Genomic DNA, 57,671 nt, shown 5'->3' on the forward strand with positions numbered 1-57,671 from the left:
TACTTCTTAATACATCGACTGCATCAATATAGGCTTCTTCAATTTCTAGTCCATTTAGTATCCTCCTAGCCCACAAGCAATACAAGGCACAACATACTCCATTGCATCTATTCCCATGGGTAACAAGAGTTTGTAAATGTGCATCCTCCACTAATTGCTCATCTGTTCCCTTATGCCATATTGCTAATGGAAGTACTCTCATCAAGGCTCCGTTTCCTTTGCCATTAGGTCTTATCATACCAGAATTTAAGGGTGATACGCCCCTTTTATATGCTCTTAGGGCTTCTGCTGTTTGTATACCTATATCAAATACTCTATTATCAACTGCCCATAACCCTTTTTCATACCAATTAAGAAGTCTTTCTGCAAAATCGTTTATATCCATTTTTCCCTTTGATAATAAAGAATCTAATAGACATAATGCCTGTGCTCCATCATCTGACCAAGTTCCTGTCTCTACATTTTCATATGTTTTTGCAAAGCCTCTTGGAGGTTCTATATCTATATAAAGCAATTCTCTAAGAATCTCTGCATTGTTAAATTCATAAGGTACTCCTACTGCATCTCCTACAAGCAATCCCCATATGCCACCAATTATACGTTCTTTTCTTAAAATCATTATCATTCCACCTTTTATCAATAAACTTTTCATCTTGGTAATTATAGGAAGTGTATAATAAGATTTTACACTTCAAGTTCATTTCGTACAAGATTAATATAAACATCATAGCAACCACTTTTCTTCTCTAAATTCACCTACTAACGCGGAAGCCTACTCATTTTTCATTTCTAACAACATCTATTATAACTAAAAATCAGTTTACCCTATTATCTTTAACTAAAGATACTCTTTCCTATGTATTTATAGTTGTAAGTTTCAAAGGATTATCTTATTTCATCAGGAATTCAACTTATTTTCAGTGGAGATATTACAAAGTTCGTACTAAAAGACGGTTTCAACAATACACTTCAATTGGTTATTATGTTATAATACATACATAATTTTCTACAACCAATAAATGATGCAACTACACCAAATAAACTTTTAAGGAGAATACATATGGATATAAAAAAGATTTTCGAAGACTTTTCCAATGCCTTCAGCAAAAAAATAGATAAAGATTTCTTTATTAAGTTACAATTTGAACTTACAGATTTAACTGAAAACAATATATGGCAATTAGATGTCCTTGACGGAAAAGTCAATGTTTATAATGAAGAAAAAATTGCTCCTGAAGAGACTTTTACTTTAACAACCGATACTCTAAAAAAATTATATAACAATGAACTATCTCCACTAACAGCCTTTTCCGGTGAACCAAATACAGGTGGAGTAATGTGTTCACTAATTGATTTAAAATATAAAAAACAAGATAAGTTTATTACCATGGGTGACAAACTTTCAGATGAAACCATAGATTTCATCGACAGATTACATAAATCTAATGAATTTTTCAATAAAGACTACCCTACAAAAATCATTGTTAAAGACGAAAACTGTGTAAAGTTACATAATGTAAATGCAGTTGCTTTATTTTCAGACTTTGGACACGGAATTCTTCATGCATTTTTTACTATAAAGAAAAATGAAGTTTTAAAACAATACCCTATAGAGTTTAGCGTATATGTCCTAAATGGCAAAGGTACTATGCGAATCGGCGCCAATGAATATTCCATAGCGAAGAATGAGTACTATCATGTAAAACCAGAAGATTATGCAATATTTGAAAATAGCGAAGATGAAGCTTTAGACATCTTGTATCTAGGAATAAACGATGAAGTAAAATAACTTTAAAAGAAAGATGGCAAATTTTTATTCTGCCCTTGGGTATGAAGAATCTGCTACATTTTTTTAGAAAACTGTTAAAGGAATAGACCTTAATAAATATAGAATGGTGTTCACAGTATATTTTAAGATAACTAAAGGAGAAAGATGATGAATTTACCAACACATATAGTCGCTGCAGGCGGATTAATCGTAAATGATCAAGATGAAATTCTACTTGTAAAAAATCCACGAAAGGGTTGGGAATTTCCCGGTGGGATTGTTGAACCAGGTGAGACAATTCCACAAGGCTTAATCAGAGAAATAAAAGAAGAAGCTGGTATAGATGTTGAAATAAAAAACATTATTGGAATCTACTCAAATACAAAAAAGAAAAAGGGCTATAATTGCGTTGATGAAATACCAACAATAGTCAATATAGATTTCCTTTGCAGATATATATCCGGAGCCCTAACTACCAGCAATGAAAGCCTTGAAGTAAATTGGTTTTCTAAAGAAGAAGCATTAAAGCTAGTAAATCCAAAACCTGTATCGCCACTTCATTTAATCCACTATCTTCTCTTATTCTATCTCATCCACAGGAACAAATATTTCTCTATCATGCATTAGAAAATATTTTCAATCTTACACAAGAGTGGCGGATTTTTTTCAGTTTTATTTAAAAATCATCTAACGCCTTTTCTCCACCTTCTATATCGATATAAACTCCTTATATATAACTGTTACTGTACATTAATTACTTAAAACAAATGTAACCCTTCACTAAGTACCAACACTATTTGTAAAATAGCTATCACTTGAATAAAAACTAATGTCAAAGGAGCTTCATTATCTTGATCTTTACGTTTCTCTACAAAATAGAGCCCCCAAAATATCATTAATACAACTCCAAAGAGTATAATGTTACCCAATGGTTCATTATTTTTAGAAAACCAATCTCCATAGGCTAATCCACTCTTGATATAAAGATATATGTTAAAAGGATAAAAAATTGCACTAGATAAAATCAGCAACTTAAATACTATATAATGAGCTACAAATGCTATAATTCCAAGTGCCACAAAAAAGCCAATAAAAAACAAAATTTTCTTAATAGGGAATCCAATCTTATCTTCTACCTTTGAAGTATAATTATCTAATTTCTCGCCATAAATTGCTCTAGAAGTATTAGGAAGATATCCAATTTTGTATCTACTATTTTTCTCAACATTTGCACTAAAGAAAAATCTAACTTCCTTACCACCGATATATACATATTCATTAAAATCTTTCTTTTTAGTCGAAACCTTAGTAACCTGACCTGTTACGTAGTTAAAATTTCCAGTTATTAATTTGGGGACATCTAATAGATACGGCACTGTCATATACATTGTTATCAATATTGCTATAGCAACACCTATAGCTTTTATAATTATTTTCTCTATCTTTAGGTACCTTTCACTTCTACCTGTTATATTATAACGAACACCCCCATAATTAATATGAGTTTTAAAGTTGACTTTTTCCTTGTACTTATGAGTAATTATTTCTATAGGAAAGAATATAAACATTCCAGAGCACAACAGTAAAAAACCTAGCTGTAAAAAAAACGTTATGATTTGAAATATAAACACTGATAATAACCACCTTGCTAATTTAACCTGTTGTGCTAGCAGATAAGTTTTCATTAAAAGGATATTTATACCATGATTTTAGGCAGTCCTATCCTATTGTCTCATATACTGTTTTTGGAAATTATTATCCGAATACTAATTCTTTAATCTTTGATATTTCTATACCTATATTAAAAAATTTATTTATAAAATAGCAAAGATTATGAGCTAATATTTTATTTGATATTCTTGTGGCAAATCCCCAAGTTGATTTTGTAAGAACCCTCTGCATATTTAATTGCTCGGAGAGCTGAGAAAAAGTAGTTTCTACTCTACGACGAGCCTTGAATATCAACTGCCTAAAAGGTTTTAAAAGTTTAGTTTTACTATTGTTACGATTTATTGTTAAAAGACGAATGTACCTTGTTTCTTTTAATTGCGAAGCAACTTTTTGACCTATATATCCTTTATCACCTATTAGTATATCAATCTCTGAATTAGCTGTGAGTTCCCAGACGACATCTCTGTCATCAATATTTGCTGCTGTTACAGTAAAATCTGTGATATAGCCATCGAGGGCTACTAAAGCATGTAATTTGAATCCATAATATGTTTCTTTTTTCGAAGCGCATCGCCCGTAGGCAGCCTCCGGCTTAAAAGCTTTATGGAAATGAGCTCTCCCAAACTTACACACAGGAATTGGCATACTATCTGCAATTCTCATTCGGTCATATTGATAGTTAAGAAATTTCGTTAACTCTTTACGAATTTCATCAATGACTCGAAATAATGACTTTCTAACTCTATGAAACCTCGGCCTACTACAAAAGTTGGGAAATAAGTCTCGTAGGTTTTTAGAGCAAAATCCAAACCATGCTTTTTCAGAGTCAATGGTTAAGAGTTCACCTACTAAAGAAATCGTAATTATTTCGCTATCAGTCATTACTGATTTAGCGATGTTACGACGATTTTTAATAAATGTTGGAGTTACTTTTTGGTAAAAGTCATCAATTATAACATAAGTGACAACAATAAAATCTTTTAAGTCATTTATTGTTATGGTAGAATCTTTATTAAACTCTGGCATATAGGTTAGCCTCCTATCATTAGATTAGTGGTGTTTTTTAATGATAGGTTAGCAAATATGCTGGAGTTTTTCTATTTGTAAGTATTGCCAGCGTATTTAACTAGCACAACGGGTTAATTTATATAAATTAAAACTTCACCAAAATTCTATAGGAATATTGAAAAATTAGTATAACTTATGAATATTCCTTATGGAAACTTATATACATAGATTAAAATCCTATTATACTACATTTATATCCTTTAAAATATAGCTATTCTCCATCATGTCTTTAATTTATTGAAGAGACCTTTTAGCTCCATCTCAAATATATAAATCGATTTATATTAGTTGTTATCCTAAATTTTAGCAGTTGACATATGTAAATAAACAATGGTAATATATTTGTTAATGATGGTAAATATTGTATATAAGGACTATTACCATGAATCTCTCAACTAAACTCTAGATTTACTAATTAAAAATCAAGTCACTAATATTAACTGCAACTTAAGGATTTAGTTAAATTATCTAAACAATTGAGGGTACACGGTTTTGTAATTGTAAAAGTTTCCTTTTGAAAACTACTTTCACCTAAGAAATTCCCCAAGAATTGAAAGTTCAAAAGAGACTCTTACATAACTAAACTAATATCTATTTAATAGGAGGTGAAAACTTGAAAAAAACAATTAAATCTTTATGTACTTTTTTAACTATAATTGCCTTATCCAGTGTTCCAACATTAGCAACAGAGCTTCTACCAACAACTACAAGCTCAGGAACAAGTTCAGCCACTGAAGCTTTATCTTCTACAATAACTGTTGTAAAAGAATATACTTCTTTTTATAGTTTAATTCCTGAAACAATTGATGTTACAGGTGTAGAAAATGGTCATCATTACTATGGGACCTTGTCAAGGACTACAGTTGTATGTCTTACATCGCACCCATTGTTCAGAGCTACTTATGTGGGACCAGTAACTTATATAGACTAAATTTTTGTACATAGATCAATTATAAATCTTGAACTTCAATTTTTAACGTTGATTCTAAGAAATAAGTTTTAACCGAGTATAAACATACTATACTCGGTATTTTTATTACTATATATAGTTTTGTATTAATCTTGTAAATATTAATATAAAATAAATTTAAACTATTAGAACATGATTTGACTAACTTACCATATTACAATTAAAAATAATGTTAATTATTCACCTATTTGCATCCTAAAAAGTAAAATCCATTTGATTGATTTCCATTCATTGTCGTGTATACAACCTGTTCTAGAATAATATTATGAAAATTAAAAACTATTTCTTTAATCCATTCAATATTATGATGTCTAACAATAACACCTTCTGGTAGCTCAAATACTCCATATTTATGATACTTATCTTTAAAATCTTCATATCTTCTTAAGTTACGTTCATCTGAATTTAGTAAAAAATCATTTATATAAATAACCCCATTTGGCTTTAAAACACGCTTTATTTCTCTTAATAAATCCAATTGATCTTCATTATCAATAATACATGTAAGAACTGCAAACAATATGACAGCATCTAAACTGTTGTCATCAAATTCTATTGCTTTTTTACTTTTTATCCTCAAATCTAAATGAGGATATTGATTTCTTCCACGTTCAATCATCTTCTCTGAGAAATCAATTCCAATCAAATTGCGGTAACCACATTGATGTAGTTGTTGTAGAGTGCGTCCATAACCACAGCCTACATCTAAGATCAAAGCATCCTTTTCAACAAACTTTTCAAAGACTTTAAAATGAAATGGCGTTGTAAACTCTTTTTTAGCAGCAACGTTGTTCCAATATATTTTTTGATTCATTTATTACTCCTCCTACTTCTTATATACTTTTCTTGAAATTAATTGAAGTATATCAACAAATTTGATACAATAAATATGAGAAATCTCACAATAATTTTAAATTGGAGTATAAAAGATGATACATAAAAATGCAGAGTTGTTATCTTTATATCTAAAGAAATACCCTATTCAACAATACTTTTCTTGCAACATCATTTCATTTTTAAGTTTAGTAGAATTCAATGATGGTGATTTCATTTACAAAGAGGGTGACCTGTCATCTAAGTTTTTTTATATGATAAGCGGAGCTGCAAAACTTTCTCTAACTCACAAAAATGGTAAAATTTCTATCATCGACTTTTTAAAAGCGCCTTGTTTTATTGGTGAAATGGAATTAATAGGAGCTCAAGCTAATACTAACGGAATACAAGCTTTGTCTAAATGTATATGCTTTTGTTTTGATACATCAAATTGTAAGGAGTTAATTTTAAATGATCCTATTTTCTTAAGATATCTTTGCTTGTTTCTTAGTAAGAAGGCCCTTAATAATACATCAAAGTATACACAAAATCAGTCCTATCCTTTAAAAAACAGACTAGCTTCCTTTATTTTATTAACAAATAACAATGGATTGTATGTTGAAAAACATTCAGAGGTATGTGAATATTTAGGAACAAGCTATCGGCATTTACTATACGTTCTTGCTGACTTTTGCAAATTAGGTTTACTAGAGAAAACAACTAAAGGTTACAAAATAATAGATATAAATTCGCTTACTACAATAGCGAAAGAGTAATAAGTATATATTACATATACTACAAAAACACCTATAAAACCGAATTATAACAAAGTTGAAAAGGGTTATATCAAAAATATAAGCTTCTTTTGATATAACCCTCTTAATATTTATTTAATTCTCATACATTAATATCTTAATAAATCTAAACTTCTTTTAATTCTACACAAGTGATTCTCATACCTGGTTTTACAAAGTCAACTTTTAATTGATAGAAGCCTTCTTCAAGTTCAACCTTTACAAGCTTACGTTTAACCCATCTTCCCTCTGTACCATTGGTTTGAAGGATTGCTGCTATATTACCATTTAACAGTATATTGCAAGTTGTTTGTGCTAAACTACTTTCTGGGGACATAACATATACAAATATACGGTATACCCCTGCTTTATTTACCTTCACATAAGTAGTAGTTTCTGGATCTGTACTGATCAATCCATCCTCAGTTAATTCCTGTACACCTTCTGGAGTAATACTTCTATCTGCTTCGAATTTCTCTGCAACTTCACTATGTTCTTGCTTTCTGAAGAAAGCAGGTGATTCCATTAAGAAACTACAAATATTCATTGCACAGCGTTGTAATTCTCCACGAGTTAAAGAACCATTTCCTAATGATTCTTCAAGATTATCAGAGGCAACATTAGTTTCTGCACCATAATTGCTTACTACCATATATAAGTCATTTTGAGCTCTAACCATTGATCTAGTATCTGTAAGGTTTTCAGGCCCTGCCTCTACTACATCATTCATTTTTGCCCACCAATCAGTCATAACTATTCCTTTAAAACCCCATTCTTTACGGAGAACAGTAGTATTTAAATCATAGTTAGAAGCTGACCAATGTCCATTGATCGGATTATAAGCTGACATAATAGAATTAGCATTTCCTTCTTTAACAGCTATTTCAAAGCCTCTTAAGTAGATTTCTCTAAGAGCACGCTCAGACACAATTGCATCTACTGAAGAACGAGCTTTTTCTTGGTTATTGCAAGCATAGTGCTTTAAGGTTCCGTTTGAACCGCCCTTCATGATACCACGAACTTGTGCTGCTGCAAAAACACCTGTAACAAGTGGATCCTCAGAAAAATACTCAAAGTTACGACCATTTAATGGACTACGTCTAATATTCATTCCTGGTCCTAAAAGTGCATCAATCTCATTGCTTAATAACTCTTTACCTTCCATTACATAAAGCTCTTCTATTAATCTTACATCCCAGGATGCAGAAAGTAATGTTCCAATTGGCAATTGTGTTGCCTTTCCAGTTTCCATACGAATTCCCGAAGGACCATCTGCTGTACAGCCAATAGGAATTCCATAACCAAATAATCCATCACTTACTCCACCAAAAGCTGAAGCTGTTCCTGCAGTAACCCAAGGACTGCTCATTCCCTCTCCTCTAACAATGGTTGCAAGTTCTTCATCTGATAATTGTGCGATAAAAGTTTCCATAGAAACTTTTTTGTCATATACATCTCTTAGCTTATAACCTTGATCTCCAGTTTGTTCAAAAGTTTCTGGAAGATTCTTTTCTATACGTTCTGCTAGAGAGATTTTTCTCTTAGGTGCATCAACATAAGCTATTTCATACGCTCCGTCAGCTTTTTTAACACCTGGTTTCATTCTTCTGAAATCTTCAATTGGAGCTAAAACTTCTTCTAATTGTTCAACTACTTGAAGCTCTTCTAGTAAATAACTATCTTTTCCTTCAACTACAACCTGTTCAACTTTTCTTACGCTAGTTCCAACATAAAACTTATATTCTCCACTTTCTAATACATAACAAGAAGGATAACCTGTTTCACCAGCATCATCATAAGATGCCATATTGTTAACTGGAAAAGTTAATGTAAGAGTTTCAGTTTCTCCCGGTTCTAAAATCCCAGTCTTATCAAAAGCTGCTAGTACTTTTACTGGCTTACCAAGCTTTCCTTGTGGTGCCTCGTAATAAACTTGAACAACTTCTTTCCCTGAATATTCTTTTCCAACATTCTTAACTGTAACTTCTATTTCAAAGTACTTTTGACCATCTTTTGTAAGGATTTTTGCTTCCTTAGGTCCTACTTCAAATCTTGTATAAGATATTCCATGTCCGAATTCATATTGAACTTTTTCTGGACAAAACGTTTCAAAATAACGGTACCCTACATATATATCTTCTTGATAAAAGTTTCTAACCTCATCACCATAATTAATTGTTGATGGATAATCATCAATAGAATAAGCTATAGTGTCTGTCAACTTACCGCTTGGAACAACATCTCCTACTAATACATCAGCAGCACCATTACCACCTTCCATACCACCTTGCCATGTATAAATGGCACTCTTAATAGGATGTACATGACTTTCATCTTGCATCCAACTCATATCAATTATATTAGATACATTTAACACAACAGATACATTTTCAAAGTATTTAGTTACCATCTTAAGCATTTCTTTTTCTTCAATTGTTAATTGATAACTACCTTCCGCATCAGCATTATCCTTATCTTCTCCAGCTGTACGTCCAATAACTACTAATGCTTTATTGGATTTTTTTCTAGCAGCTGATACTACTTCATCTGTTAATGGCATTTCCTTTTGATGCCATGGTTCAGTTGCCCAACCACGACCACCATCGTCAAATGGATTTTCCTTAATCCAATTTTCATATGTATCTGCTAAATCTTCATTTACTATTATGTTTTTCTTACTTCTAAGACTATCTAAAAGATTTGTTGTATATTCAACGTTTACACAGCCACCAGAACCTGTTCCACTTCTATAATAATTCTTTTGAATTCTTCCAAAAACAGAAACACATTCTCCGTTCCTAATTGGAAGCACTTGATCATCATTTTTTAATAACACAGCGCCTTCTGCTGACACTTTTCTTGCAAAGTCAGCTAAGCCTTTTAATGGTATACCAATTTTTTGTTTACTCATCTCATCTTCCTCCAACTACTATGGTCACACTAGCTATTAGTATAGCATACAGTAATGTAAATAAAACACCCTACATTCTTAACTTATTTCGCCCTAAAAAACCGTAAAAATAAGAATTCTGCACAAGAAATGCATCCTTAAAAACCCAAAGGTGTAATCCTTTCCAAATTATTTAGTAATCCTTTTCACCTAAATATAAATTCTATCTCCTAATACACTAATATTAAAATTTATATTTATATAATTAGCTTATCCATTTTAGTTTTAGAAAACTTAAATTCATAAAATCCCTAAAAATTATATTGCCTCATTAATGAAATTGTGTATAACCTTTTTAATATTAATTATGGAACAAAATAAACCCCATTGACAAAATATACCGACTAGTTTATTATAAAACAAATAGCTTATATGGAAGGAATATGTATAATGAAGGGAACAAAAGGTGAACAAGCAAAACAGTGCTTAATTGAAACTGCAGCTAGACTATTTTTAAGAAAAGGCTACTCTAGTACAGGAATAAACGATATATTAAGTGAAGCCGATATGTCAAAGGGATCATTTTATTTTCATTTTTCTAGCAAAAAAGACCTTGGATTTGAAGTTGCAAGGTACTATGGCAAAACTACACTAGACCAATGGTTAGAACCTCTATCAGAGAATCCTTGGGATGTATTTATCAAAAAAATGATATTTGATATAAAAACTTCTGTAGCAGAAGGAACTTATTTTGGATGTCCCTTAGCAGTTTTAGGTCTAGATATCTCTTTTGTGGATGATGATCTTTCAAAGACATATGCTGGTGGCATTATAAGACTGATGAGTATCTTTTCTAAATCTCTACAATTATCTGGATTAACTGAAGAACAAGCAAAAGAAGTTTCAAGAAGAGCTTTCGCTATTTACGAAGGACATGTACTTTATTATAAGATAAGTAAAGATGAAAGTGCCTTTGACTGTATGCTTAAAGATTTACTGTCACTAGTATAACTCGCTGAGGTTAAATCAAAACTTTTCTCAACTAATATCAACCTTGTTCAATTGTGATTTAATGCTGATTGCATATAAATTTTCAACTAATCACTATTTTAACTTTTTGATTTATATAATAATTTTCAACAAATAAAAAGAAAGTTTTTATCATAAGCTTCATTATATATAAGTTGCAATAAAGTTGCTTCACATCTTATCAAACTTTGTGCTATAGCATAAAACTTAAAATGTACCTTCATTATTGAAACTTATATATAGAAAATCACTTCATAGCAACCTTACGTAAATAATTCTTCCGTCAGCTATGAAGTTTCATAAAATTATTTTTTGTAAACCAACCAGTCTGTTATGTAAATATAAGGAGGATTTGTAATGAGTGTAAAAGATGCTATAATAATGAGAAGAAGTATAAGAAAATATAAAAAAGAGGATGTAGCTGATGAATTAATCTATGATTTACTTGATTGTGCTAGGCTTGCACCTTCTGCCTGCAACTCACAGCCTTGGCGTTTTAAAATAGTTAAAGATGAAAAAACAAAAGAACTATTATCTCAAGTTTCCTTTAATCAAAAACATATAAAAGAAGCTCCTGTAGTTCTTGTCTGTTGTGCTAACATCCCTGACTATGTTACTGGTTCTATCAACGGTTGCGGGGAACTACATAGCTTAGATATGATAAAAAAAGATTTTTTTGAACTAATTATCAATAGGAGCACTAGTCTAAAAAATGTAGAATCTGAAGCCTTATCAGCAGAAGTATCCTTTAATGTAGCAATGTCAATTGAACATATTGCTTTAAGAGCTGTAGAACTTGGTCTTGGCACTTGTTGGGTAAAACTAGCTAATCCAGAAAAGATTAGTCAAATATTTAATTGGGATAAAAATATAAGCTTTGTAAGCTTATTGACTCTAGGTTACCCGGATGAAGAACCAAAACCTATAAAAAAGTTAACTTTGGAAGAAATATTACTTTAGCTTATAAAACAGCTTATAACTGACTTCATATATGATACTATATGTCAATGAACCTTTTTAAGGAGATAACTTAATGAATCCTAAAATACTTGATACTCTTGAAACATTTTCAAAAGATATAAACAATATATTTAATAAAAACTTAAAATCCCTATATGTCTATGGTTCTGCTATATATGATGACCTTCACGTTGGTTATAGCGATTTAGATTTTTTTGCTGTTGTTTCTAATCAGATTAATGAAGATGATTTTTACTCACTAAAAGATTACCGGCATAGAATCAAAAAATCTAGCAGTCCATACTTTAGCATGTTAGAAGGCGAATTTATTTCATTTATCAACCTTAAAAACACCTTTAAAGGTAATACTATTTGCTGGGGCGGAAGTGGTGAGAAGTTAGATGATAAATATCAGCTTTCAGGTTTCTCTTTAAAAGGATTAATTGATAATGGATTTCTCGTATTTGGTGAGGATATAAGAAAACAATTTTCCTATCCTAATGATGAAATTTTCCTTAGTCAAATTGATAACCTAATTAAAACTATTAGAAAATATGCTGTAGAGCCTTCTGAGGACATTCACTCAATTGATTGGTTATTCTTGATTTGCCAGTCAATTTATTGGATTGAAACTAAGAATATAACTTGCAAAACTAAGGCTACTCAATAGATCCTAGATAACTATAACTTTAGATTTAATACTACATTATCTAAAGCTCTACTCCTCCGTACGAGTCCTAAGCTTGCAAATAATAAAGACATGAAAGAATGGCTTTTAGGTTTAGGTGGTACTATTCAAATAGCTTGTGATGTTCTAGTTGATATACGAAATAGTTAATCCAATATATTCATATCTACGATTGAATAGTTGAACTAATTTACTGTTACTATTTTTACTCTAATCTATAAAACTTTTCGATTTTGGAGGTAACAATGAATTTTAACTTTGATACTCACGTTCATTCAACATTTTCTGTCGATGCAAAAGATAACTTAGAAGATATCGTATCTTCTGCAATAGCCAAAGGACTTAAACATATTTGCTTTACTGAACATATAGATCATAATCCTAAGGATTACGGCTATCAATTTTATGATTTTGAGAAATATAGTAATGAAATCGAGAGATTAAAAGACAAATTTTCATCAGAAATTCAGATACTTAAAGGCATTGAATTCAGCGAACCGCATTTATATAAATCAGAATTTGAAAAAGAATTAAATCGTGATTACGACATGATTATGGCTTCTTTACATTGGTTAGGTGATAATTTCTATGGTGAAAAAGAATTGCTATCAAAATACTCACCTGAAAAAATTCTAGAAAAGTATTTTAAAGATTTAACAGTGATTGCTGAACTGGGTAACTTTGATGTACTAGCTCACTTTGACTTTCCAAGGAGATATTATGGACAAGTTTCTGTTGATAATCACTTAATAGAAGATATACTAAAATTCTTAGTAAGAAACAATATAGTTTTAGAAATAAATACTTCTGGATTAAGAAAAGGATATAATTTTACCTTACCTAATTTTGATATTATAGATATGTATTTGAACTTAGGCGGAAAAAATGTAACTCTTGGCTCGGATGCCCACAGCAGAGAAGAAATCGGTGCCGACTTTGGCAAAATTAACCAATTTCAACACTTTGACAAATTAGAGTTTGGTATTTTTAAAGATAGACAATTTCAGAAGCTATATTTATAGAATAATCCCACAACTACATGACCTTTTTATTTTTCTTGCAATGAGTCTACTGTATTTTATGATATAATTTACTTATTAAATACATAACTAAGAGCTCAATTTAAGGAGGAACAAGTGAAAATAATTGAAGTAGTAGCAGCAATAATTAAACAACAAGATAAAATATTTATAACTCGTAGGGCCTACGGTGACTTTGCTGACATGTGGGAATTCCCTGGTGGAAAAATAGAAAGTGGTGAATCTCAAGAAGTCGCTCTTATTCGCGAAATAAAAGAAGAGTTAGAACTAGATATTACGCTCTCTAAATTTTTGACTACCATTGACTATGACTACCCTAACTTTCATCTTACTATGCATTGTTATATTTGTGAAATTTGTGGTGGGGAACTAAACTTAAATGCCCACAATGATGCTAAATGGATTACTTTAGATGAATTAGACAATCAACTTTGGGTTCCTGCCGATATTTTAGTCGCTAATGCTGTAAAAAATATGTAATAAAAAGTGATAGTTTTCATTATAAAATGGTTAACTATCACTTTTGCTTTTATGATGTTATGTATTCGTATATATCATCTCTTACAGGTGTTACTAATTGATAGGTAATTTCCACTGCTGTTTTGTTAGTATTTTCCATGATGAATTGCATTGGAGTCCCACTTACTTTGATTTTTCCTAGGAAATAAAATTCCTTTGAAGTTTTATCATCTTTATTTTTTCTTACGAACAGACTCATTTCTACCCCTTCTTTTTCAGCATTATAAGCTGTTTTAATATCCTCTGAATCTACTGTTCTTCCTGACTTGGATATTGCTATTATTTGTGAAGGTGATAAAAATCTATCTTCATATTTTATAGTGTCTGAAATATCCTCTGATTTTTCATAATTTATAAATACAGGATAAGTTTTTGTAATCTTATCAAATTTATATCCACCTATATTAAAAGCAACTTCACCCTTTTCCCACTCTAATAATCTACATACATCATCATATGTATATTTTTGATATAGTTGAAAGCTAGTATTCATATATCTATTGCTATAGTAGCTATTATACCTTTCTATGCCAAACTCTAGCAATTCTTCGATTAAGGCTTTAAACTGATAATTATTCAGATGTTCTTTAAATGTTTTGGAAACTTCATAATCATAAGAAGCCTTCTCAATAAAGATACATTCTTGATAAGTTTTCCTTCCAACTCCTGTTGTAAACTCATTCGTAAGAACATTTACTACATTTACCTCAGTAGTATTTTTAAAATCGATATCATATCTATCTTTTAATTCTACCTTCAACCATTGAAGTAAGTTATTTTGTCCATTTATTGCACCTTCAAGTAATAATAGTTCATGTATTCTTTTACCTGATGCCAATTTTTTCGATATGAATTCAATAAATAATTCTTGAGATTCATTTAATTCTATTGTGTACTCTTTTTCATATTTCTTTAAGAATTTATAATAAGAGCCTAAGCTACCATTATCAAAAATTCTTATTGGATCTATAGCTTCGTAACTATCAAAGTCCATTAAGGATGGAATTCTTCCAATCTTCTGTTTTAGTGCTAAATAGCTTTCTTTAATTAGTTTTATATCATTAAAATTAGCTTTATCAATTGATTCGAAAATTCTCCGTTTAGAAATTTCGTCAAAATTTATCGTAGAACATCCTGGAATTACTCTACTTCCTTCAAGAACATATTTTCTAATATTGTCTTTATTAAAGGTTCTATCACCAGATAAAGCTATCGGTATTAAGAAATTACTATTATAATTTCCTACGAAATCTATTATTACAACGTATTCTTTTGCTTTGTTTTTTCTTAGCCCTCTCCCTAATTGCTGTACAAAGATAATAGCTGATTTTGTTGGTCTAAGCATCACAACTTGATTTACAGTTGGTATGTCAACCCCTTCATTAAAGATATCTACTGTAAAGATATAATCTAATGAGTTTTCAACTTCAGCTTGTTCTAATCTTTCAATTGCTTCATCTCTTTTTTCTTGTGAATCATCTCCTGTTAAGGCAACGGTATTATATCCTCTAGTATTAAAAATCTTCGAAAGCTCTATGGCTTCCTTTTTATTACTGCAAAATACCAACCCTTTTACACTTTCTCCACAGTAACCATAAAAATTAATTTTATCAATAATATGATTAACTCTTTCCTCTGCTACTAAATATCTGAACTCTGAACTTTCATTCAACTCCTTACCATCTACAATTACATCAGATACTCCAAAGTAATGAAATGGGCAAAGCAAATCTTCTTCTAGTGCTTGTTGAAGTCTTATTTCATAAGCAATGTTATAATTAAACATTTTAAAGATATCAAAATCATCACTTCTTTCAGGGGTAGCTGTCATACCTAGCAAAAACTTTGGGTTGAAATAATCAACTATATGTTGATAACTTACTGCACCAGCTTTATGAACTTCATCGATTATTATGTAATCAAACTCTTCTTTATCAAAGCTTTCGAGCACTTGAACTTTAGAGAGGGTTTGAACTGTACAGAATATAAAATCTCTATCTATTTCTTTTCTGTTTCCAGATAAAATACCCATGGATTTTGTATCCCCAAAAACATTTCTATAACTATCCAAGGCTTGCTTAGCTATTTGCTCTCTATGTACAATAAATAAAGCTCGTCTAGGATTATAATTTCTTAATTCAAAAGCTGATAAATAGGTTTTACCAGTACCTGTCGCAGAAATTAGTAATGCTTTATCAGCTCCATTTTCTCTAAGATTATTCAAACCTTGAATTGCAGCTATCTGCATTTTATTAGGCTTAAGCTTGTATTGAGATAAACGTGGCACAGTGCTTTTTCTGCTATACTCTAACTGCTTTCTATAAATATCCTCATATGTTTCAATCCAACTTCTAGTTAGTACTTCAGCATCATTCCAAAGGGTATTAAATTCCTCAATGACCTCTTGTGTTAAAGAACCTTCCTCTAAAGAAGAAATTTTTAAATTCCACTCCTTATTTTTAGTCAATGCACTTTGGGTAAGATTTGAACTACCTACAATCAATTTATAAGAATCTTCATACTTAAAAATATAACCCTTGGTATGAAAATTTTCTTTACTATAAAGTCTAATTTCAAGATTAGAGAATTCAAGCAGCTTTTTAAGTGCCTTTGGCTCACTAAAATTAAGATAATCTGTGGTTAAGATTCTCCCCCTAATATTTCTAGCTTCTAAATTTTTCAAAGTCTCAAGTAAAGGAGTAATTCCACTGCTAGTCACAAAAGCAACTGATAGCATAAATTCTTTGCATTTTGTTAGTTCTGAGGTTATTTCATTTAAAACTTTACTCCCCTTGGAGTAATCATTGATTATTAACTTTGGTACCAATGCTAAATTTGAGTTTATTAAATTATTTACTAAACCGGTTTCGCTTGCCCGAAGAATTTCTTCTTTCATTATGTTGTTTTCGATTGTTTTAGGTTCAATATATCTATCAATATTAATCTGTGTTTCCAATGCTTTATTCATTTTAACCTCTTAACATTATATACTAGTGTTGACATAAATTACACTTTTGCAATTTTCCAAGCTATCTTGTCGTTTCTGTAAATCTAAATTTCACAAGCAAAAGTCGTCAAATAAACTTAAACACCAAGTAACTTTTTCAAATAACCTTCATTAAGCAGATGAACAGTTTCAAATTTTCCGTTATAAAAAACTGCCCAGTTATTAAAAATACACGGTAGAGACTTCGCTTTTTCTAAACTATCTATTGCTATCAATTCAAGAGGAATATCATTGTTCTCGCAATAGTTTCTAACTTGTTCAATACAATTTGGGATATATGGACATTGCATTCCATAATAAATCGTAAGTATATTGTTCTCTATCTTTCTCTGCCTTAAACTATCAGGAAATGCCGGCTTAGTACCATCAAATGATAAGGATAACAACTCATACTCTTCAATATTGTCAGCTACTACAAAACCATATTTTTTCATAAACCCTTTTTCCATTAAAAAGGGCTTCTTCTTTTTTGAGCTTAAAACACATATACCAGATTTTCCTTGTTCCTTTGCATCTGCGATACAGTATTCAAGCAATTCTTTGGCATACCCTTTTCCTTTGAATGACCCAGATACCCATAGGCAATATATGTACAAAAAATTATCACCGTTAACAGGCACCCATGCTGTTTCAAGCGGCGCATATTCAATGAATACCTTTCCTTTTGCATCAAGTTTTCTAAAAATATGTCCTTCATCAATTCGATCTTTCATCCATGACTTTTTTGTAGTAACACCACATTGGTGTTTTTTATCAGCAATAGCACAACAAAGATGCTCACTATCAAGATTATCAAGTGTTATGTTTTTAAACTGTTCACCCATACTATTCTCCTCATAATCAAATTAAATCCATGGCTTCTTCCCACACCTCTAAGTTATAACTTCTTCCAACGTTTCAATGTTGGAAATCATTCCGCCATCAATATAAAATCTAGTAACAGATTAATACCTCCACCTTTTCCTTTAGTCATAAGAATGGGGATTCCAGCAGTAAGAAAGTATCGCTACATCACGATAAATTGTTCTTGTCGAAACCTCAAAACGCTCTGACAATTCTTTTGCAGATGCTTTATCTTTATCAAGCAGAGTGTATACAATTTCAAATAATCTATTTATCTGCATATCATACCCCTTTTTTACCATTATATCACATGAATATGACAACAGCATGCCTTATTCACAACGTATATCCTAGGTGATATAAAGTAGAATATCAACAACATATCTTACTATTTACCAGACTATTATTGATTTCGAGTAACTACCTAATATAACCATACATAGTGTTTGGCTCTTCTTCGTAATTTATTAAATCACTATTTTTTTATAAACAAACGTACTTTTGCAATAGAAATCATAAAATACATAAAAATATAGGATAAGTAGCCGCATTAACTACATATCCTATAACCATTGCAATCCATTTAATATTGATCTATCCTATTACCACTCTATACGCATTTAATTCCAAGAGTAAATCAACTAGACTTTATTGACCATTAGCTTTTAAAACATTAGCTTGGTGTACTTGATCTATCACTGGATCAGAATGGCCTAAAGAATTATAGAAGTACATATCTGTATGCCCATCAAACCCGTTGTTAGGAATAGTTTCAACACCATGTGGCATTGCTGTTAAACTTACCGCCATTTGATAATTTACTCCACCTTTTGCGAAATATAAAACCATAGGTCTCTTATGATCGTTGCTCCAAGACCAAGATCCGTAAATTGATTTCATCACATTAGTATCTGTCAAGGTTAATGGCTCTACGTCGCTATGGTTTGATCCTCCCATATATTTTACATTGAAGGTCTTAGAAGTACCTAAATCTTTTAACGTACCTTGTGTTCCAACAGTCCATAATCTCATAGCATTTTCCCAAGTATATATATCACCATAAGTGCTATTTACTTTAGCTTTCATCATTGTAATTCCTACTGGTTTAACTATTTGCGTTGAGTTCACTGGAATAGTTAGTATTTGATTAGGCATTAAAATATTGGATACAAGCATATTTGACTTCATTATAGTATCCATCGTTGTACCATACCTTGTAGCTATATTCCATAAATTATCACCAGAAACAACCTTATAATTTACCGTTTGTACTACTGGTGCTACCGAAGTTGGTGCTGGTGCTTGTACTGTTCCACTAATCACTAATACTTGTCCTATTTTTAATGTAGTAGAAGTTAAGTTATTAAGCTTCATAATACTATCCACTGTAGTCTTATACTTTACTGATAGCCCCCATAATGTATCTCCTGAAACCACAGTATGAGTAACATTTTGCGATGTAGTTGTAGTCGGGGCAGTTGGCGTAGTTGTTTGCACTGAAGCCGTAGATATCACCCCTTCTATTAACAACTCTTGTCCTATTTTTAAAGTGCTTGTTGTTAAATTATTTTGCTTCATTATTGCATCAACAGTTGTTCCATATAATCTTGATATTCCCCAAAGGGTATCACCAGCTACTACTGTGTGAACGATATTTAATTTCAAGGTTTGTCCTATTTTTATTATATCTGAAGTTAACCCATTCCATCTTTTTAAACTATCAATAGTTACATTGTACGTTTTAGCTATTCCACCAAGGGTATCCCCTGCTACAACAGTATAGGTGTTAGCTAAAGTTTGTGCTTCCACTAAAGAAGGTACAAATAGACTTGTTCCCATTGCTAGACCTAATATTATAGCTATTATCTTCTTTTTCATTGTGACTTCCTCCGTTTAATTATGCATATTATTTTCCACATTTAAAAACTATGGAATTATAAATGAAATCACTTTTATTTCAGTTTCAATGATTGATACCTATCTTAACAGAGAATTTGTTCTTTGAGTAGGTGAGTTTTGATAGCAATGAAAACATATTTTCCCATCCTTATCATTATCCTTTCACCAAGAAGCTCCCCCTGAAACCTATGCTTTCAGATTATAATGTTCAATAAACAAAGCCTTAGGATAATTTATAACACTAATGCTAATACTACTGATTAGATAGAATTTCAATTACTTATACTGTGAGGTAGATTAGTATGAATAATTTAAAAGAAAGGATTCAAACTAAAAACCTAAAGAGGTCTGTAATGTCTTTAGTAGAAATTAAAAATATGTATTCTTTAATGGATACCATAAAATGGAACGAATTAAAGAAAGCTTTAACTAAGTTACCTTTTCCCCCTCCATACCAATTAAAGTTAGTAACTGATACTGATGAACCTGATCCTTTTGATGAAGAATTTTGGAACTTGGAACCCTGGAATGATGAAATATTACTACCATTTTTTAATATAGAGTGGATAAAATTTAGACCAAGATATATGAAATATCAAAGTGATAAACTTCCAGAGAAAATATTTGATGAAACAGATATATTTCTTGAGCTTTTGAAAAAACATTCTATACCTTATGAAAAAAAAGATAATATCTTTATCATATATGGCTATAAAAAAATATAAGAATAGGTGTCTTGAGATTAATTATTCTATCTTCAAGATACCTATTCTTATTTCGTTATTTTTTTATTGAAATACTTGCTTAACTAATTATAATATACGAATATATAGTAGCCTTCGTTCAATGCATACCCTCATTTTAAAAGGCTTTCTTAGATTATGTACAAAAACATTGTGCCAATAATCCAAATAACTTAACTGCAAAAACTTTTAACAAACATTAGAAAAAGGCTATAGATAAGCCTATACTAAGTAAACTCATCTCTAGCCTCTCCGTAAAGACACTTACAATTTAACTGACACTAATATAGATAACTTCATACCCAATTATATCTATCGATAATAATTAAGCACTTCACTACCTGTATTAATGCTTTGCTCGACTATATAAGATAACTACTCAGCTATACACAGCCTTCCAGCCTATATAACCGCCCTCATCACCTTATACAATCTTAGCTCGACCTTATAAGATAAGTTTGAATCCTATTAATATAGAACTCTACCTAACCTTATAAAATCTTATCTCCGACTATATAAGTGTTTCAACTTATATAATCTTTGATCGACCTAAATATCTTTGAAAGAAATTTACTCTTGCAGTCAAGTACCTTTTGAGTATTTACCTTTTAGAGTAACTAATCTTGAAGATTTTAAAGTTTTAAAAAGACTATTAATCTCTTTATAAACTTTTATAGGTCTTAGCTCAACTGTTAAGTTCCTTACACTATTAATATAACCATTATGTCGAATTTAATACTGTGGACTTTAAATTTTTAGCGAATATTCTGTAGTTAATATTTAGCCGCTACCTTGAGGACCACCTTTCTGGTTATGATATAATACATTTATATCATATATTTCATCTATTGAAAGGAATAGATTATGTTTAACTTTAAAATTAAATATCCCTCATCAAGTCATAAGAACTTTCTTGAATCTGTATATAACTTTTGCGAAAAGAATCAATTATCATTAATATTAAAAGGTTCTTTGGCAAATTCTGTTGCAACAAAATTTTCAGATATAGATTTGATTGTTTTAGGCGATATCAACGAATCTCAATTAGATGAATTAATCATTTACTATGATACTCCAATAATGACTAATTTTACGGAAAATCCTAAGGGTATATTAATCTTAGTATATAAGGATAATATCTCTACTGACTTAGATATCCGAAAATCAATCTCAGAAAAAGAGTTAGTAGATAGTATTGTCCTATTAAAATACGATGACAATTTTATAATAAATAATGAAGAAATCATTAGAAAGGACATAACCTCAAAATATATGCCTAATAGACCTGACTATTATAAAACTATGAGATTATTACATAAAGGTACTACAAAATATTTATCAGGTAAAGTTGATTTAGGCTATAAATTTCTAGCTGAAATCAAAGAAAAGCTTATTACTCTAGATATTACTGATTTAGAATTTGAAAATAACTTTGAATCTGACATTGAAATTATCTTTAATAGATTATATACAAACTTTAATCTGAATGTAGAAATAAAAGCACTATTTGATACTCTCTTTAAAGAATTTAAAAGATAGGATTCTTTCATATTCAAATTATATAGATACTCTTAACCCAAGCTTAATTTTTAGCTATGGATTTTGTATATAAAGCAAATCTTATTAACATCATATTAAGAAAAATGAGCAATTTAAAGAGGTTATAGATTAGTCTATATAAATAAACTCATCTATAACCTCAGCGTAAAGATAGTAACAATCTGCACTAACACTAATAGAGATAATTTGGTACCTAATTATAATCTTTCGACTATAATTAAGCATTTCACTACCCATATTAATGATTTGTTCGACTAGATAAGATAATTACGCAACTATATATAACCCAAATTCACTTATAGATTATGGTTGCCTGTAAATTAATCTACTTGTAGACGTATCTACTTGTAGTTTTGTTTTTACTTGGAGCCTTAATCTTAGCTATAGTCTAAAGACTATAGTTGGAACTATGTGTATATACAGTCCCGCTATATATACACATAAGGACTTAATTATCCCGGCTATATATAATCACTTCGTTACCTTATATAATCTTAGCTCGACCCCATAAGATAAGTTGGAATCCTGTTGCAATAAATTTTACATCGACTACAATAAAACTTTTCCTAACCTTATAGAATCTTCTCGCCGACTATATAAGCCTCACGACTTATATACTCTTTGACCGACCTATACCTACTTCTAACAAAGTAGAATGATTCTAAGAATTGAAAATCTTAAGATAATATACTCTGAGGTTATTAATCTTTAAGATAGTGTTCTTTAGGAATCACATAGCATTTAAAGCTCCTTATAAGTCTTGGCTCAACTGTTAACTTCCTTACGATATTAATATGCCCTCTTTAAAAAAAATCATACATATAATTTAAAATTTTTTTTAAAACATGCCACTGTAATAAATCAACGACAAACAACATATGCTTCTATTAATATTTTAATAATATTTATAAAGGAAGTAGTCTTATGAATTATAAGGATTTTAAAAATCAAACTTTCTACATATATTTAAAACCTAATATAGTAGAAAAAGCTTTAGAAATTTTAAAGCTAAAAAAACGATTTGATAGTATAGAATCATATAAATGGATAGGCTATATAGTGTTATTATTAATTGCACTTACTTTAATAAAGTCCAATGACATGTCAAAAGAATTATCGATTAAATTAACACTTCTAGTTCTTTCAGGTTCCATAATGTTTATTATCGATAATATCTCACAAGACATAAAAAAAGAATTAGACAAAAAAATTTCTTCTTTTCAAAAACAAATGTTAATAGAATTTTGTAATTGTAATGATAGTTGTAATTGTAGAAAAGACTTTGTAAACTATATGAAGGGCAAGAAAATAAACATTCTCTCTTAATTTTTTATCTAGCTATTATAAAAAATAATTGGTTAAAATTTCTTAGAATATTTCTATCGCTATAGGTAAAGCTATTAGTACAAGGTTAAACCTTGTAAAAAAATTAAATCGGAGGGATGTTATTATGACTAGCAGCAACAGAAAATTAATTCCAGAAGCTAAAGAAGGATTATCTAAGTTTAAGAAAGAAGTAGCATCTGAACTAGGTGTGCCACTAAGCGACTACAATGGTAACCTTACTTCTAAACAAAATGGTTCTGTTGGTGGCGAAATGGTTAAAAGAATGGTAGCTGATTACGAAAGCAAAATTAAATAACGTTTCCTTCTAAAAAGAGAGAGGCTGCTTTTAGCAGTCTCTCTCTTTTTATCTGTTATATTAAAACTTAACATTACTTTCTTTTAAAGTTTTTGCATTTTTATCTTTGTCAGATAATAATACTTCTTCTATACCATCAAGTGGCCATTCTACGCCTATCTCTGGATCATTCCATAGAATTCCACCTTCGAATTCAGGATGGTATAAGTTTGTGCATTTATATACAAACTCAGCTTCTTCAGAAGTTACTAAGAATCCATGTGCAAAGCCTTCTGGTACATAAAATTGTCTTTTATTTTCTTCAGACAAAAATACACCATAGCACTTTCCATAAGTTTCTGAACCTTCTCTTAAATCCACAGCAACATCATAAACTTCACCTTTTATAACTCTAACAAGCTTTCCTTGTGGAAATTTTGTTTGGAAGTGTAAGCCTCTAAGAACACCTTTTTTAGACTTAGATTGGTTATCTTGAACAAATACCATATCAAGTCCAGCTTCTTTGAACTCATCATAATTGTAAGTTTCCATGAAGTATCCTCTGTGGTCTCCAAAAACTGTTGGTTCAATTATATATAGATCCTTTATAGGAGTATCGATAAATTTAAATTTTCCCATTTTAAAGCCTACTTTCCTTCATACATCTTTTCGTAGTAATTTTGGTATGCTCCTGAAGTTACATTTTCTATCCATTCTTTGTTATCAAGGAACCATTTGATAGTAAGCTTAATACCTTCTTCATATGGAGTTTCAGGATACCAGCCTAATTCTTCCTTAATCTTTGTTGGATCAATTCCGTATCTTCTGTCATGGCCTTTTCTGTCTTCTACATATGTTATTAATGATTCATCAACTGTTGAATCTACATTATCATGAACATATTCTATTATAGTTTTAACAATATGCATGTTATTTCTTTCGTTATGTCCACCAACGTTATAAACTTCGCCAAGTCTACCATCTCTTATTACCATGTCGATAGCTTTGCAATGATCTTCAACGTATAACCAATCTCTTATATTCATACCGTCACCATATACAGGAATTGGTTTTTTATTTAAACAGTTGTTTATAACTAATGGTATAAGTTTTTCTGGGAATTGGTATGGTCCATAGTTATTTGAACATCTAGTGATATTTATTGGCATTTTATATGTATCACCATATGCTTTAACCATTAAATCTGAACCAGCCTTACTTGATGAATATGGACTGTGAGGATCAAGTGGAGTTGTTTCCATAAAGAAACCTGTTTCACCTAATGATCCATAAACTTCATCTGTTGAAACATGAAGGAATTTAACGCCTTCTTTCCAACCTGTTTCTGTTTCCCAAGAATTTTTTGCACAATTAAGCATATTAACTGTTCCTAAAACATTTGTTTCAGCAAATATTTCAGGGTTTTTTATACTTCTGTCAACGTGTGATTCTGCTGCAAAGTTTACAACATAATCTACTTCATTTTCTTCAAATATTTTTGTTATAGCATCTTTATCGCAAATATTTGCTTGAACAAATTTATAGTTAGGATTGTTTTCCACTGATTTTAAATTTTCTAGATTTCCTGCATATGTTAAAACATCTACATTTATTATCTTTACATCGTTATATTTTTTTAGCATGTAAAGAACAAAGTTAGAACCGATAAATCCTGCTCCACCTGTAACTAAGTATGTTTTCATAAGAATCCTCCTAAAAGTCTATTAAAGTTTTTTTCTTTTATCTAATTCATCGGCAACAGCTATTAAATACTGGCCGTAATTAGTTTTTAAAAGTGGTGCTGCAAGTTCATTAAGCTTTTCTCTAGTTATCCAACCTTTACGATAAGCTATTTCTTCTAAGGAAGCTATATAAGTTCCTTGAGTACTTTGAACTGCTTCTACAAAGTTTGATGCCTTAAGCATTGTTGTATGAGTTCCGGTATCAAGCCATGCCATGCCTCTTCCAAATAAAGTAACATTAAGATTTCCTTCTTCCATATATACTTTATTTAAATCAGTTATTTCAAGTTCGCCTCTAGCAGATGGTTTTAATGCTTTAGATTTTTTTACTACGGAATTATCGTAGAAGTATAATCCTGGAACTGCATATTGAGATTTTGGTACTTCTGGTTTCTCTTCTAATGAAAGAACTTTTCCATCCTTGTCAAATTCAACAACACCATAAGCTTTTGGATCTTGAACATAATATCCAAAAATCATAGCACCTTTTTCTATTGCTGCTGCTTTTTCAAGGTGTTTTGAAAAACTCTGTCCCCAGAAAATATTATCGCCTAAAATTAATGCGACATTATCATCTCCAATAAACTCTTCACCTATTATAAATGCTTCAGCAAGTCCATTTGGCGCTTCTTGTACTGCATAGCTTAATGTTAATCCAAGATCGCTACCATCACCAAATAAAGATTCGAACTGTGGCAAATCTCTTGGAGTTGAGATAATTAAAATTTCTTTTATTCCTGCTAACATCAAAACAGACATTGGATAGTAAATCATTGGCTTGTCATAAATTGGAACCATTTGTTTTGACATAGCCTTCGTTACAGGATACAATCTAGTTCCAGAACCACCAGCAAGTATTATACCTTTCATTTTTACACCACCTATTTCACTCTTTTTTCTTTTCTAAAATTATTAATAAATAATGATAGTCCCCACTTACAGTAAACGCCTAGATAAGTAAGCAAAGTAACTAACATATTGTATTTTTCTCTGTAATGTTTATTATAGAAAATTATCATTGATTGATGAAAAACACCAATCATTTTTGTGCTTTGTTTTTTACTGCTTTCTCCTTTGTAATGAGTTATATAAACTTTAGGATAATAATAATTTATAAATCCTGCCTCTTTAATTCTATAACACCAGTCTATATCTTCTCCATACATAAAAAAACTTTCATCTAAGAGCCCTACTTTATCAATGGCTTCCTTACTTACCATCATAAAGGCTCCTACTAATGAATCAATTTCACTTTCAGTATTCTCGTCAATAAAGGTTGCATTATAACCACCAAAAGCTTTTGACCCCTTAAAAATCTTATCTAACTTAAACAAATAAGTCAATGAGTTCCAAGGCGTTGGAAATCCTCTTTTACACGCTTTATCTAGATTACCATCAGCTTTTACTACTTTGCAACCAAGAGCTCCGATTTTTTTATTTTTGTCCATATGATTTACACATTGTTTTAAAGTATCTTTTGGAACTACAGTGTCTGGGTTTAAGATAAGTACATACCTACTATTCACACACTGCCTAATAGCTAAATTATTGGCTTGTGAAAAACCACCATTGGATTCATTGATAATTAATCTAACCATAGGGAACTCCTCTTTAACCATACTAGGGCTTCCATCACTAGAATTATTATCAACAACCCATACTTCAAAATCTATACCATCTGTATTATCATAAATAGATTTTAAACAATCTCTAAGTAAATCTATAGTGTTATAACTTACAATTACTATAGATAAATCCATCTGTCTTCTCCTATTCTAAGATCATACTCTTTTTCCCAACTATGTATTACAACTGCAATTCAACTGCATTACAACAACTAAGCTGTATGAACTCCAAGTTTTATTAGCCTACTTCAGTTTTATTCATTATATCAAATAATCTTTTTCCATGCAATTTCAACAATAAAAATGGTGTATTTTTATATACACCACTTAAACTTAAAAATTTTCCTTTATTTAATACCTATATAAATATTTAAAAATAGTTAATGAGTATAATTTTACTAATAATCATCTTAATTATCTCACATAAAATTTCTCATCTTTTGTACTAATTATGATGCTTTATCACTAAAACCAGTTATTTTACTAAAACTTTCTTTCATACTTTCAATAATATTATCTTCACCAATCTGAAGTTTTAACATTCCAATATTATTATTACGTATTATCTCATCATAAATTTTATGTTCATTTTCTTCAGAATAAATCCATATAATTACCTTACCGTCTTTTTTATTTTTATTTAAACTTTCATTTATTTTGTTAACATCACTTTCAGATATATTTTCATAAGGTACCTTTAGTATATTTAATCCCAATTCTTTAAAATAATACTCCATTTGGTCCGTTGATAATACAACTGTAATATTTTTAAGCTTAGAACTATTTTTATTAATATCATCAGCTAATGCATCAATTGCTTTCATAGAGTCATTAAAATTATCTTCATAAAAACTTCTATTCTTAGGATCCTTTTCTTCTATAGAAATCTTTATGTTAAAAAGTATTGTTCTCAAGTTTGACAAGCTATAATAAAAATAAGGGTTATCACTATAAGTAGTACCTTGAACAGTTAGTGTATCGTTATAACTTTGAAGTTTTATTCCTCTTGAAATATTTATGCACCCAAGATTTTTAAGCTCGATTTTAGGAATTAATGAATCACTCCATGGTTCATAAGCACTACCAAGGTAAAAAAATAAATCCTTACTGCTTATATTACTTATTGTGTCTTCTGTATACTTAAAATCTGTATGAGGAACATCATCATAAAAAATACTTTCAATATCATGCCTATCCTTTGTAATATATCGCACAAGATTTTTTGAAATATTATTAGTTGTCATAATATCTAAAACAGGCTGTTTATCCTCATAAGTTATCCCCGTCTCAACTTCAACTGTATTCCGCTTACATCCATATAAACAAGTACAAATAACCAATGCTATTGCAAGAGCTAGGATTCTTTTCAAAACATTCACCTCTATTCTTATCAATTACATTATAGAATCTAGTAACTGTTTTGTATACCCTTTACATAAATTAAAGTATACTTTTCTTTTTATAATTTATGCTTTAAAATGATTGTATATAAAAAAATGCTTTTTATCTAAATATTTTTGAGGTGATATATATGGATATCATAACTAATAATGTAGCCGACACACTGAGCCTTGGTGAAAAAATAGGTAACCTCGCAAGGTCTGGCGATATTATTTGCATCAATGGAGATCTTGGTACAGGTAAAACCCATTTAACTAAGGGTATCGCCAAAGGCTTATCCATTGACGAACATATAACTAGTCCTACTTTTAATATAGTTAACGAATATGAAGGAAGATTAAAATTTTATCATTTTGATGTTTATAGAGTTAACGATCCTGATGAAATCTATGCCATAGGTTTTGATGAATATATATTTTCAGATGGAGTTTCAGTAATTGAATGGTCAAATTACATAAACGAATTAATTCCAAAAGAACATATAGATATTACTATAGAAAAACTTACTGACATGGGTGATGATTATAGAAAAATATCTATTACTTACGAAGGCAGCAAATATGATTATTTAAAGGAGATTAATATATGAAAGTTTTAGCTGTGGACTCTTCTAGCGAATGTGCCTCAGTTGCAATAATTGATGATAATAGATTACTAGGAGAAATAACATACAATTATAAAAAACAGCATTCAGTTATCATGATGGAAATGATTGATACAATTCTAAAGAATACATCTATGACCGTCAAAGATATAGATGGCTTCGTCGTCTCAAAAGGCCCTGGTTCATTCACAGGACTTAGAATTGGTATGGCATCTGTTAAAGGCCTTGCACAAGGAACTAAAAAGCCTATGATAAGCATATCTTCTTTGGATGCTTTAGCTTATAATCTGGCTTATACTGAAGGAATTCTTTGTCCAATCTTTGATGCTCTTAGAAACAATGTTTATACAGCTTTATATCATTTTGATGGAGTAAAACTTATTAGATTAACCGATTATTTAAATTTATCGGTGGATGAACTTGTAGTTCTTCTAAAAGAAAAAAATGATAAGGTTACTTTTATAGGCGATGATGTATATAAATTCAAAGAGAAACTTTTATCAGTAACTAATTGTAACTTTGCTCCTCGCAATTTAAATGCTACCAGGGCTTCTTCTCTTGGGGAACTTGGTCAAATTTCACTACAAGCGGGGATAAGTGATGATTTAATAACTGTAGCACCACTTTATATAAGAAATTCTCAAGCGGAAAATGAATATGAAGCTAGGAACGGTAAGTCTGTATATGAAGATTAATATAGTACCTTTTGAAAGCAAACATTTAGATAGAGTATACTATATAGAAACCCTTAGCTTTGCAGTTCCTTGGGATAAAGCTTCTCTTGCGGCAGAACTTCAAAATTCTGTTGCCGACTATCTAATTGCAGTGATAGATGACGTTGCTGTAGGTTATGTTGGGGTTTGGAGAATCTTAGGTGAAGGACATATTACAAATATAGCAGTAGACCCTCAATTTAGAGGACTTGGAATTGGCTCCTTACTTCTTAAAGCTCTTATAGCTTTAATGAAAACTAAAAATATTTTTGAGCTTACCTTAGAGGTAAGAGCTTCAAATTATAGAGCCCAAAATTTATATAAAAAATTCGGTTTCAAAGAAGAAGGAAGAAGGCCTAAATATTATAGTGATAATGACGAAGATGCCATTATCATGTGGAATAGAAAAATCTAAAAACACAGGCTTTTGCCTGTGTTTTTAGATTAAAAGTTGCATTTGTCTTTGAGGGTTTCATTATATATTGTGTGAAAGCTTTTATTAATTATCCATGATTTAATAAAAACTTATCTTCTCTATCATAAAATTCCCTATGATAGAGTTCTTTTATTCACTTGAACTTTTTTATGATATCTTCTTTTTGCTAACCATAGTAGCTTCCCTATTAATAAGCCCTGAAACTCTCTTATATACCAAAACAGTTACAAGAGAAACTAGTCCACCTTTTATCAGATTAAAAGGTACTATTCCAGTAATAAGATACGTTGTTACATAATCACTTTCCTTTAATGCTGGCATAAAAGCACTATATAAAGGTACTAGAATAAAATAATTTGCTAATACTCCCGCTATAGTCATTGATATAGTTCCAACAACTAATGAGATAATTGCAGTTTTTCTATCTCTATTCTTTCTATACATTATACCTGCTGGTATAACTATAGCTGCTCCCATAATTAAATTTGCAAGTTCTCCAATTCCACCTGTTCCACTTCCTTTTATAAAGAATATAACAAGGATTTTTAATGCTTCAATAATCACACCAACAACAGGTCCAAAAGCAAAAGCTCCTATTAAGGCAGGTACTCCACTAAAATCAATCTTAAGCCACGCAAAAGCTGGTAGTATTGGTAACTCGAAATACATAAGCACTGCTCCAAAGGCTGCTAATAAAGAAATCTTGGTCATCATAACTCTGTTTTTAAAATATTTTTCCATTTTAACTCCTCCTCGAGATTATACCTTCATGGAGAACTGCAGAGAATCAAAAAAGCCCTGATTTTAAAAAATCAGGGCTCATAAATTCTAAGACATTTCAACCTTCTTCCATCCAGACTTTACTGTCGGCTTCGGAATCTCACCGAATCGTGCCATTTACGGCTTGCGGGCTTTACCGCCGGTGGGGAATTACACCCCGCCCTGAAGATATTACTTTTTATATCATTATAGTATACTTTGTTTAAAATTGCAATATTCCTTTTTTATCGTAAATTTAGAATGAAAATTTAAATATTTATCATAGAATTAAGAACTACAATTCTATTAAGCGTCATAAATATTTCTATTTTATTTCATAATTTATTGCTTCTTATTCTCCAAACTTCATTGAAAGAGCAATTCTTCTTCTCTTTTCATCAACCTCTAGAATTTTAACATCGATAATATCTCCTACCTTAACCACATCTAAAGGATGCTTAACAAAAGAATTTCTCATTTCACTCTTATGTACTAACCCATCTTGATGAACTCCTATATCTACAAAGGCACCAAAATCTGCAACATTTCTTACAGTACCCTTTAAAACCATACCTGGTTTTAAATCTGAAAGTTCAATTACTCCAGACTTTAATATTGGCTTTGGCATATCTTCTCTTGGATCTCTTCCTGGCTTTTTAAGTTCTTTTATTATATCCAATAAAGTAGGAACTCCAATGCCAAGACCTTCACTTAACTTTTCTATTGTCTTTTCTTTGACTTTTGAATCTATATCTTGAATCCTTCTCTCATTCACCTGATCTATAGTATATCCCAAAAGTTCTAAAAGCTTTTTCGTAGCATCATATGATTCTGGATGTACAGAAGTATTATCTAAAAGTTCTTTACTCTCTGGAACTCTTAAAAAACCTGCACATTGCTCATAAGCCTTAGGTCCTAGCCTTTTAACCTTTAAAATTTCCTTTCTACTTGAAAACTTACCATTTTCATTTCTATAGTCTACAATATTTTGTGCTATAGTTGAATTAATTCCAGAAACATAACTTAAAAGTGATGGAGTCGCAGTGTTTAGATCTACACCCACATTGTTAACAGAATCCTCAACAACACCTTTTAAAGATTCATCTAACTTTTTCGGGGTTACATCATGCTGATACTGTCCTACCCCTATTGATTTTGGATCTATCTTTACTAGTTCAGCCATTGGATCTTGCATTCTTCTTCCTATAGATATAGCTCCTCTTATAGATACATTTATATCTGGATATTCCTTTGATGCTAATTCAGATGCTGAATAAACAGAAGCTCCTGCTTCGTTAACAATAACATAGTAAATCTCTTTTCCTATTTCATTTTTTACTTCTTTTAGCAACTCAGCAATAATTTCTTCTGATTCCCTACTAGCAGTTCCATTTCCAAGTGAAATAACATCCACATCATGCTTAAGAATTAATTCTTTTAGTTTAGCCTTTTCTTCTTGCAGCCCTTCTTTACCTTTACTAGTAACATAAGCCGTATGAGTATCCAAAATCTTTCCTGTTTCATCTAAAACAGCTATTTTACATCCTGTTCTAAAACCTGGGTCAAAACCTAAAACAGTCTTTCCTTTTATAGGTGCTTGCATCAAAAGAGCTTTAAGATTTTCCTTAAATATTTTTATAGCTCCCTCTTCACCTTTTTCAGTTAAAGTACTTCTTATTTCTCTTTCAATAGACGGATATATAAGTCTTTTTAAACTATCTCTTATAGCTTCCATTACATAGCCATCTGTAACAGTATTATTCTTAAGCTCTCTATTATTTAAATAAGTTATTATTTTCTCTTCATCAGATACAACCTTTATAGAAATAACCTTATCCTTTTCACCTCTATTTATCGCCAAAATTCTATGAGGTGGCATCTTCTTAACTTCTTCTTTATAATCATAGTACATCTCATAGGTTGTTGGCTCGTCACTATCTCCAGTAGTTTCTACTATACCATTTTTATAAACAAAATCACGAATCCACTTTCTATGCTCAGCGTTATCAGAAATTTTTTCGGCAATGATATCTAAAGCCCCTTGAATGGCTTCTTCTTCACTATTAACACCTTTTTCTTCATTTATAAACTCTGCTGCCTTTAATCTTACATCAGCTTTAAAATCACCACTATAAAGAATATCTGCCAAAGATTCTAAACCTTTCTCTACAGCTATTGTTGCCCTTGTTCTCTTTTTTTGTTTATATGGTCTATATAAATCCTCAACTTCTGCTTGTGTTTTTGCATTATCTATAGCTTCTTTTAGTTCCAAAGTAAGCTTTCCTTGCTCTTCTATAGACTTTATTACAGCTGCTTTTCTTTCCTGCAAATTTGTTAAATATATTAATCTCTCATAGAAATTTCTTAGAACTTCATCGGATAAGCCGCCTGTTCTTTCCTTTCTATATCTAGCTATAAACGGTACAGTAGCACCTTCATTAAGCATCTCTATAACATTTTCTACAATCTCTTTTTTTAAATTCAACTCTGAACTTAGAGCTTCAACTATCATTTATTTTACCTCCACAATCTAGTCCTTATAAAATACAGAGCAGTAAACTACTACACTAAACAACAGTCTAGATTGTTTAGTGTAGTAGTCATGATTTTATCTTTTATTTTCGTCACTATGTAAATATCCTTTTATAAATACATCAAGTTCCCCATCCATAACCTTATAGACATCATTTACTTGAATATTAGTTCTATGATCCTTAACCATTGTATATGGATGAAAAACATAAGATCTTATTTGGCTTCCCCAACCCATATCCTTTAAATCACCAGTTAAATCTTCTATCTTTTCCTTATGAGCTCTTTCTTTAAGTTCAACCAATTTTGACTTTAGCATATTTAACGCAGTTTCTCTATTTTGTATTTGACTTCTTTCATTTTGACATTGAACTACGATTCCTGTTGGAATATGTGTAATTCTTATAGCAGATTCTGTTTTATTAACATGCTGTCCACCTGCACCACTTGCTCTATATGTATCCACCTTTAAATCAGATGGATTTATCTCAACATTCTGATCTTGCCTAAGTTCTGGGGTAACTTCTAAGGATGCAAAAGAAGTTTGACGTTTTCCATTTGCATTGAATGGAGATATTCTAACTAATCTATGTATTCCCTTTTCAGCTTTTAAATAACCATAGGCATATAAACCTGTTACCTTCAAAGTTGCACTCTTAATTCCTGCTTCATCACCAACTTGTAAATCCAATGTCTCAACATTAAAAGCTTTTTTCTCACACCACCTAGTGTACATTCTAAGAAGCATTTCAGTCCAATCCATAGCATCAGTTCCACCAACACCTGAATGAAGAGTTACTATTGCATTATTAGTATCATATTCACCAGATAACATCAATTCTAATCTGAGATTTTCTACAGAATCACTGAGTGTTGAAATCTCATTGTACACTTCTGTAACTAAGGAGCTATCATTTTCTTCGATAGCCATCTCAATAAGAACTTTTATATCCTCTACGGAACTTTGAAAATTATTATACAAATCTATTCTATCTTTTATTCCTTTAGCCCTAGCTGTAACACTTTGCGCTCTTTCTAAATTATCCCAAAAACCACTCTCCTGCATACTTCCTTCAAGTTCTTCAAGTGTTAATGTTAATTTGGGAATGTCAAAGTAAAGCCCCCATTTCCTCTATAGTTTTTGATAGTTCCTTTATATCACTATTAGCTTTATCTAACTCTATCACTATTCTTCACTCCTTTAAATTTACTTATCGTTTTAAAAGGGTATTGAAATCAATGTTCACCCATCAGTAATGTGCATTCTTATATATTATATAAATATTCCGTTTTCTGTATACACATACACATACACATACACATACACATACACATACACATACACATGATTATAGCATTAAAAAATAGTAATTGAAAACCTATTAATTTTCTATTATATAAATTTAAGTCCACTTATTATCGACCATTCCATAGGAAATACAGACTCACCCAAGGGTATATTAATGTATCTATTGATTATATATTATAATATTGAATTTTAATACAAGTGAGGCATAAAATCGTGAAAACTTAATTACTCTATGATAGAATTAATATGTATAAATGTTATATTTTTACTTTATAGATCAATCATCCAAATAACTATCTCTAAGTAAGGATAAAATAATATACTCTCCTTATTTCTACCAACAATTAAATTTTACTTTTGCTAGGAAGTGGTGAAGTTTATGAACAAAGCGACTATAAGAACTCAAACAGAAGTACGTTATAATTGGGTCGATGCACTGAAATTCCTTGGAATATTTGCTATCTATCTAGGGCACTTTGAGAAAGCAGCAGGATTTTCTTTCAAATTTGTTTTTACATATCATGTTCCACTTTTTTTCTTTATATCAGGATTCTTTGCTATATCAAAAAAAGAAATTACTTTTCTAAGCTTTTTAAAGAAAAAACTAAATACATTAATCATACCTTATTTCGTATTTAGTTTTATCAGTGTACTAGTCATCACTGTTAGGTCAAACTTAACAGCTAAAGCTGTCCAAGAAAATATTATTAAGGTTTTATTTGGAATACGGAATAATCTACCTGCTGGAAGCTTATGGTTTATCCCATGCTTATTTGTTGTTAGCATTACCTATCATTTATTACTAAAAACAATAAAAAATAAATATGTCGTATTATTTATTTGTCTTTTATTGTTTGTTGTTTACGAAAAACTTTTGCCCAAAACCCCATCATGGTTTTTCAATATTGATAGTTCAGCAAGATATATTATTTATTATGCAATTGGTGCAATTGCCTTCCCTATTATTAATAACTTTAAATTAAACCAACTGAAGCATTATCAAAAATTTTTATTTTTTACTGTTAGTACGCTAGCTATATTTTACACTGCATTAATTTACTTTCAAAAATACTCGATTTTTGACCCATTTCTCATATCACTTGGGAAAATAAGCATATTTCGTCTAGTAATCCGAGCACTAATTATTATTTATGTGAACATCCTCTTATGTAACATATTTACAAAATTTAGATTGTGCAATAATATAGGAAAAAATACACTATTTTTATGCGGTAATGAAGCTATTATAAAACTTTTATTGCCTGAGTGTTTAAACCTTATTGGGCTTAAACTTAATCTAGCTACACCTTTAACTACATATATTTATACTTTTATACTTCTAATAATTGCTTACTATATTTTAATACCTTTCGAAAAAAAGCTTTTCCAAAAAATTCTTGGTATATTCTAGAAAACTACGATAGTTTTGCAAACATATATGATTAAAAAGGTATGTCTCTAGATGCCTTGATTGGCACTTAAGACATACCTTTTATTCTATTAATTATAACTTTTCTACTTAAATGAAGTATACATGATATTTAAAATAGTATTTTCACTTTATGCCATTCTTCCACAACAATTTTTGTATTTCTTTCCTGATCCACATGGGCAAGGATCATTTCTTCCAATCTTATCTTCTTCTCTTTTGATTGGACCTTGAGGCTCAGATGATTGATTTGTTGAAGTTTCAACAGCAACCTTTTCTCTTTCTTCAGGAGCTCTTTGAACTTGAATGTGGAACAAGTATTTAGTAGTCTCTTCTTTGATTGCGTAAATCATCTCATCAAACATTGCACTACCTTCAAATTGATATGCTTGAGTAGGATCTTGTTGCTTATAAGCACGAAGACCTATATATTGTTTTAAGTGATCCATGCTATCAATATGATCCATCCATTTTGTATCTACGACTTTTAGCAGAATAACTCTTTCTATTTCTCTCATTTGTTCACCAAATTCTGCTTCTTTTATATCATAGTATCTTGCAAGAGCAACTTTAAGCTTATCTTTAAGTTCTTCATCGTTAAGTTCATTTATATCCTCAACCTCGATAACTCCTTGTGGAAGATATAAATCATGAATAACAGCTAAAAGCTTCGCTATATCAGCATCTCTATCGTCAGATGCAGTTCCAAGATGTGCTTCAACTTGAGCATCAACAACTTCATTAACCATTTCCAAAATGTGTTCTTTAATATTTTCACCTTCAAGAACTCTTGATCTTTCTTCATAGATAATCTCTCTTTGAAGATTCATTACATCATCATATTTGATAAGTGATTTTCTTACGTCAAAGTTATTTCCTTCAACCTTCTTTTGTGCACTTTCTATAGCTTTAGAAACCATCTTGCTTTCTATTGCTTCATCATCTTCAAGTCCTAATGTTTCAACCATAGATTTAATTCTGTCAGAACCGAAAATTCTCATTAAATCATCTTCTAAAGATACATAGAATCTTGATTCACCAGCATCACCTTGACGACCAGCACGACCTCTTAACTGGTTATCTATTCTTCTAGATTCATGTCTTTCAGTACCTATAATTTTTAGGCCACCTAAATCTAAAATACCATCTCCAAGTTTAATGTCAGTACCTCTACCAGCCATGTTTGTAGCAATTGTTACCATTCCACGTTCTCCAGCATGTGAAATGATTTCTGCTTCTTTTTCATGATATTTAGCATTAAGTACCTGATGTGGAACACCTTTCTTTCTAAGTAAAGAAGATAATAATTCTGATTTTTCAATACTTACAGTACCAACAAGCATTGGTTGACCTTTTTTATATGTTTCTTCAATTTCGTTTACTACTGCAAGGAATTTGCCCATCTCTGTCTTATATACTAAATCTGGTTGATCTATTCTTTGTACTGGTCTATTTGTTGGAATTAATACAACATCAAGACCGTAAATTTCTCTGAATTCGATTTCTTCTGTTTGAGCCGTTCCTGTCATACCAGAAAGTTTGGTGTACATTCTGAAGTAATTTTGGTAAGTAATAGTAGCTAACGTTTTGGATTCTTTTTGAACCTTAACGCCTTCTTTAGCTTCAATAGCTTGATGAAGTCCATCGCTATATCTTCTACCTTCCATAACTCTTCCTGTAAATTCGTCAACTATCATAACTTCTTCTTCACGAACTAAGTAATCTACTCCTTCTTTCATGATATAGTTAGCTTTTAAAGCTTGAACTGTATGATGTTGAATATGCATATTTTCAGCATCAGCATAATTTTCTAAATGATAGAATTTTTCTGCCTTTTGAACGCCTTCATCAGTTAAAAGTACTGCTTTTGTCTTTTCATCTAAAGTGAAATCCGCTTCAGTTCTTAAACTCTTTGCAAAATAATCTGCAACTTTATAGAAATCTGTAGATTTATCACCTTGACCTGAAATTATAAGCGGTGTTCTCGCTTCATCTATTAAAATTGAGTCAACTTCGTCGACAATAGCATAATTTAGACCTCTTTGCACTCTTTCTTCCTTATAAACCACCATATTATCTCTTAGGTAGTCAAAGCCTAATTCACTATTAGTTCCATAAGTTATATCACAATTATAAGCTTCTCTTCTCTCATCGTTATTTAAATTGTGTAAAATAACCCCAGTTCTTAAGCCTAAAAACTCGAAAACTTGACCCATCTCATCTTTATCTCTTTTTGCTAGGTAATCATTAACAGTAACTATATGTACCCCTTTACCTGCTAACGCATTTAAGTATGCTGGTAATGTAGCTACAAGCGTTTTACCTTCACCTGTTTTCATTTCTGATATTCTGCCTTGGTGAAGAACAATTCCACCAATGAGCTGAACTTTATACGGCTTAAGACCTATTGCTCTATATGCACCTTCTCTACAAACAGCAAAAGCTTCTACCAGTATATCATCTAAGGTTTCACCCTTTGAAAGTCTTTCCTTAAATTCTTCAGTTTTATTTCTTAACTCCTCGTCGCTAAGACTCCCCATCTGAGACTCTAAAGCCATGATTTTATCTGCAACAGGAATTATTCTTTTGACTTCTCTGTCGCTATAAGTTCCGAAAATTTTGCTCATTAATCCCATTTATAAATCCTCACCAATCTTTAATTTTAGTTTATAGATTAAATTATAACACTTTACTAACTTGTATTTCAATTAATATGATTTTTTTTTAATAATTTATTATAATTTGTTAAAAAACAAAAAAATAGGCAACTTATAGTCACCTATTTTTCTATATTCTTATTATTTTCATTTCTTTAATTTATTATTAGTCAAATTCTGGTTCAATTAAACCAAAATTCCCATCTTTTCTTTTATATACAACATTCACTTCACTTGTTTCGTCATCCATAAATACGAAGAAATTATGTCCTAGAAGCTCCATTTGTAAAACTGCTTCCTCAGCGTTCATAGGTTTGATTGCAAATCTCTTTGTTTTAACTATCTTGCTTTCTTCCTCTACTTCAGTAGCTGCTAGTTCCCCCTTTGATAATGCATCATAAAATCTTAGAGAATCAGCATATTTTTGTTTTGAAAGCTTAGTCTTATTTTTTCTCATTTGCCCTTCTAATTTATCAATAACTAGGTCAATTGAAGCATACATGCTTTCCGTAGCTTCTTCACCTCTTAAAATAACATTTTTAAGTGGGATAGTAACTTCTATCACCTGTAATTTTCTTTCAACACTTAATGTTACATGAGCTGTATAATCCTTTTCTAGATACTTGTCCAACTTTGACAGTTTCTTTTCAACTGCTTCTTTTAAAGCTGGAGTTACCTCGATGTTTTTACCTGTTATTTTTGTTTTCATAATATCAGCTCCTTCATAATTCTGTTTCTTCTTTTTTATTATTATATTTAAGTTATGATTTAATTTTAACCTGGAGCATTGATTATTTCAAATCAAGTTTTCTTTATTTTCTGAATATTTTATCTATTTAGCTTGTCCTATCTGCATAAAGCTAACTCGTTTTTAATACTATGAACGTTTACAAAAAACTACGTAAATGATATACTTACATCATACGGACATTTTTAGAATTACTTTATATGAGAGAATAGGGTACTAGCAGAAGATTATGAAATATATTTTTACATACTTCTCTGCTGGTATCCTTTATATTTTATGCCTCTAAGTTTAGGATATGCCCCCTAACCTAATACATATTTCCTTATGTTTATACTCCCTTATATAAATTCCAATATTGAAAATTCATCAGAACTCTATAGCAATATTGAGAAATCAATATAACCTGTGAAAATTCTTTATCGCAACTTATATCTTATATATTTTGTAAAATAAAAAAACAGCCTTACTAAGCTGCTTTAATTCTCAAAATATATTAAGTTAGCTGACCTGGTCTTTGACCCCACACTCGCCTGCTGGAGTTTTTGCTACCCGGATTATCCTCTCACTACTAACCCTCTCGTATACATTACGGCAGGACTTACTTCTAAGCCGCACCATGCTCATTAAATCTTTGTTTAACTTACGTGGATCGTTTCGCCTGCGACTGGCATCGACTTTCAACCACAGACCTAACTCAACATATTAATTATATATGACTTTTACAAAGTGTCAATAGCTTAATTTTTTTAGCGCCTGCACTTTTTAACTGCTGATAACAGCAATATGAGGTTGCACCAGTGGTTACAACATCATCAACTATTAAAATATTTTTATTAGCTATACTATCTTTATACTTTTCATTTATCTCGAAAGCCCCTTGAAGGTTGCTCCATCTATTCATTCCATCAAGCCCAATCTGGTCCTTTACTCCTTTAACTTTTACAATCAACTCCATAACTTTTACCTTTTTATTTTCACCTAAAATTCTTGCAAGAATTTCGCCTTGGTTAAAGCCTCTTTTTAAATAATCAGTTTTGTACATAGGAACAAAAGTTATGATATCATAAATTTCTTCATATCTTTCATAATATTTATAAAGTAAATAGCCTAGAGTTTCCCCTGAAGAAAAATCTTTCTTATATTTAAAGTTAAGAATTAACTCCTTCATAGCATAGCTATAATAGCTTACACTTCTACATTCTAATTCTTCTTTAATAAAAAACTCATCTTTACAAATCGGGATTTTATTTACACACTCCTGGCACAAACTTATACCTTCAACAGCTTCATTATCACAAATAATACAACTTAGCTTTGAAGGATATATCACATATAATACCGAATTCAATATATATTTTATAAATGAAGTAAGCCTAAATTCCATGCATCCTTATTAAAATTACGAGTTATTTCCTTTGTCTCCTCTATAGCATCAGTATTTCGATTAACTAAAAAAACAACTTCGCTATTCCTTTCTCTATCAATACTACTTACTTTTCCACAAAAGAATAAAAGCTTTTTAGAATCATATATGATTCCTGCACAATTATGAACCAATATATCCATAGGATATATATCATAATTTAAAACATCCATATTCTCTGTAACGATTATCTTTTTTTTCACATTAGGAAACTCTAAAAAATCTCTATTATCTTTTGAAAAAAAATAAATATTGCTAGTTAGTTTGTTTTTGATAGTTTTAAGATAGTTATAAATGTACTCCTTTGTACTTGTATCAGTAGTAAAAAGAACTACATTCCTATTCATTTCCATAGACCACTTTAAATATTCATATTCACTAAAACATATTTCTTTTTCTGTATTTATCCTAGTTAAAACTACTCTTGGCTCAACTAATGGATTATTGTCTTTATAATATGGAATATATACACTTTCCTTTGTATTAAATATTTCCTTCGTCGAAAAAGCTATAAGTTTTTTATCTTTATTTATATATCTATTCAACAAAGTTAATATTTCTTTACCTGAATAAGGTGAATAACAAGAAACATCGTCATATATTATTAAATCAAAGTTATTTTCTAAATTACTAGCCCCTACATAGCTAGTAAATACAATTGACGCCTTTAAACTCTTAGAATCACTGCTGAAGTCAAAATAAGAATATCCTCTAAAGTCAGTATTATCCTTTATAAATTTCATCATAGCAATTTTATATTTATTCTCTTCAGTAATATAAAGTACGCTTTTATTATTCTCAATAAATGTGAATATAATATTAGAAAACAAATCACAACTATTATATGGTACTGTTATGACATTTAACAAATTTTCTTTTCCATTTCCAAAAGCTGAGATTTTCTCGCTAAAGGATCTCCATTTCATCATCTCACCCCAATATATCTGTAATCCTATAACATAAGCCAGAATATCTTTCAACACTATTAGTATTTTCAACCATAAAGTTCAAGGCTTTTTTATTTCCCACTAAAACTACCATTTCCTTCGCTCTAGTTACACCAGTATACAAAAGATTTCTATTCATAAGCATGGGTGCTCCCATAAACATTGGCATAATTACTACTGGGAATTCACTACCTTGACTTTTATGGATAGTCATAGCATATGCAAGTTCCAGTTCATCAAAATAGCAATCTTCATATTTTACTAATCTTTCATCATCAAAAATTATATGCAATCTATTATTTTCTTCATCAATATCGTCAATATATCCTATATCACCATTAAAAATCCCCATTCCATCATATTCACCATTTCCAGATATTCTTTCCCATTTTATTTGATAATTATTCTTAGTCTGCATAACTTTATCACCAATTCTAAAAACAGTGTTTCTAAATTCAATTTCTTTCTTTATACTGCTATAAGGATTTAAGATTTCCTGTAATTGTCCATTGAGAGTTTCAACACCAAGAACGCCTCGCCTCATTGGGGTTAAAATTTGAATATGCTTTATATTATCCCACTTTTTATTGAAAGAAGGTAACCTTTTATATATTAACCCTTTTATTTCTTCAAGTATATCATTTGGCGATTCCTTTGTTATGAAGAAGAAATCCTTATCCTTTGAATTCAACACTGGAATTTTCCCATTATTTATCATGTGAGCATTTACAATTATCATACTCTCTTTACTTTGTCTAAATATTTCTTTTAATCTAACTACCTTTACAGCATTACTATCTATAATATCTCTAAGGACATTACCTGGTCCTACTGATGGAAGTTGGTCTACATCTCCAACAATAATAATTCTTGTTCCTAATTCCACAGCCTTTAGTAAATTGCTCATTAACATAATATCTATCATCGATGCTTCATCTACAATTAACACATCACACTTTAATGGAGATTCTTCATTTCTAATAAATTCTGAATTTCCCTCATCTTCACTAAACCCTAATTCTAACAATCTATGAATGGTTTTAGCTTCTCTCCCTGTAGATTCTGTCATTCTCTTTGCAGCTCTTCCAGTAGGTGCTGCCATAGAAATCTTTAATGAGTGCTTCTCAAAAATACTGTTTATACAATTTATTATCGTGGTTTTGCCAGTCCCTGGTCCTCCTGTAATTACTTCAATTCCATTTTCTATAGCACCTCTCACAGCCTCTTTCTGCGATTCTGCAAATACTATATTATTTTTTTCTTCAAACTCTTTTATCTCTACATCTATATCTATTTTAAGTTCATCATAAGACGATGTTGCTAAAGTCAAAAGTTTTGAGGTTACTGAAAGTTCACTATAATAATAAGGAAGATCAAACACGCACAATTCTTGATTAAATTCCTCAACTTTTAGCTTTAAATCTAAGATACATTCCTGTAGATTTTTTTCTATTTCAAGGGCATCAACACTTAATATATCTTTTCCCTCACTTATCAATTTATGAAGAGGCATGTATGTGTTGCCAAGCAAAGAAAAATGTTTTACTAAATATATTATGCCACTCTGAATTCTGTAAGGTGAATTAAGTTCAATGCCTAGACTCCTAGCTATTTTATCTGCTGTTCTAAACCCTATTCCACTTATCTCCTCTGTCAATATGTAAGGATTATTTTTCACCATTTCTATAGCTGCATTGCCAAATCTTTTATAAATCTTATTGCATTGAGTTGGGGTGACTCCATAAGTTTGAAGAAACACCATTATAGCTCTTATATCTCTTTGAGTAGCAAAAGACTCAGCTATGACCTTGATTTTCTTTGCGCCTATTCCTTCAATTTCTTTAAGCCGTTCAATATCTTCTTCCATAATTCTCAAAGCATCATTTCCAAAATGCTGAACTATTTTTCTCGCTGTCACTGGTCCTATTCCTTGAACTACTCCTGAAGAAAGATATCGTTCAATACCAATAACAGAATCCGGTAATACCTCTTCACATTCCTCAACCTTAAACTGCTGTCCAAATTTCTTATGATTAATCCATTGACCTTTAAGCTTTAAGGTTTGACCTTCTACTATATAAGGTATAACCCCTACAATCGTAGCTTTATTATCGTCATATTTAATTGTTGCAACTACATATCCATTATCTTCATTTTGAAAGACAATAGCTTCAACAGTACCTTGAATTTCTATCATTTCACTCACCTTAGCTCATTTTGTCCCATATGTAACATCAAGCACCTCTCATTTAGCAGTTTGTTAATTTCCAATACTACATACAAACTTATTTATTCAAATAAGTATGCTAAGATGCAACATATACACTCTGTTTAATAACCTGATCATATTTATAATTATACCACAACTATACTTATCTATTTAAAGAGTTCATATTTGAGCCTCTACCAATTATTTATAGTTCCTCAAATTTAATTTTAAAATCTTTGAAGAATTCCATCTTTAACCTTCTACCCTTGATGCTTTTTACATACTCAATCTAAACTAATCTTTTTTTAATACACCATAGCTTTATTAGATGCTGATAATTCCAATTTTCCACATAAAAAATAAGGCTAGCAAGAGGAAATTTCCACCTTGCTAGCTTTGATTTTTTATTTATTTTATAATAATGCTTTTATCTCTTCAACTTTGTTTAATTGTTCCCATGGAAGATTTAAATCTGTTCTTCCGAAATGTCCATAAGCAGCTGTTTGCTTATAAATTGGTCTTCTTAAATCTAATTGTTTTATGATAGCACCTGGTCTTAAATCAAATACTTTACCTATTATTTTAACAATTTTATCATCTGAAATTTTTCCTGTTCCAAAAGTATCAACTTCGATAGATACTGGATGTGCAACTCCAATTGCATAAGCAACTTCAATTTCTAACTTTTCTGCCACCCCTGCTGCTACTAAATTCTTAGCAACCCATCTTGCAGCATAAGCAGCTGATCTGTCAACCTTAGTTGGATCCTTTCCAGAGAAAGCACCACCACCGTGTCTTCCATAACCACCATAAGTATCAACTATTATCTTTCTTCCTGTAAGGCCTGTATCCCCTTGTGGCCCACCAATAACAAACTTTCCTGTTGGGTTAATGTAATACTTAGTTTGATCATCTAAAAGATTTTCTGGAACTACAGCTTTTATAACATGTTTCATTAAATCTGTTCTTATTTGCTCTTGAGTAACTTCAGGACCGTGTTGTGTTGAAATAACAATAGCATCAATTCTTACTGGTTTATTGTCTTCATACTCAACAGTAACTTGAGTTTTTCCATCTGGTCTTAAGTAATCCAAGATTCCTTCTTTTCTAACTTCTGTTAATCTTCTTGATAATCTGTGAGCCATAGCAATTGGCATAGGCATATATTCTGGAGTTTCAGTAGTAGCAAAACCAAACATCATTCCTTGATCTCCTGCTCCTACAGATTCTATTTCATCAACACTAGTTCCTCTAATTTCTAACGCTTCATCAACACCCATAGCAATGTCTGCTGATTGTTCATCTATAGATGTAAGAACAGAACAAGTTTCACAATCAAAACCATATTTTGCTCTAGTGTATCCAATTTCTCTTACAGTTTCTCTTACAAGCTTAGGAATATCAACATAGCATGAAGTTGTAATTTCCCCCATAACCATAACCATTCCTGTAGTAGTTGCAGTTTCACAAGCAACTCTTGCCTTAGGGTCTTTTTCTAATATAGCATCAAGCACTGCATCGGATATCTGATCACACATTTTATCTGGATGTCCTTCAGTAACAGACTCAGAAGTAAATAATCTTCTCATAGTATAACCTCCTAATTTTTAATCTATATAATATATAAAAAAAACTCTTCGTAAGAAGAGGTAATAATTACATTTCCCCTTATCTTGCAAATTAAATCGCAGGAATTGGCACCTTAGTGATTTCACTGGTTGCCGGGTTTCATCGGGCCTTTTCCCTCCACCTCTCTTGATAAGTACTTTTATTTTATTTTCAACAATTACGATTCTATCATATCGAATAGATATTTGTCAATATTTATTAAAACAAACAATTTAATGTATTTTTTTAAAATACAGGTAATTTTTTCATACAATAAAAAAAGATACTAACAAATTAGCATCTTTTTTGGTGGAGGATGATGGATTCGAACCATCGAAGTCAGAGACAACAGATTTACAGTCTGCCCCCTTTGGCCGCTCGGGAAATCCTCCGTGTGGTGCTGGCAACAGGACTTGAACCCGTAACCTGCTGATTACAAGTCAGCTGCTCTACCAATTGAGCCATGCCAGCGTATTAATGGTGGGAACAACAGGGATCGAACCTGTGACCCTCTGCTTGTAAGGCAGATGCTCTCCCAGCTGAGCTATGCTCCCATTTATACTCTTACACCATTTCGTCTGCACTCTCGTGCCAACATAAGATAGTATACATTGGTTAAGAAACTTTATCAAGCCGAAAAACACCCATTTAACCTTTTTACATTAATATATCTACCATTTACTATGTTTTTCTTATTTTTAGACACTAACTTACATATTTTTATAATACTTTTCCCTTTATTTTTTTTATAGTTTTTTACGTTTTTCACTAATACAATGATTTTATTTTTGCACAATTCTAATATTAACATTCTTACCAACATATATATGTTAATGGGGGTGTTATAGGTGAAAAAAGCTAGAGCTAATTATTTAAACCAAAGTGCATATTGTGAACTCGGAGATTTTTTAAAAGACCTAATAACTAATGATACTATTATCATCTGTATTGGCACTGATAGGTGTATAGGGGATTGTCTTGGTCCATTGGTAGGTACTTTATTAAAGAAAAAGCTATTCCCCCTGCCAGTTTATGGCACCATAAAGAATCCTATACACGCCCTTAACTTAGAAGAAAGTGTTAAAAGGATAAAATGTCTTCATCCTAAAGCTTCAGTTATAGGAATAGATGCTTGTTTAGGTAGTAGTGATAACATAGGAGAAATTCAAATACGACCATTCCCTATACATCCTGGGAAAGGTGTCGGCAAGACTTTGCCCGATGTTGGTGATATATCCATAATAGGTATAGTTGATAGCTGCGATAATAACGAATTATTCACTAATAGAAATATTAGATTAGACTTAATAATGGATATGGCTGAAGTCATTACAGATACTCTTATTTATGCTTATAGTTTATATAAAAAACTGTAATAAGATATTAACATTTTGAAACAAAATATTTCTCGTCTCTTCTATAACATATTTTTATAATTATTTGCTTTTTTAATCATATAAGTTCCAAAAATAAAACTATGTCTAAAGCTTCATTTAACATTAAGCAATTATTATAAGTTATGAACTACCATTTTGGGAACATATATATTAATAAAACAAGCTATTACATAATGAAAAACTCCATTATGTAATAGCCTTTTTTATTTTATAGCAATATCACTGCCTGTACTATCTAATTTTTCAATATATTTTAGCACCTCACCAGTTCCCAATGCAACACAAGAGATTGCATCTTCTGCAACATATACAGGTACTTTAGTAACCTTTTCAACTAATTTATCAAGCCCGTTAAGTAACGCGCCTCCACCAGTCATATAAATACCTTGTTCTGCAATATCAGATGCAAGTTCTGGTGGTGTTCTTTCTAAAACAGCATGAGCGCAATCAGCAATAGCCATTACTGACTCTGAAAGTGCTTCTCTCATCTCCTCAGAGGTTACTACAATATTCTTTGGCAACCCTGTTATAAGGTCTCTACCTTTTATCTCCATAGTATTTTCAACATCTTTTTTATAAGCTGATCCTACATTTATCTTTAGATTTTCTGCTGTTCTCTCACCAATCATTAGCTTATGCTTTTTTCTTACATACTTTATAATTGCTTCATCAAAAGTATCACCAGCTACTTTTATAGACTTTCTTACAACCATTCCACCTAAAGAAATGACTGCAATATCAGTAGTTCCACCACCAATATCTATAACCATAGTTCCACTAGCATTAGTTATATCTATCCCTGCGCCAATGGCTGCTGCAAGTGGCTCTTCAATAAGCTTTACTTTCTTAGCTCCCGCATTAGTCGCTGCGTCTTTAACCGCTCTTTTTTCAACCTCTGTAGCTTCGCAAGGGATACATATAACTACTCTAGGTGTAGAAATCCTTCTTTTACCAATTGCTTTTTTCATGAAGGCCTTTAACATAACTTCCGTAATGTCGTAGTCTGAAATAACACCATCTCTTAATGGACGTATTGCTACAATATTCCCTGGTGTTCTTCCAATCATTTGTCTAGCCTCTTCACCAACTGCCAAAACTTGTCTAGTCGTTTTATTTACAGCTACTACTGATGGTTCTTTAAGTATTACTCCTTTTCCTTTCATATATACCAAAACTGTTGCTGTCCCTAAATCAATTCCTAGGTCTGTACCGACCTTAAAGAACATAAAACCACTCCTACCTATTATATTTTAAAGAAAACTTATACTTAATATTTCATCAAATTTTTACAAAGCTTTCTTTCTAATTATAATAAGAAAAAGCTTAACCTTCAATAGCTTTATATTTTAATTTAGTTGCCTTTCCGCCTCTAATATGTCGTTCAGATTTATTTAAATCTAATATAATTTTTGCTTCTTCAGCTATTTGAGGATTAATTTGAGGTAATCTCTCAGTCATATCTTTATGTATAGTACTTTTACTTACCCCAAATACCTTAGCAGTTTTTCTTATCGTAGCTTTCGAAGTAATAATGTATTTAGCAACATCTAATACTCTATCTTCTATATAATCTTTCACCTTTAAGCCCTCCTATTAGTCTTTTGTTAAGCCACTTTCACCTTGAAAATGGCTTAACGAATATTATTTATTAACCTGCTACTTCAAGGTCTTTTATATAATCTTTTGGGTTAACATCAACATACTTGCTTTCTGAATCCTTTTTAAGCACTTGTAAATACAGTGCTGTAGGACATTGTTCCAATTCCTTAAAAGTATGTGTATACTTAGAACTATTTCCAGTTATGCCGATTTCCTGTTTTTCTTCTACCGTACTATTTGCTTCAACTAAAGCTTTTGATAAGTTTCCATATATTGTTTTATATCCATTTTCGTGGTCAATTATTACTATTGTTCCATTTCCTTTTACATCTTCACCAACATATTCAACTTTACCCTTTGCTGCAGATACAACTTTTTGTTCTTCTTTTGCTTCTATGTAGACACCTAAAGTACTTTTGCTACCTTCCTTTGTAGGATACATTCCATCAACCCCTAAATAAGGAATAATAACCTTACCATCTATAGGTTTTGTAAATGTGACTTTATCTTCACTTGCATTTGCAGCTATTTCTGATGCTGATTTCTTAACCAGTGTTGAATTGCTTATAGCCGTACTAGCCGCTGCTTTGTCCTCAGTCTCCTCTACAGATGTTTCAATAGTTTTGTTACTATTATTTCTGGTAACTACAATTCCTGTTATTGTAGCTATTACGCAAATACACACAAAGAGGATTAAATAGAAACTCTCTTTTTTAAGCAATGCCTTCAGTTTATTTTCATTAGGATCTTTAATTTTATCCATTATTAACACCTCCTGTTTTCAGTTTGTCCTGTAATTATATTTTTAATCATCTTTAATAAAACTTTTTGACGACAATAAAAAACATTATTTTACACCACCTTGGATTTAGCTCTAAACAAATCCGAAAACATCTGATGTTAATCCTTCACTTTAATGAAGTTTTAATTAGCCTAACAATTCTTTGATCCACTGATAAGACTAAGGTTGATTATAATTTTTTTATCCCTTTGGTTTTATGCTTTATTGATTTTATAAAAAAATTCTATAAGAAAAAGCCATTTAACTATAAACTTACTATAGTTAAATAGCATATTGATCACTGATTAAATTTATTATTTACCACTTATATATGAGTTTCATTTAACTTCCTGCATTAAATTGCTATACCGTAATTAAAATTAAACTAGTTTCTTTATTGGAACATACTTATTAAAATAACTTAACTTCATAATAACTTTTTTAACAAAGGATTTTATATACCTATGTATTTATTTTCCTTCCAATCGATTCTTTTTATTTCTACTCCACTATAATAATGTTCTAAGATTTCTTTATAACCTTTTCCCTCTTTTGCCATAATCCTTGCACCCCATTGACTCATACCAACGCCATGCCCGTATCCCTTTGTAATAAAAATCACTGATGTAGCATTTAAGTTTATATCAAAATTTGAAGAATTTAATATAAATAAGCTTCTTATCTTAGTACCTTCTATTATTTCATTACCAACTCTGATTTCCTTTGCTGCACCGCCAGTTGTCCTATCCTTAATTTCAATTTGTCCTTCAAGCTTTTCAGTTGATATATTTGCATTAGGATATTGCTTTAAAATAGTTTCTACAAAATATTCTCGTGATACTATTTTTTTATCATCGTATTTCGGCGAATCTTCCTCACCTAAGCTATCAACACTTTTTAGATATGGAGCATCTTCCTTAAAAACATCAATTGCTTCCTCAGTCTTTCCACTGCTTGTTGAAAAAAAGTATGGTTTTTGCACTAACTTACCATCATATATAAGAACTTGCCCTTCAGTTTCTTTAACAGCATTGGTGATTTTATTCCAATATTCTTCTCTTTTTCTTTGAGTCCAACTTTCCATTCTTTCATCTTTACTGTAATAAACTTGATTTGCAACAGTATCAATAAGATTTGCTCCATTGGCGCCAGGATTACTTACTCCTCCAAAAGCTTCAACATGAGCAAGCGCATAAGTTCTTGCTGCAATAGCTTGAGCTTTTAATGCCTCACTTGGAAATTCTGCAGGCATTTCACCACAAACAACTCCAGTCACATAATCTTCAAGTCCCATTTCTTCTATTCGATTTTCTTTGCTTCTAAATAGCTTAATTTTGAATTCGCCATTATAATTAGAAATATCAAAATCTTGCTTTTTCTCTTCTGAACCTACCTCGTTAAATGCTTGTACCTTTTCAACATTATTATCTAGAGTACTTTCCATCCACTTTTTTTTCGGAATAATAATACTAGTCATTAGAATAAACATCACTAAACTAGTTAAAACTAATAAAATTTTTTTCACCCTTTTATCACTCCTCTTTAGATATATCATGTTAATTATTAAATATATGTAAAAATTAACTATTTAATTATTATTATCTTATCCTTATTTTTATACCCTAAAAATCAAAACACAAGAAAGGAGACTTCATTTCCTTTCTTGTGTTAACTACCAACCCATTCTAAATATCTAAATTATAGGTATATATTATTAAACGTCAATTATATTTATATCAGCACCTACACCTTGTAGTTTTTTCTCTATTTCCTCATATCCTCTTTGTATATGGTAAATATCAACAATAGTAGTAGATCCTTCTGCTACTAACCCAGCTAATATGAGAGCTGCACCAGCTCTCAAATCTGTTGCCTTAACTTCACAACCTGAAAGACTTTCTATTCCTTCAATAATTGCATTTCTTCCATCAATTTTGATATTAGCTCCCATTCGGGTTAGTTCATTTACATGCATAAATCTATTTTCAAATATTGTTTCTGTAATAATACTAGTTCCTGTAACAGTTGTAAGCAATGCCATAATTTGAGCTTGCATATCTGTCGGAAATCCTGGATATGGCATAGTTTTAATATCTATAGGTTTTAATTCCTCACTTGCCTCAACAATAATGTAATCCTCTCCACTAGTTATACCTATTCCCATTTCAGCAAGTTTGGCAGTCATTGATTTTATGTGTTTCTCATTTACATTTTCTAGCTTAATTTTGCTTCTTGTAATAGCAGCAGCAACCATAAAAGTCCCTGCTTCAATTCTGTCAAACATAGGTGTATACTCAACACCTTTCAATTTCTTTACACCTTCAATTACAATTGTGCCAGTTCCAGCGCCAATTATTTTTGCTCCCATAGTTCTTAAAAAGTTTGCTAAATCTTCTATTTCTGGTTCTTCAGCAGCATTTTCTATAACAGTTTCACCATCTGCTAATACTGCTGCCATCATTATATTCTCTGTTGCTCCAACTGATGGAAAGTCTAAATAGACTCTATTTCCTTTTAACTTTTCAGCTCTTGCTTCAACAACTCCAAATTGTGGGTTAACCTCTGCGCCTAAAGCTTTAAATCCTTTTAAATGTAAGTCAATTGGCCTAGTTCCTATGTTGCATCCCCCAGGCAATGAAATCTTAAACCCACCAAATCTTGCAATCATTGGGCCCATAATTAAAAATGATGCTCTCATCTTCCTGATCATTTCACTTGGTGGTTCACATTGAAACAATTCTCTTGTGTCAATTTTTATTACTTTCTGTTCTCTATCTACGCTTATATCAGCTCCTAAGGAGCGCAACACATCACAGATGACAATTACATCATCTAGCATAGGAGCGTTTTTAATAACTGTAATATCCTTATTTAAAATGCATGCTGCGATTATTGGAAGTACAGAATTTTTTGCACTATTAACTTTAATTGAACCTTGAAGTTTTTTTCCACCATTAATAAAGTATTTCTTCATCTTAAGCCTCCACACAAGTACTTTATGCTTAATAGGAAACAGGAATAATAGGTGTTCCTATAATTATATAGTTCCCTGATTTATACATTGCTATAGCTATGTTTATATCTATATTTTTATTTCCTATAGTTAATTTTTCAAAGCTACCAGTATCAGCTATAACACTGTATACATTGCCACCATCTAATATTTCTGCTTCTATGTTTTTAGCCTTTTTCCTTTGCAACTCTTCTATAAGTTTATTTTTTAGTAACTCTAAGTTTTCATCTTGAAGTTTAAATTTATAATATTCATATACTTTCATATTAATGCCTTTAAGTCCTATTTTTCTTTGTAATAACTCTTTCATATATCTAGAACTAATACTTTTCTTTTCAGTAATCACCTCAATAGTAATTCTATCCCTATCAACATTTAATAATCCATTTATATCTTCATTCGAAAACTTAATTTCAGTATCTGATTTAGAATTAATTATAAAATCCTTTTCTATAAAACTTTCTAGAAATTTATCAAAGGTTGTTGTGATCTCAAAAGTTGCTTTAACTCCACATTCTTTATATTTGCAGACCTTTGGATCTATGTAATCCGAAAAAATAAAAAAACCTTGCCCAAACGAAGCCTGTCCCATAAAATATACGGCTACAATAAAAAAAACTGATACAAAAAACATTTTTCCCTTCATCTAATTCACCTCAGGTAAATTATTGACAGTTTATTCTTAAAATATTCTTTTGTTTTTTATATAAATTCCTCGTACTATATAATATAGATTCTTAATGAAAATGTTAATAATTTCTTGCAATATTATGTTTAATTATAAAAAAAAAGTGCTGAATCCTAATTGGGATTCAACACTTTTTTATTTCTTTGATAAATATATACAGTATATTTTTATCTCAAGAAAATATTTTATTATACTGAAGTTTTATTTTCCTTAGCTTCACAACTTTCTACTGCCATTACAACATTCCCTTTTTCAACCTTCAAAACACCAGTAGAAGTACTAACACTAGTACTATTGCCATCTATAACGTAACGTGTCTCAAAAGGTTTTAAAGGAACTATTGTTTCCATATGATTGTTCAAAATTCCTAAGGTCCCTGTGATTCCGCCTACGATTATCTCTTCAACTTCACCATCAAAATAAGTTCCATTTGGTGTGACAATTGAAAACTTAAATTTTGTAGCCATGTTTTTACTCCTTACTCTTGTCTCATAGATTTAGCTTTTGCTTTTGCTTCCTCTATGTTACCAACAAATAAGAATGCTGCTTCAGGAATTTCATCACATTTTCCATCAAGAATTTCTCTGAACCCACTTACAGTTTCAGCTATTGGCACATATTTACCCTGCATACCAGTAAATTGTTCAGCAACAGTAAAGCTTTGTGATAAGAATCTTTGAACTTTTCTTGCTCTACCAACAATAAGTTTATCTTCTTCTGATAATTCGTCTACTCCAAGTATAGCTATGATATCTTGAAGTTCTTTATATCTTTCAAGAATATTCTTTACTTCAAGAGCTGTTTCATAGTGTTCTTTACCTACAATTCTAGGATCTAGAATTCTTGATGTAGATTCAAGAGGGTCAACTGCTGGATAAATACCTATTTCAACTATAGCTCTAGATAAAACTGTTGTAGCATCTAAGTGAGCGAAAGTTGTAGCTGGAGCTGGGTCAGTTAAATCGTCTGCAGGAACATAAACTGCTTGAACAGATGTAATAGATCCATGTTTTGTAGATGTTATTCTTTCCTGCAGAGCCCCCATTTCAGTGGCAAGTGTAGGTTGATATCCAACGGCAGATGGTATTCTACCAAGCAACGCTGAAACCTCTGAACCTGCTTGTGTAAATCTAAATATATTATCTATGAATAGTAGCACATCCTGACCTTTATCTCTAAAGTTTTCTGCCATTGTTAATCCTGTAAGTGCAACTCTCATTCTAGCACCTGGCGGCTCGTTCATTTGTCCGAATACCAATGCAGTTTTGCTTATAACTCCAGAATCACTCATTTCATGATATAAGTCGTTACCTTCTCTTGTTCTTTCACCAACACCAGTAAATACAGAAAGACCACCATGTTCTTTTGCTATGTTATTGATAAGTTCTTGAATAAGTACTGTCTTTCCAACACCAGCACCACCAAATAGACCTATTTTCCCACCTTTTTGGTATGGTGCAAGTAAATCTATAACCTTAATTCCAGTCTCAAACATTTCTTGTTTGCTAGATTGGTCCTCAAATGATGGTGGATTTCTATGGATAGGATACATAGTATCACTTACTACTTCACCTTTATTATCAATTGGCTGTCCTAGCGTATTGAATAATCTTCCAAGAGTAGCCTCTCCAACTGGAACTGTAATCGGAGCGCCTGTATCAATTGCCTTCATTCCTCTTCTAACGCCTTCTGTAGCTTGCATGGATATAGCTCTAACTATATCATCCCCCATGTGTTGCTCAATTTCAGCTACTAATTTTTCTCCGTTTTCTAAATCTACTTCAACTGCGTTGAAAATATTAGGAAGAGTTTCAGTGCTAAATTTTATATCTATAACTGGTCCTATGACTTGAACCACTTTTCCTTCGATATTCGCCATAGTACACCTCCTATGCTTTATTACTAACTTTGTGCTGAAGCACCTCCAACAATCTCAGAGATTTCTTGCGTAATAGCTGCTTGTCGTATTCTATTATATTTAAGATTCAACTTCTCAATAAGTTCATCTGCATTCTTTGTGGCAGAATCCATAGCAGTCATACGTGATGACTGCTCACTAGTCTTTCCATTTAAAAGCGCAGTGAATACTTGACTATTCATATAGCTATTTATAAGAATCTCTAGATCCTCAATCGGTGTAAGCTCATAATTTATTTGTTTTCTATTTGTCTTTTTTTCTTGAACAGAATTGAAAGGAAGTAGTCTTTTCACTTCAACAGCTTGTTTTACAGAGGAAACGAACTTAGTATAAACTATATTGATTTCTCCATATTCATTAGATTTATATAATTCTAATGCTTTTGTAGCAATAACTGCAGCTTCATCCATAGTAGGAATACTTTTTAAATCTACATATTCTGCTAAGGTATCAAATTTATATCTTCTAAGATAGCCTCTTCCCTTTTCGCCAACTAAGATAACTTTTTTATTCTCTTTGTCATCTTTGATTTTATCGATAAGAGTTAAGATAACATTTGAGTTATACCCTCCACACAAGCCTTGATCCGATGTAATAACTATATAAGCCGTTTTAGTTCCCCCATTACCATTAACGTATATGTTTGACTCTTCTACATCTGTCGCTATTTGATTCATAATACCATCTAAAACTTCGCCATATGATTTATTATTAATCATAGCGACTCTAGCTTTTTTCAGGTTAGATGTAGCAATAAGACTCATAGAACTAGTTATTTTTCTCGTATTTTTTACAGACTTTATTCTTCTCTTTATCTCTATTAATCCTGCGCCTGCCATTATTCCACCTCCTATTTAAGTGGATTAGATCTCGTTAAACTTCTTCTTAAAATCAGAAATAGAACTTCTGATCTTATTTTTCAGATCATCATCAAGAGCTTTTTTGTCTCTTAACTCATCTATTACATCTTTATGATGTATATCTAAATCTTTCACCATGGTATTAGTGAATTCTAGAACTTTATTTACAGGAATATCATCTATTAATCCTTCATTAGCTGCAAAGAATACCACTACTTGATGAATAACATCTATTGGCTCATATTGATTTTGTTTTAATATCTCCATAAGTCTTCTTCCTTTTTCAAGGACTCTCTTTGATTCCTTATCTAAATCAGAACCAAATTGAGCAAAAGCAGCTAATTCTCTGTATTGTGCTAGTTCAAGTCTTAATGTACCAGTAACTTGCTTCATAGCTTTAATTTGAGCACTACCACCAACTCTTGATACAGATATACCAGCATTAACCGCTGGCTTTTGACCTACGTTAAACGCTTCACTTTCTAAGAATATCTGACCATCTGTAATAGAAATTACATTTGTAGGTATATATGCTGAAATATCTCCTGCTAGAGTTTCAACTATTGGTAACGCTGTGATTGAACCTCCACCAAGTTCTGGTGAAAGCTTAGCAGCTCTTTCAAGCAATCTTGAATGAAGATAGAATATATCTCCTGGGTAAGCTTCTCTACCAGGTGGTCTACGAAGTAATAATGACATTGTTCTATAAGCAACAGCATGCTTAGACAGATCATCATAAACTATCAATACATCTTTTCCTTGTTTCATAAAATATTCAGCCATTGTTACTCCAGAGAATGGTGCAAGATACTGAAGTGGAGCTGAATCAGATGCTGTTGATGAAACTACAATAGAGTAATCCATAGCACCCATTTCTGTTAATGTACCAACAATATTTGCAACTGTAGATTGTTTTTGACCTATAGCTACATATATACAAATAACATTTTTTCCTTTTTGATTAAGAATTGTATCAAGAGCAATTGCAGTTTTACCTGTTTGTCTATCACCTATTATAAGTTCTCTTTGCCCCCTCCCGATTGGGATCATTGAGTCTATAGCCTTAATACCTGTTTGTAACGGTTGATTAACAGACTGTCTATCAATTACACCATATGCAGGACTTTCACAAGGTCTAGTTTCTACATGTTTTATAGAACCTTTACCATCTATTGGTTTTCCAAGTGGATTTACAACTCTTCCAACAACTTCATCACCTACTGGAACTTCAACTACTCTACCAGTGGTTTTAACTACATCGCCTTCTTTAATTCCTTCTTCATCGCCAAGAAGAACACAGCCTACGTTGTCCTTTTCAAGATTTTGAGCCATACCATAAACTCCATTAGGGAATTCAAGTAATTCTCCCTCCATACAGTTATTCAAACCA

50 protein-coding genes, 3 tRNA genes, 1 pseudogene and 2 riboswitches (2 of these 56 running past the window's edge) are annotated in these 57,671 nt (G+C 31.1%); of the genes and pseudogenes, 18 read left to right on the plus strand and 36 right to left on the minus strand.

Annotation, left to right across the window (positions count from 1 at the left end; translation table 11 throughout):
• On the minus strand, positions 1-652 hold the 5' portion of the coding sequence (locus CLOCEL_RS15030) for an ADP-ribosylglycohydrolase family protein (RefSeq protein WP_242655168.1). Its footprint begins 320 nt before the window's first position; only the first 652 of its 972 coding nucleotides appear in the window; the start codon lies at positions 650-652; its stop codon lies beyond the left edge, outside the window.
• A 408-nt stretch (positions 653-1,060) separates the two neighbouring features.
• On the opposite strand from CLOCEL_RS15030, the gene CLOCEL_RS15035 reads away from it, so the two are divergent.
• Entirely contained in the window at positions 1,061-1,789 is a 729-nt protein-coding gene (locus CLOCEL_RS15035) for an SCP2 sterol-binding domain-containing protein (RefSeq protein WP_010075789.1), read from the plus strand.
• A 147-nt stretch (positions 1,790-1,936) separates the two neighbouring features.
• Complete coding sequence (locus CLOCEL_RS15040; RefSeq protein ID WP_010075790.1) at positions 1,937-2,395, plus strand: NUDIX hydrolase; 459 nt, start codon at positions 1,937-1,939, stop codon at positions 2,393-2,395.
• A gap of 131 nt (positions 2,396-2,526) precedes the next feature.
• On the opposite strand, the gene CLOCEL_RS15045 is transcribed toward CLOCEL_RS15040, so the two are convergent.
• Positions 2,527-3,336: a hypothetical protein gene (locus tag CLOCEL_RS15045; RefSeq protein ID WP_157629747.1), complete on the minus strand. Its 810-nt coding sequence runs from the start codon at positions 3,334-3,336 to the stop codon at positions 2,527-2,529.
• Between the two features lie 187 nt (positions 3,337-3,523).
• A complete protein-coding gene (locus CLOCEL_RS15050) occupies positions 3,524-4,465 on the minus strand; it encodes an IS982 family transposase (protein WP_010077629.1) in 942 nt (313 codons plus the stop codon).
• Between the two features lie 655 nt (positions 4,466-5,120).
• Between CLOCEL_RS15050 and CLOCEL_RS15055 the strand changes: the two genes are divergently transcribed.
• Positions 5,121-5,438: a hypothetical protein gene (locus CLOCEL_RS15055; protein ID WP_013291819.1), complete on the plus strand. Its 318-nt coding sequence runs from the start codon at positions 5,121-5,123 to the stop codon at positions 5,436-5,438.
• 223 nt (positions 5,439-5,661) lie between these two features.
• On the opposite strand, the gene CLOCEL_RS15060 is transcribed toward CLOCEL_RS15055, so the two are convergent.
• Positions 5,662-6,291: a class I SAM-dependent methyltransferase gene (locus CLOCEL_RS15060; protein ID WP_010075792.1), complete on the minus strand. Its 630-nt coding sequence runs from the start codon at positions 6,289-6,291 to the stop codon at positions 5,662-5,664.
• 115 nt (positions 6,292-6,406) lie between these two features.
• Here CLOCEL_RS15060 and yeiL point away from each other — a divergent pair, with 115 nt between their 5' ends.
• A complete protein-coding gene (gene yeiL / locus CLOCEL_RS15065) occupies positions 6,407-7,066 on the plus strand; it encodes a transcriptional regulator YeiL (RefSeq protein WP_010075793.1) in 660 nt (219 codons plus the stop codon).
• Between the two features lie 145 nt (positions 7,067-7,211).
• Here yeiL and CLOCEL_RS15070 read toward each other — a convergent pair whose 3' ends face one another.
• On the minus strand, positions 7,212-9,995 hold the full coding sequence (locus tag CLOCEL_RS15070; protein WP_010075794.1) for a glycoside hydrolase family 3 protein: 2,784 nt from the start codon (positions 9,993-9,995) through the stop codon (positions 7,212-7,214).
• Between the two features lie 429 nt (positions 9,996-10,424).
• On the opposite strand from CLOCEL_RS15070, the gene CLOCEL_RS15075 reads away from it, so the two are divergent.
• From CLOCEL_RS15075 to mutT, 5 genes are all read left to right on the plus strand, one after another.
• Positions 10,425-10,985 carry a TetR/AcrR family transcriptional regulator gene (locus tag CLOCEL_RS15075; protein ID WP_010075795.1) on the plus strand — a complete coding sequence of 187 codons (561 nt, stop codon included), beginning with the start codon at positions 10,425-10,427 and terminating at the stop codon, positions 10,983-10,985.
• A 375-nt stretch (positions 10,986-11,360) separates the two neighbouring features.
• The gene (locus CLOCEL_RS15080; protein ID WP_010075796.1) at positions 11,361-11,963 is read left to right on the plus strand and encodes a nitroreductase family protein; all 603 of its coding nucleotides are present in this window, start codon (positions 11,361-11,363) and stop codon (positions 11,961-11,963) included.
• A 73-nt stretch (positions 11,964-12,036) separates the two neighbouring features.
• Entirely contained in the window at positions 12,037-12,633 is a 597-nt protein-coding gene (locus CLOCEL_RS15085; RefSeq protein WP_010075797.1) for a hypothetical protein, read from the plus strand.
• A 263-nt stretch (positions 12,634-12,896) separates the two neighbouring features.
• A complete protein-coding gene (locus CLOCEL_RS15090; RefSeq protein ID WP_010075798.1) occupies positions 12,897-13,673 on the plus strand; it encodes a histidinol-phosphatase HisJ family protein in 777 nt (258 codons plus the stop codon).
• 114 nt (positions 13,674-13,787) lie between these two features.
• On the plus strand, positions 13,788-14,171 hold the full coding sequence (gene mutT, locus CLOCEL_RS15095) for an 8-oxo-dGTP diphosphatase MutT (RefSeq protein WP_010075799.1): 384 nt from the start codon (positions 13,788-13,790) through the stop codon (positions 14,169-14,171).
• 49 nt (positions 14,172-14,220) lie between these two features.
• Here mutT and CLOCEL_RS15100 read toward each other — a convergent pair whose 3' ends face one another.
• The 4 genes and pseudogenes from CLOCEL_RS15100 to CLOCEL_RS15110 all read right to left on the minus strand — a co-directional run bounded on the left by CLOCEL_RS15100 (position 14,221) and on the right by CLOCEL_RS15110 (position 19,938).
• Positions 14,221-17,178, minus strand: coding sequence for a DEAD/DEAH box helicase (locus CLOCEL_RS15100; RefSeq protein ID WP_010075800.1), 2,958 nt, complete (start codon positions 17,176-17,178; stop codon positions 14,221-14,223).
• A 116-nt stretch (positions 17,179-17,294) separates the two neighbouring features.
• Complete coding sequence (locus CLOCEL_RS15105) at positions 17,295-18,041, minus strand: GNAT family N-acetyltransferase (RefSeq protein ID WP_010075801.1); 747 nt, start codon at positions 18,039-18,041, stop codon at positions 17,295-17,297.
• 98 nt (positions 18,042-18,139) lie between these two features.
• Positions 18,140-18,341: pseudogene (locus tag CLOCEL_RS22385) on the minus strand (helix-turn-helix transcriptional regulator); the annotation flags it as partial.
• 367 nt (positions 18,342-18,708) lie between these two features.
• Entirely contained in the window at positions 18,709-19,938 is a 1,230-nt protein-coding gene (locus CLOCEL_RS15110; RefSeq protein WP_010075803.1) for a LysM peptidoglycan-binding domain-containing protein, read from the minus strand.
• Positions 19,939-20,261: 323 nt separating this feature from the next.
• Between CLOCEL_RS15110 and CLOCEL_RS15115 the strand changes: the two genes are divergently transcribed.
• The 4 genes from CLOCEL_RS15115 to CLOCEL_RS15130 all read left to right on the plus strand — a co-directional run bounded on the left by CLOCEL_RS15115 (position 20,262) and on the right by CLOCEL_RS15130 (position 23,904).
• Entirely contained in the window at positions 20,262-20,684 is a 423-nt protein-coding gene (locus CLOCEL_RS15115; protein WP_010075804.1) for a DUF6678 family protein, read from the plus strand.
• An 882-nt stretch (positions 20,685-21,566) separates the two neighbouring features.
• Positions 21,567-22,241, plus strand: coding sequence for a nucleotidyltransferase domain-containing protein (locus CLOCEL_RS15120; RefSeq protein WP_010075805.1), 675 nt, complete (start codon positions 21,567-21,569; stop codon positions 22,239-22,241).
• A gap of 945 nt (positions 22,242-23,186) precedes the next feature.
• On the plus strand, positions 23,187-23,588 hold the full coding sequence (locus tag CLOCEL_RS15125; RefSeq protein ID WP_010075806.1) for a hypothetical protein: 402 nt from the start codon (positions 23,187-23,189) through the stop codon (positions 23,586-23,588).
• Between the two features lie 124 nt (positions 23,589-23,712).
• Positions 23,713-23,904 carry an alpha/beta-type small acid-soluble spore protein gene (locus tag CLOCEL_RS15130; RefSeq protein ID WP_010075807.1) on the plus strand — a complete coding sequence of 64 codons (192 nt, stop codon included), beginning with the start codon at positions 23,713-23,715 and terminating at the stop codon, positions 23,902-23,904.
• 60 nt (positions 23,905-23,964) lie between these two features.
• Here the strand turns inward: CLOCEL_RS15130 and rfbC are convergent, their stop codons facing one another.
• The 5 genes from rfbC to CLOCEL_RS15155 form a co-directional block, all read right to left on the minus strand.
• Positions 23,965-24,522 carry a dTDP-4-dehydrorhamnose 3,5-epimerase gene (gene rfbC, locus CLOCEL_RS15135; protein WP_010075808.1) on the minus strand — a complete coding sequence of 186 codons (558 nt, stop codon included), beginning with the start codon at positions 24,520-24,522 and terminating at the stop codon, positions 23,965-23,967.
• Between the two features lie 8 nt (positions 24,523-24,530).
• The gene (rfbB, locus tag CLOCEL_RS15140; RefSeq protein WP_010075809.1) at positions 24,531-25,586 is read right to left on the minus strand and encodes a dTDP-glucose 4,6-dehydratase; all 1,056 of its coding nucleotides are present in this window, start codon (positions 25,584-25,586) and stop codon (positions 24,531-24,533) included.
• A 21-nt stretch (positions 25,587-25,607) separates the two neighbouring features.
• Positions 25,608-26,495 carry a glucose-1-phosphate thymidylyltransferase RfbA gene (gene rfbA, locus CLOCEL_RS15145; protein WP_010075810.1) on the minus strand — a complete coding sequence of 296 codons (888 nt, stop codon included), beginning with the start codon at positions 26,493-26,495 and terminating at the stop codon, positions 25,608-25,610.
• Between the two features lie 11 nt (positions 26,496-26,506).
• Positions 26,507-27,385, minus strand: coding sequence for a glycosyltransferase family 2 protein (locus CLOCEL_RS15150; RefSeq protein WP_010075811.1), 879 nt, complete (start codon positions 27,383-27,385; stop codon positions 26,507-26,509).
• A 314-nt stretch (positions 27,386-27,699) separates the two neighbouring features.
• Positions 27,700-28,629 (minus strand): metal ABC transporter substrate-binding protein, encoded by a 930-nt coding sequence (locus CLOCEL_RS15155; RefSeq protein ID WP_242655169.1) that lies wholly within the window; start codon positions 28,627-28,629, stop codon positions 27,700-27,702.
• A 152-nt stretch (positions 28,630-28,781) separates the two neighbouring features.
• Between CLOCEL_RS15155 and tsaE the strand changes: the two genes are divergently transcribed.
• The 3 genes from tsaE to rimI are packed head-to-tail and all read left to right on the plus strand — an operon-like array spanning position 28,782 to position 30,383.
• Positions 28,782-29,240, plus strand: a complete 459-nt coding sequence (gene tsaE / locus CLOCEL_RS15160) for a tRNA (adenosine(37)-N6)-threonylcarbamoyltransferase complex ATPase subunit type 1 TsaE (RefSeq protein ID WP_010075813.1) — start codon at positions 28,782-28,784, stop codon at positions 29,238-29,240.
• Entirely contained in the window at positions 29,237-29,950 is a 714-nt protein-coding gene (tsaB, locus tag CLOCEL_RS15165; protein WP_010075814.1) for a tRNA (adenosine(37)-N6)-threonylcarbamoyltransferase complex dimerization subunit type 1 TsaB, read from the plus strand. Before tsaE ends, tsaB begins: the two co-directional genes overlap by 4 nt.
• Positions 29,940-30,383: a ribosomal protein S18-alanine N-acetyltransferase gene (gene rimI, locus CLOCEL_RS15170; protein ID WP_010075815.1), complete on the plus strand. Its 444-nt coding sequence runs from the start codon at positions 29,940-29,942 to the stop codon at positions 30,381-30,383. Before tsaB ends, rimI begins: the two co-directional genes overlap by 11 nt.
• A 168-nt stretch (positions 30,384-30,551) precedes the next feature.
• Here the strand turns inward: rimI and CLOCEL_RS15175 are convergent, their stop codons facing one another.
• From CLOCEL_RS15175 to prfB, 3 genes are all read right to left on the minus strand, one after another.
• On the minus strand, positions 30,552-31,145 hold the full coding sequence (locus CLOCEL_RS15175) for an ECF transporter S component (protein WP_010075816.1): 594 nt from the start codon (positions 31,143-31,145) through the stop codon (positions 30,552-30,554).
• A gap of 96 nt (positions 31,146-31,241) precedes the next feature.
• Positions 31,242-31,358, minus strand: a riboswitch (FMN riboswitch).
• Positions 31,359-31,515: 157 nt separating this feature from the next.
• Positions 31,516-33,675: a Tex family protein gene (locus CLOCEL_RS15180; protein ID WP_010075817.1), complete on the minus strand. Its 2,160-nt coding sequence runs from the start codon at positions 33,673-33,675 to the stop codon at positions 31,516-31,518.
• A gap of 96 nt (positions 33,676-33,771) precedes the next feature.
• A protein-coding gene (gene prfB, locus CLOCEL_RS15185) for a peptide chain release factor 2 (protein WP_242655279.1) occupies positions 33,772-34,885 on the minus strand; the annotation gives its coding sequence in 2 pieces (ribosomal slippage) (positions 33,772-34,806 and positions 34,808-34,885; 1,113 coding nt in all).
• A 498-nt stretch (positions 34,886-35,383) separates the two neighbouring features.
• On the opposite strand from prfB, the gene CLOCEL_RS15190 reads away from it, so the two are divergent.
• Positions 35,384-36,415, plus strand: coding sequence for an acyltransferase family protein (locus tag CLOCEL_RS15190; RefSeq protein WP_010075819.1), 1,032 nt, complete (start codon positions 35,384-35,386; stop codon positions 36,413-36,415).
• A 149-nt stretch (positions 36,416-36,564) separates the two neighbouring features.
• On the opposite strand, the gene secA is transcribed toward CLOCEL_RS15190, so the two are convergent.
• The 9 genes from secA to CLOCEL_RS15235 form a co-directional block, all read right to left on the minus strand.
• Positions 36,565-39,069 (minus strand): preprotein translocase subunit SecA, encoded by a 2,505-nt coding sequence (gene secA, locus CLOCEL_RS15195; protein WP_010075820.1) that lies wholly within the window; start codon positions 39,067-39,069, stop codon positions 36,565-36,567.
• A 187-nt stretch (positions 39,070-39,256) separates the two neighbouring features.
• A complete protein-coding gene (gene hpf, locus CLOCEL_RS15200; protein ID WP_010075821.1) occupies positions 39,257-39,799 on the minus strand; it encodes a ribosome hibernation-promoting factor, HPF/YfiA family in 543 nt (180 codons plus the stop codon).
• 745 nt (positions 39,800-40,544) lie between these two features.
• Positions 40,545-41,222, minus strand: coding sequence for a ComF family protein (locus tag CLOCEL_RS15205; RefSeq protein WP_010075822.1), 678 nt, complete (start codon positions 41,220-41,222; stop codon positions 40,545-40,547).
• The gene (locus CLOCEL_RS15210; protein ID WP_010075823.1) at positions 41,195-42,187 is read right to left on the minus strand and encodes a hypothetical protein; all 993 of its coding nucleotides are present in this window, start codon (positions 42,185-42,187) and stop codon (positions 41,195-41,197) included. The genes CLOCEL_RS15205 and CLOCEL_RS15210 overlap by 28 nt, the downstream gene beginning before the upstream one ends.
• Positions 42,188-42,191: 4 nt before the next feature.
• On the minus strand, positions 42,192-44,405 hold the full coding sequence (gene recD2, locus CLOCEL_RS15215; protein WP_010075824.1) for an SF1B family DNA helicase RecD2: 2,214 nt from the start codon (positions 44,403-44,405) through the stop codon (positions 42,192-42,194).
• A gap of 425 nt (positions 44,406-44,830) precedes the next feature.
• A complete protein-coding gene (metK, locus tag CLOCEL_RS15220; RefSeq protein WP_010075825.1) occupies positions 44,831-46,006 on the minus strand; it encodes a methionine adenosyltransferase in 1,176 nt (391 codons plus the stop codon).
• Between the two features lie 76 nt (positions 46,007-46,082).
• A riboswitch (SAM riboswitch) is annotated at positions 46,083-46,182 on the minus strand.
• 150 nt (positions 46,183-46,332) lie between these two features.
• Positions 46,333-46,417, minus strand: a tRNA-Tyr gene (locus CLOCEL_RS15225).
• 3 nt (positions 46,418-46,420) lie between these two features.
• Positions 46,421-46,496: transfer RNA gene (locus tag CLOCEL_RS15230), tRNA-Thr, on the minus strand.
• Positions 46,497-46,503: 7 nt separating this feature from the next.
• Positions 46,504-46,579 (minus strand) — tRNA-Val (locus CLOCEL_RS15235).
• A gap of 294 nt (positions 46,580-46,873) precedes the next feature.
• On the opposite strand from CLOCEL_RS15235, the gene yyaC reads away from it, so the two are divergent.
• Entirely contained in the window at positions 46,874-47,401 is a 528-nt protein-coding gene (gene yyaC / locus CLOCEL_RS15240; protein WP_010075826.1) for a spore protease YyaC, read from the plus strand.
• A gap of 224 nt (positions 47,402-47,625) precedes the next feature.
• Here yyaC and mreB read toward each other — a convergent pair whose 3' ends face one another.
• The 10 genes from mreB to atpA form a co-directional block, all read right to left on the minus strand.
• Complete coding sequence (mreB, locus tag CLOCEL_RS15245; RefSeq protein ID WP_010075827.1) at positions 47,626-48,648, minus strand: rod shape-determining protein; 1,023 nt, start codon at positions 48,646-48,648, stop codon at positions 47,626-47,628.
• A 97-nt stretch (positions 48,649-48,745) separates the two neighbouring features.
• Positions 48,746-49,000 carry a sporulation transcriptional regulator SpoIIID gene (spoIIID, locus tag CLOCEL_RS15250; RefSeq protein WP_010075828.1) on the minus strand — a complete coding sequence of 85 codons (255 nt, stop codon included), beginning with the start codon at positions 48,998-49,000 and terminating at the stop codon, positions 48,746-48,748.
• A 70-nt stretch (positions 49,001-49,070) separates the two neighbouring features.
• A complete protein-coding gene (locus tag CLOCEL_RS15255) occupies positions 49,071-49,784 on the minus strand; it encodes a peptidoglycan DD-metalloendopeptidase family protein (RefSeq protein WP_010075829.1) in 714 nt (237 codons plus the stop codon).
• 472 nt (positions 49,785-50,256) lie between these two features.
• On the minus strand, positions 50,257-51,327 hold the full coding sequence (spoIID, locus tag CLOCEL_RS15260; protein WP_010075830.1) for a stage II sporulation protein D: 1,071 nt from the start codon (positions 51,325-51,327) through the stop codon (positions 50,257-50,259).
• A 189-nt stretch (positions 51,328-51,516) separates the two neighbouring features.
• Positions 51,517-52,776 (minus strand): UDP-N-acetylglucosamine 1-carboxyvinyltransferase, encoded by a 1,260-nt coding sequence (gene murA, locus CLOCEL_RS15265; protein WP_010075831.1) that lies wholly within the window; start codon positions 52,774-52,776, stop codon positions 51,517-51,519.
• Between the two features lie 28 nt (positions 52,777-52,804).
• Positions 52,805-53,461: a YwmB family TATA-box binding protein gene (locus tag CLOCEL_RS15270; RefSeq protein WP_010075832.1), complete on the minus strand. Its 657-nt coding sequence runs from the start codon at positions 53,459-53,461 to the stop codon at positions 52,805-52,807.
• A gap of 230 nt (positions 53,462-53,691) precedes the next feature.
• The gene (locus CLOCEL_RS15275) at positions 53,692-53,970 is read right to left on the minus strand and encodes a F0F1 ATP synthase subunit epsilon (RefSeq protein ID WP_010075833.1); all 279 of its coding nucleotides are present in this window, start codon (positions 53,968-53,970) and stop codon (positions 53,692-53,694) included.
• Positions 53,971-53,981: 11 nt separating this feature from the next.
• Positions 53,982-55,382 (minus strand): F0F1 ATP synthase subunit beta, encoded by a 1,401-nt coding sequence (gene atpD / locus CLOCEL_RS15280; RefSeq protein ID WP_010075834.1) that lies wholly within the window; start codon positions 55,380-55,382, stop codon positions 53,982-53,984.
• 23 nt (positions 55,383-55,405) lie between these two features.
• Positions 55,406-56,260 (minus strand): ATP synthase F1 subunit gamma, encoded by an 855-nt coding sequence (atpG, locus tag CLOCEL_RS15285; protein ID WP_010075835.1) that lies wholly within the window; start codon positions 56,258-56,260, stop codon positions 55,406-55,408.
• A gap of 24 nt (positions 56,261-56,284) precedes the next feature.
• Positions 56,285-57,671, minus strand: partial view of a F0F1 ATP synthase subunit alpha gene (gene atpA, locus CLOCEL_RS15290; protein WP_010075836.1) — the 3' portion only. Its footprint extends 125 nt past the window's final position; only the last 1,387 of its 1,512 coding nucleotides appear in the window; its start codon lies beyond the right edge, outside the window — the gene reads right to left on this strand; its stop codon occupies positions 56,285-56,287.

Source organism: Clostridium cellulovorans 743B (genome assembly GCF_000145275.1).
In the GTDB taxonomy this organism is placed as follows: domain Bacteria; phylum Bacillota; class Clostridia; order Clostridiales; family Clostridiaceae; genus Clostridium_K; species Clostridium_K cellulovorans.

Excerpts from the sequence above, each read along its gene's own strand:
- CLOCEL_RS15035 (WP_010075789.1), top strand. The coding sequence starts at position 1,061 with ATGGATATAAAAAAGATTTTCGAAGACTTTTCCAATGCCTTCAGCAAA.
- CLOCEL_RS15040 (WP_010075790.1), top strand. The coding sequence starts at position 1,937 with ATGAATTTACCAACACATATAGTCGCTGCAGGCGGATTAATCGTAAAT.
- CLOCEL_RS15045 (WP_157629747.1), bottom strand. The coding sequence starts at position 3,336 with ATGTTTATATTCTTTCCTATAGAAATAATTACTCATAAGTACAAGGAA.
- CLOCEL_RS15050 (WP_010077629.1), bottom strand. The coding sequence starts at position 4,465 with ATGCCAGAGTTTAATAAAGATTCTACCATAACAATAAATGACTTAAAA.
- CLOCEL_RS15060 (WP_010075792.1), bottom strand. The coding sequence starts at position 6,291 with ATGAATCAAAAAATATATTGGAACAACGTTGCTGCTAAAAAAGAGTTT.
- yeiL (WP_010075793.1), top strand. The coding sequence starts at position 6,407 with ATGATACATAAAAATGCAGAGTTGTTATCTTTATATCTAAAGAAATAC.
- CLOCEL_RS15070 (WP_010075794.1), bottom strand. The coding sequence starts at position 9,995 with ATGAGTAAACAAAAAATTGGTATACCATTAAAAGGCTTAGCTGACTTT.
- CLOCEL_RS15075 (WP_010075795.1), top strand. The coding sequence starts at position 10,425 with ATGAAGGGAACAAAAGGTGAACAAGCAAAACAGTGCTTAATTGAAACT.
- CLOCEL_RS15080 (WP_010075796.1), top strand. The coding sequence starts at position 11,361 with ATGAGTGTAAAAGATGCTATAATAATGAGAAGAAGTATAAGAAAATAT.
- CLOCEL_RS15085 (WP_010075797.1), top strand. The coding sequence starts at position 12,037 with ATGAATCCTAAAATACTTGATACTCTTGAAACATTTTCAAAAGATATA.
- CLOCEL_RS15090 (WP_010075798.1), top strand. The coding sequence starts at position 12,897 with ATGAATTTTAACTTTGATACTCACGTTCATTCAACATTTTCTGTCGAT.
- CLOCEL_RS15100 (WP_010075800.1), bottom strand. The coding sequence starts at position 17,178 with ATGAATAAAGCATTGGAAACACAGATTAATATTGATAGATATATTGAA.
- CLOCEL_RS15105 (WP_010075801.1), bottom strand. The coding sequence starts at position 18,041 with ATGGGTGAACAGTTTAAAAACATAACACTTGATAATCTTGATAGTGAG.
- CLOCEL_RS15110 (WP_010075803.1), bottom strand. The coding sequence starts at position 19,938 with ATGAAAAAGAAGATAATAGCTATAATATTAGGTCTAGCAATGGGAACA.
- CLOCEL_RS15115 (WP_010075804.1), top strand. The coding sequence starts at position 20,262 with ATGAATAATTTAAAAGAAAGGATTCAAACTAAAAACCTAAAGAGGTCT.
- CLOCEL_RS15120 (WP_010075805.1), top strand. The coding sequence starts at position 21,567 with ATGTTTAACTTTAAAATTAAATATCCCTCATCAAGTCATAAGAACTTT.
- CLOCEL_RS15125 (WP_010075806.1), top strand. The coding sequence starts at position 23,187 with ATGAATTATAAGGATTTTAAAAATCAAACTTTCTACATATATTTAAAA.
- CLOCEL_RS15130 (WP_010075807.1), top strand. The coding sequence starts at position 23,713 with ATGACTAGCAGCAACAGAAAATTAATTCCAGAAGCTAAAGAAGGATTA.
- rfbC (WP_010075808.1), bottom strand. The coding sequence starts at position 24,522 with ATGGGAAAATTTAAATTTATCGATACTCCTATAAAGGATCTATATATA.
- rfbB (WP_010075809.1), bottom strand. The coding sequence starts at position 25,586 with ATGAAAACATACTTAGTTACAGGTGGAGCAGGATTTATCGGTTCTAAC.
- rfbA (WP_010075810.1), bottom strand. The coding sequence starts at position 26,495 with ATGAAAGGTATAATACTTGCTGGTGGTTCTGGAACTAGATTGTATCCT.
- CLOCEL_RS15150 (WP_010075811.1), bottom strand. The coding sequence starts at position 27,385 with ATGGATTTATCTATAGTAATTGTAAGTTATAACACTATAGATTTACTT.
- tsaE (WP_010075813.1), top strand. The coding sequence starts at position 28,782 with ATGGATATCATAACTAATAATGTAGCCGACACACTGAGCCTTGGTGAA.
- tsaB (WP_010075814.1), top strand. The coding sequence starts at position 29,237 with ATGAAAGTTTTAGCTGTGGACTCTTCTAGCGAATGTGCCTCAGTTGCA.
- rimI (WP_010075815.1), top strand. The coding sequence starts at position 29,940 with ATGAAGATTAATATAGTACCTTTTGAAAGCAAACATTTAGATAGAGTA.
- CLOCEL_RS15175 (WP_010075816.1), bottom strand. The coding sequence starts at position 31,145 with ATGGAAAAATATTTTAAAAACAGAGTTATGATGACCAAGATTTCTTTA.
- CLOCEL_RS15180 (WP_010075817.1), bottom strand. The coding sequence starts at position 33,675 with ATGATAGTTGAAGCTCTAAGTTCAGAGTTGAATTTAAAAAAAGAGATT.
- CLOCEL_RS15190 (WP_010075819.1), top strand. The coding sequence starts at position 35,384 with ATGAACAAAGCGACTATAAGAACTCAAACAGAAGTACGTTATAATTGG.
- secA (WP_010075820.1), bottom strand. The coding sequence starts at position 39,069 with ATGGGATTAATGAGCAAAATTTTCGGAACTTATAGCGACAGAGAAGTC.
- hpf (WP_010075821.1), bottom strand. The coding sequence starts at position 39,799 with ATGAAAACAAAAATAACAGGTAAAAACATCGAGGTAACTCCAGCTTTA.
- CLOCEL_RS15205 (WP_010075822.1), bottom strand. The coding sequence starts at position 41,222 with ATGGAATTTAGGCTTACTTCATTTATAAAATATATATTGAATTCGGTA.
- CLOCEL_RS15210 (WP_010075823.1), bottom strand. The coding sequence starts at position 42,187 with ATGAAATGGAGATCCTTTAGCGAGAAAATCTCAGCTTTTGGAAATGGA.
- recD2 (WP_010075824.1), bottom strand. The coding sequence starts at position 44,405 with ATGATAGAAATTCAAGGTACTGTTGAAGCTATTGTCTTTCAAAATGAA.
- metK (WP_010075825.1), bottom strand. The coding sequence starts at position 46,006 with ATGAGAAGATTATTTACTTCTGAGTCTGTTACTGAAGGACATCCAGAT.
- mreB (WP_010075827.1), bottom strand. The coding sequence starts at position 48,648 with ATGTTCTTTAAGGTCGGTACAGACCTAGGAATTGATTTAGGGACAGCA.
- CLOCEL_RS15255 (WP_010075829.1), bottom strand. The coding sequence starts at position 49,784 with ATGGATAAAATTAAAGATCCTAATGAAAATAAACTGAAGGCATTGCTT.
- murA (WP_010075831.1), bottom strand. The coding sequence starts at position 52,776 with ATGAAGAAATACTTTATTAATGGTGGAAAAAAACTTCAAGGTTCAATT.
- CLOCEL_RS15270 (WP_010075832.1), bottom strand. The coding sequence starts at position 53,461 with ATGAAGGGAAAAATGTTTTTTGTATCAGTTTTTTTTATTGTAGCCGTA.
- CLOCEL_RS15275 (WP_010075833.1), bottom strand. The coding sequence starts at position 53,970 with ATGGCTACAAAATTTAAGTTTTCAATTGTCACACCAAATGGAACTTAT.
- atpD (WP_010075834.1), bottom strand. The coding sequence starts at position 55,382 with ATGGCGAATATCGAAGGAAAAGTGGTTCAAGTCATAGGACCAGTTATA.
- atpG (WP_010075835.1), bottom strand. The coding sequence starts at position 56,260 with ATGGCAGGCGCAGGATTAATAGAGATAAAGAGAAGAATAAAGTCTGTA.